Source organism: Gilliamella sp. wkB18, assembly GCF_001690875.1.
GTDB classification, from domain to species: domain Bacteria; phylum Pseudomonadota; class Gammaproteobacteria; order Enterobacterales; family Orbaceae; genus Gilliamella; species Gilliamella apicola_A.
In genome coordinates this window covers 1-55185 of record NZ_LZHM01000079.1, presented here as the reverse complement: position 1 = coordinate 55185, position 55185 = coordinate 1, and the positions used below count along the sequence as shown (strand labels likewise).

Below are 55185 nucleotides of genomic sequence, written 5' to 3'. Positions count from 1 at the left end.
ATGTACGTTGGTGAATTTTTATTGTGGTTTGGTAGCGCCATAAAAGCCGAAACCCGCAAAAAATTAAAAATGGGCTATACCAGTGGCGATATGACGCTAAAAGAAGTCCAAAAAAACTACACTCAAGAATCCGTCAGTAATAACCCCAGACCAATAGGACCTTACTACGCCTATAACGATCGCTATTTAGAGATCCGTGGCGGCATGTTTGAAAATTTTCGGGGGATTTTGACTTGGATTAGTTTACTTATTTTTTTGATTCCTTGTTTTAGTGGATACTTGGGATTAAACACTCTACTGAAATTATATAATCACGAACGTGATAATATAATTTCAGGTATATTTTCAATTACATTTCACTCAATTATAGTTATTTTATTAACCTATTTATGTATCCGCTATTTCCGCTATATTTATCGCTTTGAACTATTTACCATCCGCCATATTCGGGTACGGTTTAATCGAATTACAAAGCAAGTATATATTCAACGCCCTAAATATTGCGGTGGCACGGTGGTATTTAAGTGGGAACATATTATGCCCGCCAACTTTGGCGAGACTGGCTCAGACATGGGGGGCACTAATATGGTCAATCTAATAACCTTTCATCCTTATAAAACCGGCTTTCCGGTTGCTCAATCCGTCGGCATTGGCAAAAATACTTATCATGCCCAAGACTATAAAGACGAATGGGAATTTATTCGCCGGTATATGGAGCACGGCCCCGAAAACTTGCCAAAACCACGCCTAAGCACCCATTTACCCATGCCTTTTCATGGCTTTGAGGGGCATATAAAGCCCATGATTCATGCAGCTAAAAATGCCCCAACGGCATGGGTGTATTTACTGCTTATTCCTGTATTTTTAATTTTATTACCGTTTTACACTATCGGCTACTTTATTTCGGAATGCCTGTGTTGGCAACAGCGATGGCCAAAAGTTATACGCCAAGCAGGTCAAATGGGCAAACCCACCCCAAAAGAAACCACTTTAGCGGACTACCCCCCTAAAGTACAACAAGCCCTATTAGATAGCCGTTTGCAATGGAGCGTGCGTGACGAAAAAACAGGAAAGTTAGTTGATTATGGAAATTCATAAAAATTAAATGTGGTTTTAACATTCGGTATTTTAATAGTATGTTTTATTCTGGCACAGTTATGGGCGGTATCTTAATTAAGTGCCATACAAAGCGCTGACAACGAAAGAAGCTAGCCTTTCAAACACGAACAATGCCTAAAAACAGAACAAAAGCGGAAGAGTCTGTCACCACTCCGCCACTTTGTTTCTGGCACCTGCGTAGGGATTGTAAAAAGGGGTCATCAATACCCTTTGCTCAAACGTTACCACAAAATTAATTGTATTTCGCAAAAGATAAAAATATCCCAAATCCTAACTGCACTGAAAAATTTAAAGCTTGCTGCATCAAATCGTTGCTATTTTAAAATGACTCTAACTAATGCTGTTTAGAGTTTATCTGTATATATACAATACGCTTAATTATTAAAGTGACGATTAATTCAAAATCCAATATTCTGCCGTTTACCACAGCAGAATATATGTAGGGTTATTTTTTAACAAAATTATCAATTAATAAATTAACAACGTCCCCCATTTTGCCTGTTAATGAAGCTTTAACACTATAAAGTGCCATGCCCATAACTTGTGATCTTTGAATTTCAGGTGGCATAACAAGTTCATTAGCACTGGTTTTTACATCCAATAATGCAGGACCAGGGTGAGCTAGAAATGATTGCATAGCAGCTTCAAGCAAGTCTGAATCATCAACACTAATTGCAAATAAGCCCATCGATTCTGCTACTTTAGCAAAGTTAGGATTTTGTAAATGAGTATAATGATCTACAATCCCTTCGACTTTTTGTTCTAATTCAACAAAATTAAGTGAACCATTATTTAGCACAATGATTTTTATTGGTAATTTTTCTTGAATTGTGGTTAATAAATCCCCTAACAACATGCTAATACCACCATCACCTGATAAAGTAATCACTTGTCGTTCAGGAAAAGCCTTTTGTACGCCTAAGGCCTGTGGCATCGCATTTGCCATGGTTCCGTGTTTTAAACTAATGACTGTTCGCCTTTTTCCGTTGGTTTTGAAATGGCGACAAGCCCAAACCATAGCAGATCCGACATCGGCACAAAGGACTGCATCATTCGTTGCGTATTTATCTACAAGTTCAGTTAAATATTGGGGATGAATAGTAGACTTTGAAGGCATCGCTTTTCTATTCAATTTATTCATGGCATTGTCATATAATGACAGGCATGTTTCTAAAAATTTTGTATCATTTTTTTCCTTAATTAATGGAAATAATGCAGCTAAAGTCGACTTGCTACTACCGACAACACCAATATTAACTGGATGGCGTCGTCCAAGGTGCGTTGCGTCAATATCAATTTGGATAATTGTAGCGTTATTGGGATAAAATTGTGACCATGCAAAATCGACACCTAACATTAAAAGTACATCACACTTTTTTATCGCCATATTGCCAGATTCTACGCCAAATATCCCTGTCATACCGACATTATAAGGGTTGTCATATTCCACAAAATCTTTCCCACGAGAGGTATGCACAATAGGCGATTTTAATTTTTCGGCAAGCGCTATAAGTTCATTATGGGCATCATGCACGCCTTGTCCGGCAAAAATAGCTATTTTTGTGTTTTTATTTAAGATATCGGCAATTTCCATTAACTCTTGATCTGATGGACGTATAATTGGTTTAGGATGATAAATTCTATAACCGCTGTTATCCTCAACCTTTTCTAAACTAATATTATAAGGAATCACTAACACCGCTACACCACGTTGATTAATCGCTGCTTGAATTGCGGCAGTGGTAATTTGCCTTGCCTGAGTTGGGTCATTAATTTGGCGGCAAAATACCGAACAATTTTTATAGATCGATTCAAAATCCACTTCTTGTGGAAAATCTGTCCCTTGTTGCGAGGTCACAAGTTGGCTTGCTAACAAAATAACCGGAGATTTATTACGCTGTGCTTCATAGATACCATTAATAAAATGTAAACTACCTGGTCCGCAAGAACCAGCACATGCCGTTATTTGATTAGTCAAATACGCCTCTGCTCCTGCTGCAAAAGCCCCGACTTCTTCATGACGAACATGAATCCATTGAATATCACTTTTTTTAATTGCTGAAGTAATATGATTTAATGTATCGCCGACTATACCATAACAATGTTTAACACCTGCTTCAGTCAAAACATCAACTATAATTTGTGCAACAGATTTTTTTGATAACATATTGCCTCCTGACTATAATTAATTTATCGAATATTTATATTGGTTAAATTACACTTAACTTTTAATAAAGCGAATAGATTATAAAAAAACAGCAGGAAATGTTAAAAATATAAGTATAGTAAGGGTTTTCCCAAAATAAACTTTTATGAAGACTATTCCCTATTCTAATAAACCAAGCTATTATGAACAAAATCCAAACAATCTCATAGAGCTGCTTTTGTGAAAAATTTGTCATATTGGCATGATTTATTGATATCAATGACTGCACTTTTACCCAATTATTTTATTGAATATTATCGCTTAATTACTGTTTGCTTATTGTTATTAATAGCCATTTTTATGTTTTCATTCAGTAAATTAAGAATGGATATTATTTCATTACTTACAATTACTGTTATCATCATAACTGGCGTGTTAACACCTGCCGAAGCATTATCAGGATTTAGCGATCCTAATATCATTTTAATTGCTTTGTTATTTGTTATTGGTGAAAGCCTAGTTAGAACGGGCGTTTCATATAAAATGAGTGAATATATATTAAAAGTAGCCGGCAAAAATGATATTCGAATTGTTATTTGTATTATGTTAGGCGTTGCTTTGCTTGGATCAATAATGAGTTCGACTGGCGTTGTTGCAATTTTTATTCCTGTCGCTATTAGTATTTCTAATCATACCGGTATTCATGTAAAAAAATTAATGATGCCACTTTGTATCGCTGCATTAATCAGCGGTATGATGACTTTAGTTGCCACTGCACCAAATCTAGTTGTTAATAGTGAACTTAGTCGTGCGAATTTAACAGAATTTGGGTTTTTCTCTATTACACCAATTGGCTTAGGTGTTTTAGTTGTAGGCGTTTTTTATTGTATATTTACACGTAATTGGCTGCTTACTGCAGATCAAGTTATGCCAACAAATACCCAACCACAAAGACGAAAAATCACCGATTTAATTCGAGATTATAAATTAATTGGTCGTGCACATCGAGCACAAATATTAGCTGGTTCACCTTTTGTAGGACGTACAATCGATAGTTTGCATTTACGCAGTGAACATGGTGTAAATGTAATAGGTATTGAACGTTGGCGTAAATTCCATAAGGTTTTGATACCAGTTAATGGTTCAACTGAATTTCGTGAGAATGATATTTTATTATTAGATATGTCACATTCGGAAGCTGATTACCGTACTTTTTTAACCATCAATAACCTAGAGCCCAAAATACTGCGTGGTGAGTATTTTTCAGAACAAGTAAAACAAGTCGGCATGGCCGAAGTCGCCCTACTACCCGAATCAACACTCTGCGGCAAAACACTCAACGAAATTGATTTTAGAGGAAAGTATTTCTTAACTGTCATTGGAATATGGCGTAATCATGCGCCTGTTGAGACAAGTAACTTATTCCAAGAGCGTTTAGAAATGAGCGATACTTTATTAGTGTGTGGTGATTGGGGATCAATTCAAAAATTACAAACTCGTACCAGTGATTTTGTGGTATTGGACTATCCTTCGGATATCGACGATGTTGCACCCGCAAGTGCACAAGCGCCTGCAGCGTTAATTAATCTGGCTATTATGATTATTTTAATGGTAACAGGTATTGTACCGAATGTGGTTGCAGCACTAATCGCCTGTTTATTAATGGGGGCAACGCGCTGTATTGATATGACTAATGCTTATAAGTCAATACATTGGCCTACTTTAATTTTAATTATTGGTATGATGCCATTTGCGGTGGCATTAAATAAAACAGGGGGAATCTCATTAATATCTGCTTGGTTAGAGATCCATTTACATTCCTTTGGACCTTATATGGTGCTGACATTTATTTTTTTATTATGTTCAACTGTTGGGTTATTTATTTCAAATACAGCAACCGCAATTTTAATTGCTCCAATCGCTATTGATTTAGCTGTAAAATTTGGCTATTCACCGTATCCTTTTGCCATGACAGTAGCTATTGCTACGTCCGCCTCATTTATTACACCTGTATCATCACCAATAAAAACCATGGTGGTTGCACCTGGTGGTTATAGTTTTAGTGACTTTGTAAAAGTTGGTGTGCCATTAACATTTTTAGTAATGGCTGTAGACATTGCTTTAGTACCAATATTTTTTCCATTTTAAGGTGTATTAAGGCAAAGGTTTATTTTATTGTTAATAATAAAACGTGTTAATAAGATAATTACATTTATAAAATCAGTCTATTAATCAATAATAATAGATAGCAAAATTTATACTTGCTAAAAATTGAAAAGATTAATTATCAGTGAATTTATACAAACAATTACGGCACTTATTGTTACTAAGCCGTGTTAATCAGCTTAGTAACATTTGTGAGTTTAATAGCTTAAATTTTGTGCCGAAGAGTAATTCGACAAATCGAATCTGGTAAGATCAGCGATAATACATTCATCAGCAATGATAGTATGATAATACAAAGATAACCTATTTTGAGCAGTAATTAATTTTGCATCCATTACCAATACGGTATGAAATTGCAGCAACAAATCCCCTAAGTCTGCAAAGAATGTATGATTAAAGGTAATTTGCGTTTTTAATTTCTCTATTTTCAGTTCAATATTTTATAGAGGCACTGATAACAAACTATAATGCTTACGATTTAAAGATTCCTAATAGAATTTTAGTTATAATAACCATGATTCTTTTGATTATGGATAAAATTTTATGCCACATCTGACTAAACCATTAAAGGTTATCTTTGCAGGAACACCTGATTTTGCAGCTACCCATTTAAAAGCATTGATAAATTCACACCACAATGTAATTGCTGTTTTTACTCAGCCCGATCGCCCTGCAGGTCGCGGTAATAAATTAACCGCAAGTCCCGTTAAGCAATTAGCTATTGAAAATAATCTGCCGATTTATCAACCGACAACACTTAGATCCGAAGAAATTCAAAGAACCATCGATAAACTTAATGCTGATATTATGATTGTTGTTGCTTATGGGCTTATTTTGCCTCAAGCTCTGCTTGATATGCCAAAACTAGGGTGTTTAAATGTGCATGGTTCATTACTACCTCGTTGGCGTGGTGCAGCACCAATTCAACGTGCTTGCTGGGCTGGGGATCAAGAAACAGGAATTACTATTATGCAAATGGATGCAGGGCTTGATACGGGCGATATGCTATATAAACTTGCTTGCCCAATTGAACCAAATGATACAAGCGCTTCATTGTATGACAAATTAGCAAAATTAGGATCACAAGGCTTACTCAATACATTAACGTTAATCAGTGAAGGAAAAATTCAACCAGAAAAGCAAGATGAAGCAAAAGCCACCTATGCTCAAAAGCTCTCTAAGCAAGAAGCCAAACTTGATTGGAATTTACCTGCCGAGCAACTTGAACGTTGTGTTCGTGCTTTTAATCCATGGCCAGTAAGTTATTTTGAAGTTAATAACGAATCAAAAAAAGTATGGCAAGCCGAAGTGGTAAAAATAGCACACAATAAACCAGCTGGTACTATTTTACAAGCCGATAAAAATGGGATTTGCATAGCAACAAGTAAAGATGCATTAAATATGACAAAACTCCAACCTGCAGGCAAAAAACCAATGTTACCCCAAGATTTATTAAACTCTCGCCAATCTTGGTTTAATATTGGCGAAAAACTTTAGCGCATATTAGACAATAAAGCCTAAATATTACAGGATATTTATTCTTGTAATACTATGGCTTTTTTGCCAATAATGTGGCAAATCTTAATTTAATTCGATTACCATTTATATCTGTTTTATGTAATTCACCGATATCTTCATTGTATTTTATGATTTCCCAATCTTGATAGTAGCTATGGAGTTCATTTTCTTTAAACGTAAATGGAAATCCAACAGAACATGGGTAGTCTTTCGTAGACATGGCACTTACAATCAGATTATAACCACCCGATTTGGTGATTGTCTGCATATTATTAAGCACAGCAGGAACTTTTTCAGGCTGTAAGAACATCATCACTACCGTTGAAATAATAAGGTCATATGAACCTTGCCAATTAGCTTGGTTGATGTCGTAAACTGTAGCTTTAATATGTTCTAGCTTTTCTTCATTAATCACTTGTTGTAAGTTTTTAATGCTCGGTTCAGATTTATCTACTGCATCCACATCAAATCCTAATAGCTGCAAATAAAGTGAATTACGCCCTGAACCACAGCCGAAATCTAAAACCTTACCAGCAGGAATTATTCTGGCTGTAGCTAGTACATCAGAATGAGTTTTAGTCATTTGGTATTTTTTATGGGTATAGTCTTCTGCCAAACAATAAAATGACAGTTGGCATTGTAAATCATCCGATACTTTATCAATAAAATGCCATTGCTGAGGTGGAATAAATGGTGGCTGGTGGACAACATCATAATGATGTTGAGACTTTAATTCTCCTTGATTTGTTAGTATTTTAAAATCCATACTCCCTTTTATGATCTGAAGCTTTGCCCATGTACCAGCTTGAGTATTATGTTTTTCGCGAAACGATTGAGGTAATGATTTGGTATCCCAAATAGGTAATGTTTTATAACAAATTAAGTTTTTCAATTTATTATCACTATTTTAGTAAACTAATAGTTGACTATTATAGTCAATTATTGATGATATAAACAATATATTATTGATAAGACTAATACAAAACCAAGAAAAATAAATTTATAGTGGCGAAGTTGACCTTATCAACATATAATCATCGTCATCCTAAACTATATAGTAAAATAATAGAGGAAAAATTTATGGGATTTTTAACAGGTAAACGCATACTCGTTACCGGTGTTGCAAGTAACCGTTCTATTGCTTACGGTATTGCACAAGCAATGCATCGTGAAGGTGCTGAATTAGCCTTCACTTACCAAAATGATAAATTAAAAGCACGCGTTGAAGAATTTGCTGCTGATTTTGGTTCTAAAATCATTCTACCTTGTGATGTCGCACATGATGAAAGCATAACTAACTTATTTACTGAGCTAGCAAATACATGGGATAAATTCGATGGCTTTGTCCACGCTATTGCCTTTGCCCCTGGTGATCAATTAGATGGCGATTATGTTAATGCTGTTACACGTGAAGGGTTCGCTATTGCTCATGATATCAGCTCTTATAGTTTTGTTGCTATGGCTAAAGCTTGTCGTTCAATGTTAAATCCGAATTCAGCATTAGTTACCCTATCTTACCTTGGTGCTGAACGTGCAATTCCTAATTATAATGTTATGGGGCTTGCTAAAGCATCTTTAGAAGCTAATGTTCGCTATATGGCAAATGCAATGGGACCAGAAGGTATTCGTGTTAATGCGATTTCTGCAGGTCCAATTCGTACACTTGCAGCATCTGGTATTAAAGATTTTAAAAAGATGCTATCTCACTGTGAATCAGTAACCCCAATCCGTCGTACGGTAACAATAGAAGATGTGGGGAATTCAGCAGCATTCTTATGTTCAAACCTTTCGTCTGGTATTACTGGAGAAGTGATTCATGTCGATGGTGGATTTAGCATTGCTGCAATGAATGAGTTAGAACTTAAATAAGATTGATTTTTAACACTAAAAAAGGGCATCAACGATTATCTTGATGCCTTTTTTAATGGTAGTTAATAACAAATTATTATTTTATTGCGTTATGTTATTCTTTTATTAGTTTTGAACAAAATAGAAAATTTAGAATACATAACTTCTTTTTTCCGCTAAAATCTAAAGTAATTTGCTCAATACAAGTCTGTTGGAGAAAAAATGAAAATAGCAAAAAATAAAGTAGTCAGTTTGGCATACCAAGTGCGCACTAAAGATGGTGTGTTAGTTGATGAAGCTACAGCTACTGCACCACTTGAGTATTTGCAAGGTGCGGGTAACTTATTACAAGATCTAGAAAATGCTTTGGAAGGGCATCAAGTTGGTGATAAATTTGACGTTGAACTAATTAATGCTTACGGAGATTTTAATGATGCTCTTGTACAAAATGTTCCTCGTGATGTGTTTGTAGGCGTTGATCAACTCGAAGTGGGAATGCGTTTTTTTGCCGATACCGATCAGGGCTCTTTACCAGTTGAGATCACGGCTATTGATGGCGATACTATCACCATTGATGGTAATCATATGCTAGCAGGGCAAGATCTAAAATTTAATATTGAAGTATTAGCGATTCGTGAAGCAACAGAAGAAGAAATCGCACACGGTCATATTCATGGTGCTCATGGACACGATCATGGTGGTTGCGGTTGTGGTGGTCATGATCATGAACAAGATGATGAAAATCATGGTTGTTGTGGCGGTGGTCATGGCGGATGTGGCTGTCACTAGTTTTATCGCAAATTGATATTTTAAAGCGCTTTATAGCGCTTTTTCTTTTTTTGCAAAATTGTGAAAAAAGGTTTATTTTTTTGTGAAATTGCTCGGAATATTTCCTTTTTTGGGGTTATTGAATCAATCATTCAGTCATAATTTACTTTTAATCACTAAATAAAAGTACAATGTCCTTAGAATATCCTCAATTAATGCCTCGTGAAAAACTATTAAAATTTGGTGTTGAAGCATTAAGTGATGCTGAACTATTGGCGCTATTTTTACGAACAGGTACCCGTAATTTGCCTGTTTTAGCGTTGTCACAAAGTTTATTAAATGATTTTGGTTCCTTGTATAATTTAATTAATGCAAGTCACCAAGATTTTTGCCAAAAAAATGGCTTAGGTACCGCTAAGTATACGCAATTAAAAGCAGTTGTTGAACTTTCATCGCGTTATTTAAAGGTGAAAATGGCGCACGAAAATTTACTTTCTTCACCATCAGTAACTCATCACTATTTAGCTAGTCGTTTAGCCAATAAAGATCGTGAAATTTTTATGGTGATTTTTTTAGATAATCAACATCATGTTATTTCATCTGAAGAGATGTTTGTTGGTACCTATAATTGTGTAGAAGTCCACCCTCGTGAAATTGTCAGACGAGCACTACAACATAATGCAGCTGCATTAATCTTAGCGCATAATCACCCTTCAGGCATGGCAGAACCGAGTCAAGCAGATCGTCATCTTACTCAAAAAATAGAAGAGGTTTGCAGATTAGTTGATATTCGAGTTATAGACCATATTGTTATCGGCAAAGGCGAATATGTCTCTTTTGCTGAGCGCAGATGGATTTAATCGCTATTTTTACTTACAATAGAGAACATTGCTAATCAATACAATATCTAAACGTGAATATCTTATGAAAAAACAAATTGAACTATTAGAAACTAAAATCGCTTTCCAGGAAATTACCATTGATGAGCTTAATCAAATGGTTACAAACTTACAAGCCGATATAAGCAAATTAAAAGAGCAGTTAATATTATTATCACAAAAACTTCAAGCTTCTCAATCTACTAATATTGCTAACTTATCAGAAGAAACTCCTCCACCTCACTATTGATCACTCTTTTTAGATAAATAATTTGTAATATGCGATATAAGCTTATATAGCCATAACTAAATATTGCAATTAAAAAAGAGCGTTAAATTTTTATATTTAAACTTTGTTCTTATTAATGTTTATACAAAACAAGAAAAACATCGATATTAAGCTCATATAAAAAATTATATGTGAAATTATAGATAAACTCATTACTATTTACAGCTACAGCATTATTAAAGGTGTAGCCATAAATAGTCGAGCTATTTTATAAAAGTAGTTAATATATAAGAAATATAGAAAATAAAGATATGATAAATCTTAGAGTAATTAAAAACTAAATAACAGAATATTATTTCAATAAAAAACCGGCATATAGCCGGGTTTTTTATACAATGATTTAATTATCTTATTCAGCTGCTGCTTCTGCTTCTGCTGCAGGGCGATCAACTAATTCAATATAAGCCATTGGAGCATTATCTCCATTACGGAATCCACATTTTAAGATACGTACATATCCACCTGGGCGGGTAGCAAAACGTGGACCTAATTCTGAAAATAATTTTTTCACTGTATCTTTATCACGGATACGAGCAAAAGCCAGACGGCGATTAGCTACGCTATCGCTTTTGGCTAGCGTAATTAACGGTTCAACAACACGACGCAACTCTTTTGCTTTTGGCAATGTAGTTTTGATGATTTCATGTTCAACAAGTGAACTAGTCATGTTACGAAACATTGCTTGACGATGGCTGCTATTTCGGTTCAGTTGACGACCACTTTTACGATGGCGCATAACTTTATCCTTCTTATATAAATTTTATTTTAGTCTTCAACAATACTTGCTGGTGGCCAATTCTCAAGACGCATGCCTAAGGATAAACCACGAGATGCGAGTACATCCTTAATTTCAGTAAGTGATTTCTTACCAAGATTAGGGGTTTTAAGTAGCTCAACTTCAGTACGTTGTACTAAATCACCAATATAATGAACTGCTTCTGCTTTTAAGCAATTAGCAGACCGAACAGTTAATTCTAAATCATCCACTGGACGTAGAAGAATAGGATCAAATTCCGGTTTATCTTCTTTCACTTCTGGTTGACGTACATCGCGTAAATCAACGAAAGCTTCAAGTTGTTCAGCCAAAATAGTTGATGCACGACGGATAGATTCTTCAGGATCGATAGTACCATTTGTTTCCATATCGATGACGAGTTTATCTAAATCAGTTCGTTGTTCCACACGAGCAGCATCAACAGAATAAGCGATACGCTCTATAGGACTATAACAAGCATCAACCAATAAACGACCGATTGGTCGCTCTTCATCTTCTGACTTAACGCGAGCAGAAGCAGGGACATAACCACGTCCTCGTTGTACACGAATACGCATACTAATTGAAGCATTGGCATCGGTAAGATGACAAATCACTAAATCAGGGTTGGCAATTTCAACATCGCCATCATGAGTGATATCAGATGCAGTAACAGCACCAATACCTGATTTATTTAAAGTCAGCATAACATCATCTTTAGTATGCACACGCACTGCTAACTTTTTTAAATTAAGCAGAATATCAAGTACATCTTCTTGGACGCCTTCTTTAGTACTATACTCATGCAGAACACCGTCAATTTCAACTTCGGTTACTGCATATCCCGGCATAGATGATAATAAAATGCGGCGTAGTGCATTACCTAAAGTATGACCAAAACCTCGCTCAAGTGGCTCTAAAGTCACTTTAGCATGAGTCCGGCTGTATTGAACAACATCAACTAGGTGAGGTTTTAAAAACTCTGTTACAGAACCCTGCATTATGTCCTCTCTTAAGTGCTAAACTTTACTTAGAGTAAAGTTCGACGATCAAATGTTCGTTGATGTCAGCAGATAAATCTGAGCGTTCTGGTAGACGTTTAAATACGCCTTCCATTTTGCCAGCATCAACTTCTAACCAAGTTGGTTTTTCACGTTGTTCAGCTAGCTCTAAAGCAGCTTTAATACGTGCTTGTTTTTTTGATTTTTCGCGAACACTAATCACATCTTCTGGTGAAACCTGATAAGATGCAATATTTACAACGCGACCATTAACAAGAACAGCTTTATGACTAACTAATTGACGAGCTTCAGCACGAGTTGCACCGAATCCCATACGATAAACAACGTTATCTAAGCGGCGTTCTAAAAGACCAAGTAGGTTTTCACCTGTATTGCCTTTAATGCGCGCAGCATTTTTATAGTAATTACGGAATTGACGTTCTAAAATTCCATAAATACGTCTAACTTTCTGTTTCTCACGTAACTGAACACCATAATCTGATAAACGCGGTTTACGCGCACCATGTTGCCCAGGAGCTTGTTCTAACTTACATTTACTGTCAATCGCTCGAACGCCAGATTTAAGAAACAAATCTGTACCTTCACGACGACTTAATTTGAGCTTTGGTCCCAAATATCTTGCCATTTTATTTCTCCAATAATCCTAAACATTCAGCGTTTAATAAAAATTAAACACGACGTTTTTTTGGTGGACGACAACCGTTATGAGGAATCGGAGTAACATCAGTAATGTTAGTGATGCGATAACCCGCAGCATTTAATGCACGAATTGTTGACTCACGACCAGGACCAGGTCCTTTTACCATAACTTCCAGATTCTTAATTCCGTAATCTTTTACAGCTTCAGCACAACGTTCTGCTGCAACCTGAGCAGCAAAAGGAGTCGACTTACGAGAGCCACGGAAACCAGAACCACCAGCGGTTGCCCAACCCAACGCATTACCTTGTCGATCGGTAATAGTTACGATTGTATTGTTAAATGATGCATGAATATGAGCTACACCATCAGAAACTTGCTTTTTTACACGTTTACGTGTACGAACAGGTGTCTTTGCCATTTATTTATCACCTCAATTATTTCTTGATTGGCTTACGCGGTCCCTTACGGGTACGAGCGTTAGTCTTAGTGCGTTGACCACGGACAGGAAGTCCACGACGATGACGCATGCCACGATAACAACCAAGGTCTAATAAACGCTTGATACTCATAGTTACTTCACGACGTAAATCACCTTCAACAGTAAATTTAGCGACTTGTTCGCGTAACTTTTCAATCTGATCTTCAGATAGTTCTCTGATCTTAACATTCTCAGGAATACCAGCTTCAGCGCAAATTGTCTTAGCACGGGTATTTCCGATACCATAAATTGCTTGTAAAGCAATTACAGCATGTTGCTGATCAGGAATGTTAATGCCTGCTATACGGGCCACTATGCACTCCTTTTTTTGTTAATGTTAGCAAACTCACCATACTGAAAAGCCCGTTTTCAGGATACTCAAATAGTGAGTTTACAAATAAATTAGGCTGGCTATTCTAGCCAGCTTTACTATACTTTGGCAAGTAAAATATACAAAATTTCAACTTTACAGTTAAATAATTAACCTTGACGTTGTTTGTGTTTACCTTCAACGCAAATAACTCGAACAATACCATTGCGTTTAATGATTTTACAATTTCTGCATAATTTCTTGACTGAAGCACGAACTTTCATTTTTTTCTCCGTAACTTCGGGCTAACTTATCGGCCATAGCCTTTAAGATTCGCTTTCTTTAACACTGACTCATAACGATTTGGCATCATTAAAGTCTGTACTTGTGCCATAAAATCCATGATTACAACAACAACAATTAATAAAGAAGTTCCACCGAATTGAACAGGAACTTTCATTGCACTTGTCATAAACATTGGGACCAAACATACAAAAGTAATGTAAATAGCGCCAATTAGCGTTAAACGTGTCATTACTTTGTCAATATACTTAGATGTTTGTTCACCTGGACGGATACCTGGAATAAATGCACCAGATTTTTTTAATTGTTCAGCTGTTTCTCTTGGGTTGAAAACCAACGCTGTATAAAAGAAACAAAAAAAGATAATCGCTGCCGCAAAAAAGATTATATATAACGGTTGTTCATGTGAGAAATATTGTCCAATAAGCACAATAATATATCTCCATCCTTCCCCATCTCCTTGAAACCAAGAAGCCATCATAGATGGTAACATAACAATTGTTGAGGCAAATATTGCAGGAATAACCCCTGCCATATTAATCTTTAATGGTAAGTGTGACGATTGTGCCGCATAGATACGACGGCCTTGTTGGCGTTGTGCGTAGTTAACAACTATTCGTCGCTGACCGCGTTCAACAAATACAACAAAATAAGTCACACCAATCACTAATGCTGCAACAACTAACAATAAAATCGGATGTAAATTTCCAGAACGAGCTTGTTCAATTGTTTCATATATTGCATGAGGAAGACCAGCCACAATACCAGCAAAGATAATGATTGAAATTCCATTACCTACGCCTCGCTCTGTAATCTGCTCGCCGAGCCACATAAGAAACATAGTGCCAGTAATTAAACTAACCGATGCAATAAAATAGAAAGAAAATCCAGGATTAATCACCACATGACCATAGCCAGGAATGTTTGGTAAACCAGTTGCAATACCAATCGACTGCACAATCGCTAAAGCTAATGTACCATAGCGTGTATATTGACTAATTTTCTTACGCCCTGATTCACCTTCTTTCTTCAATTCTGCTAACTTAGGACTAATTGCCGTTAATAACTGTACAATAATTGATGCAGAAATATAAGGCATTATACCTAATGCAAAAATTGAAGCACGGCTTAAAGCACCACCAGAGAACATATTGAACATACCCACAATACCATTTGATGATGCTTGTGTTAGTAAATCCGATAACGCTTTAGTATCAATACCAGGAACCGGGATGTAAGAACCTAAACGAAAAACAATTAGCGCCAATAGCACAAACATTAATCGTTTTTGCAACTCCCCACTACCACCACGTGTACTTTGAAAATCTAATCCTGGTTGCTTTGCCATTTTTCTACTTATTCCTCAATTTTTCCGCCAGCAGCTTCAATTGCAGCTTTTGCACCTTTAGTTACTCGAATACCACGAACTGTTACTGGTTTTGTTACTTCGCCAGATAACATAATCTTCGCATATTCAATTTGTGAATTAATCACATTAGCAACTTTCAAGCTATTCAGGTCAACAATTTCACCTTCGACTTTCATTAAATCAGAAAGACGAACTTGTGCCGTAACTTGTGCCTTACGTGAGGTAAAACCAAATTTAGGTAAACGACGATATAAAGGCATTTGACCACCTTCAAAGCCGCGACGCACGCCACCACCTGAACGAGATTTTTGACCTTTAATACCACGAGTACCAGTTTTACCTAAACCAGAACCGATTCCTCGGCCTAAACGTTTAGATGCATGCTTTGAACCTTCAGCAGGAGATAAAGTATTTAAACGCATTACTATTACTCCTCCACTTTAACCATGTAATAAACTTGGTTCACCATACCTCGAATTGCAGGAGTATCCTCACGTTCAACAGTATGACCAATACGGCGCAATCCTAAACCAACTAACGTTGCTTTATGCTTCGGTAGACGACCAATAGAACTACGCGTTTGTGTAATTTTAATTGTTTTTGCCATGGCTAATTACCCCAAAATTTCTTCGACGGTTTTACCACGCTTAGCAGCAACCATTTCTGGTGATTTCATATTTTCTAAGCCATCAATCGTTGCACGAACCACATTAATTGGGTTAGTAGAACCATATGCTTTAGCTAGAACGTTACGAACTCCAGCAACTTCTAAAACGGCACGCATTGCACCACCGGCAATAATACCAGTACCTTCTGATGCTGGTTGCATATAAACACGAGAACCTGTATGAGCACCTTTAACTGGATGCTGTAAAGTATCATTGTTTAAAGCAACATTAATCATATTACGACGTGCTTTTTCCATTGCTTTTTGGATTGCTGCTGGCACTTCACGTGCCTTACCATATCCAAAACCTACGCGGCCATTACCGTCACCAACAACTGTTAGTGCAGAAAAACTAAAAATACGACCACCTTTTACGGTTTTAGAAACTCGGTTAACTGCGATTAGTTTTTCCTGCAGTTCACCAGCTTGTTTTTCGATGTTTGACATCTTTAACTCCTACCTTAGAACTGTAGGCCAGCTTCGCGAGCAGCATCTGCTAGCGCCTGAACTCGACCATGATATTGGAAACCTGAACGATCAAAAGAAACTTCTTTTATATCCTTCGCTAATGCACGCTCTGCAATTACTTTACCAACTGCTGCTGCTGCATCTTTGTTTCCGGTGTATTTTAAACTTTCTCTGATAGCTTTTTCTAAAGTAGAAGCAGCTGCCAGTACTTCTGATCCGTTTGGTGCGATAATCTGCGCATAAATATGACGCGGAGTGCGATGAACCACCAAGCGAGTTGCAAGTAGTTCATGCATCTTGCGACGCGCTTTAGTTGCACGACGGATACGAGCTGATTTCTTATCCATAGTGTTACCTTACTTTTTCTTAGCTTCTTTAGTACGCACAACTTCATCTGCGTAACGAACACCTTTACCTTTATAAGGCTCAGGACGACGATAAGCACGGATATCTGCTGCAACTTGTCCAATTAACTGTTTATCAGCACTTTTCAGAACGATCTCAGTTTGAGAAGGACATTCAGCGGTTACACCTGCAGGTAGCTGATGCTCAATTGGATGAGAATATCCAAGAGATAAACCAATTTCACTACCTTTAACTTGTGCACGATAACCGACACCAACTAGCTGAAGTTTTTTAGTAAAACCTTCAGTAACACCAATAACCATTGCATTAATTAACGCCCGAGCGGTACCTGCTTGAGCCCAAGCATTAGCAAAACCATCTCGAGGGGCAAATTTAATTTGTCCTTCTTCTTGATTAATAACAACAGCATTATTTATTGTACGAGTTAACTCGCCATTTTTACCTTTAATCGTAATTACCTGACCATTGAGTTTTACCTCTACGCCAGCAGGAATAACGACAGGTGCTTTTGCAACACGAGACATTTTTTTCTCCCTTACGCTACGTAGCAGATAATTTCACCACCAAGACCTGCTTGGCGTGCTGCTCGATCAGTCATAACACCTTTAGAAGTAGAAACAACTGCGATACCTAGTCCAGCCATAACTTTTGGCAATTCATCTTTACGCTTATAAATACGTAAACCTGGACGACTAACACGTTTAATGCTCTCTACAACAGCTTTACCTTGGAAATACTTAAGTGTAATTTCCAGTTCCGGCTTAGTGTCACCAACAATTTTATAGTCCCCGATGTAACCTTCTTCTTTTAGCACATTGGCAATTGCCACTTTTAGCTTAGAGGAAGGCATGGTGACTGCAACTTTATTCGCAGCTTGACCGTTACGAATACGGGTCAACATATCTGCTATAGGATCTTGCATGCTCATCTATAACACTCCCCTGATTACCAACTTGCCTTTTTAAGACCAGGAATCTCACCACGCATGGCTGACTCACGAACCTTAATACGGCTTAAACCAAACTTACGAAGGACGCCATGAGGACGACCTGTTTGACGACAACGACGACGTTGACGTGATGGACTAGAATCACGAGGAAGCGTTTGCAATTTAAGCACTGCATTCCAACGATCTTCATCTGATGCATTAAGATCAGAGATAATCGCTTTTAATTCTTGACGCTTTGCAAAATATTTTTCTGCTAGCTTAACGCGTTTCTTATCGCGTTCAATCATTGATTGTTTAGCCATTATACCCTACCTTACTTACGAAATGGGAAGTTAAAGGCAGATAATAAAGCTCGGCCTTCTTCATTTGATTGTGCACTTGTTGTGATAGTAATATCTAAACCACGAACACGATCAACTTTATCATAATCGATTTCAGGGAAAACGATTTGCTCACGAACACCCATGCTATAATTACCACGACCATCAAAAGATTTTGCGCTTAGACCACGAAAATCTCGGGTGCGAGGAAGGGCAATATAAACTAGACGTTCAAAAAACTCCCACATACGTTCGCCACGTAAAGTGACTTTACAACCAATAGGATACCCTTGACGGATTTTAAAACCAGCAACTGATTTGCGTGCTTTAGTGACTAGTGGTTTTTGACCACTGATTGCAGCTAAATCTGCAACAGCATTATCTAATAATTTCTTATCAGTAATTGCTTCACCCACACCCATATTCAAGGTGATCTTTTCGATCCGAGGGACTTGCATGACAGATTTGTAGCCAAACTGTTCTTGCAGCTTATTTACTACCTGTGTTTTGTAGTAATCATGCAGTTTCGCCATCGTACACTCCAAATTACTTAATTGATTAACTTATTAGTAGACTTATAAAAACGGACTTTTTTACCGTCTTCAAAACGAAAGCCTACACGATCTGCTTTGTCTGTTTCAGGATTATAAATTGCCACATTAGAAACATTAATTGCTGCCTCTTTCTCAACAATTCCACCTTCTTGATTCAGTGCCGGTACAGGTTTTTGGTGTTTTTTCACCAAGTTAATACCCTCAACAATCACTTTACCAGTAGACAAAACGCTTTTCACTTTACCGCGCTTACCTTTATCTTTACCAGTTAACACGATAACTTCATCATCTCGACGGATTTTCGCTGCCATTTCCCGCTCCTTAAAGTACTTCTGGTGCTAATGAAATGATCTTCATAAACTTCTCTGAACGAAGTTCACGAGTGACCGGTCCAAAAATACGCGTACCAATCGGTTGCTCACTGTTATTATTTAAAATAACACAAGCATTACGATCGAAACGAATGACAGAACCATCAGGGCGACGAACACCTTTTCTAGTTCGCACGACAACAGCTTTAAGAACATCACCTTTTTTAACTTTACCACGTGGAATTGCTTCTTTAATGGTAACTTTGATGATATCACCTACCGCTGCATAACGACGGTGCGATCCACCGAGAACCTTGATACACATTACGCTACGTGCGCCAGAATTATCAGCAACATCGAGCCTAGTCTGTTCTTGGATCATTTTAATGCTCCGTTTAAATAAATTATTGTCTAATCTACCTTCATCCACCTCAACAACCATGGATAAGAATAGACAACCAAAAAACCACATATATGTGAGGGCACATAGTATAACACCACTCAAATAAAATGGATAGCATAAAATAAACGGCTACGATTAGCCGCTTATTATATTATGTTCGGTTTTTAATCAAATAGATTAAATCACCGCTTTTTCTACGATTCGAACAAGAGTCCAAGATTTCGTTTTTGATAACGGACGACACTCTTTAATTTCTACAGTATCCCCAATACCACACTCGTTGTTTTCATCATGTACATGCAATTTAGTCGTACGTTTTATGAACTTACCATATAACGGATGCTTCACTTTACGTTCAATAGCCACAGTAATGGATTTATCCATTTTGTCGCTAATAACACGACCTTGCTGAGTACGAATTTTTACTTCAGTAGTCATATTACGCACCCGCCTTCTCAGTTATTAATGTCTTAACACGTGCAACATTACGACGCACTTGCTTTAACATATGAGTCTGTGTCAACTGACCTCCAGCTAATTGCATACGTAAGTTAAATTGCTCACGTAATAAATTAAGAAGTTCAGTATTTAACTCTTCAACGCTTTTTTCGCGTAGCTCTTTTGCTTTCATTTACATCACCGTCTTAATTACAAAGGTGGTTTTAATTGGCAGTTTTGCAGCTGCCAACGCAAATGCTTCACGAGCAACTTCTTCCGGTACTCCGTCCATCTCATAAAGGACTTTACCTGGTTGAATCTGAGCAACCCAGTATTCAACGTTACCCTTACCTTTACCCATACGCACTTCAAGTGGCTTTTCAGTAATTGGCTTATCAGGGAAAACTCGAATCCAGATTTTACCTTGACGCTTAACTGCACGAGTCATTGCACGACGTGCTGCTTCGATCTGGCGCGCAGTCAAACGACCACGACCCACAGCCTTAAGACCGAATGTACCGAAACTAACGTCAGTACTCACAGCAAGACCACGATTGCGGCCCTTGTGCACTTTACGGAATTTTGTACGCTTTGGTTGTAACATCAGCGACGCTCCTTATTGTTTTCGGCCTTTGCGCTGCTTTTTCGGTTGAGCAGCAGGTTGTTTTTCTGCTTGTTCAACGGCAGCCATACCACCAAGGATCTCACCTTTGAAGATCCACACTTTAACACCAATAATACCATAGGTAGTTAATGCTTCAGATAAACCATAGTCAATATCAGCTCGTAATGTATGTAAAGGTACTCGACCTTCACGATACCATTCGCTACGAGCAATTTCAGCGCCGCCTAAACGACCACTTACTTCAACTTTGATACCTTTAGCACCTGCTTTCATTGCATTTTGAACCGCTCGTTTCATAGCACGACGGAACATAACACGGCGTTCAAGCTGAGAAGTGATGCTATCTGCAACTAATTTAGCATCTAGTTCAGGTTTACGAACTTCAGCAATATTAATTTGCACTGCAACATCACGTTTTTCTCTTTTGTCTTTGTATTTATTGACAATAGAAGCTACGGCATTACGTAATTTTTCAACGTCCTCACCTTTTTTACCAATCACAATACCCGGACGAGCAGTATGAATAGTAATGCGAACGTTAGTTTCTGCTGAACGATCGATCACAATTTTAGAAATTGATGCTTGAGCTAATTCTTTATTCAAGAACTCACGCACCCTAAAATCACTTTCTAAATTATCAGCGAATGTCTTTGTACCCGAATACCATGTAGATGTCCAAGGCTTAACAATGCCTAGTCGGATACCATTTGGATTTACTTTTTGACCCATTGCTATTCTCCAGCCTAGCGATCTGAGACGATCACGGTAATGTGACTCGTACGCTTCAAAATGCGATCTGCACGACCTTTCGCACGAGGCATAATGCGCTTCATGGTTGGGCCTTCGTCTACGAAAATTTTCGCAACTTTTAGATCATCAATATCAGCACCATCGTTATGCTCTGCATTAGCAATAGCAGACTCTAATACTTTTTTAACAAGTACAGCCGCTTTTTTATTGGTGTATGTTAAAATATCAAGTGCCTGAGACACATTTTTACCGCGAACTAGATCTGCAACTAAGCGAACTTTTTGTGCAGAAGAACGAGCGTGGCGGTACTTTGCAATTGTTTCCATCTCTTTCTCCTACTTATTTCTTCTTAGCTTTCTTATCCGCCGCGTGGCCGCGATAAGTACGAGTCGGCGCGAATTCACCCAATTTATGCCCAACCATTTCATCGGAAACATAAACTGGAACGTGCTGACGACCATTATGGACAGCGATGGTCAAGCCGATCATATTAGGAAAGATCGTTGAACGACGGGACCAAGTACGAATTGGTTTCTTGTCCCCGCTTTCCACCGCTTTCTCTACCTTCTTCAGCAAGTGTAGGTCAATAAAAGGACCCTTCTTGAGAGAACGTGGCATAGCTAATCCTCTATATTAATTATTTCTTATTGCGACGGCGAACAATATACTTATCAGTACGTTTGTTGCTACGCGTTTTCAATCCTTTGGCTTTTTGACCCCATGGAGACACAGGATGTTTACCAAAGTTACGACCTTCACCACCACCATGTGGATGGTCTACCGGGTTCATTGCTGTTCCACGAACAGTAGGACGAACACCACGCCAACGCGTCGCACCCGCTTTACCTAATACGCGAAGCATATGCTCTGAATTACCTACTTCACCGATAGTAGCACGGCAATCAGATAATACTTTACGCATTTCACCTGAACGCAAACGTAATGTTACATAAGCACCATCACGTGCAACGATTTGAACATAACTACCAGCAGAGCGAGCAAGTTGTCCGCCTTTACCTGGTTTCATTTCAATATTATGTACGGTAGAACCGACTGGAATATTGCGCATTGGTAAACAGTTACCTGTTTTAATTGATGCATCAACACCAGATTGGATCTGATCACCTGCTTTTAAGCCTTTAGGCGCTAAAATATAACGACGCTCACCGTCTTTATATAAAATTAATGCAATATTTGCACTACGGTTTGGATCATATTCCAAACGCTCAACAACCGCTGGAATACCATCTTTATTTCGCTTAAAGTCAACAATACGGTAATGCTGTTTATGACCACCGCCGATATGACGAGTAGTGATTCGACCATTATTATTGCGACCACCAGTTTTGCTTTTTGAATCAAGCAATGGTGCATAAGGTTTACCTTTATGCAACTCTGGGTTAACCACCTTAACAACGTGGCGACGACCCGGAGATGTAGGTTTACATTTAACAACTGCCATTGTTCTTACTCCTCCGAATTACTCAGCGACGCCAGTAAGGTCTAAATTTTGACCTTCTGCTAAAGTTACGTAAGCTTTTTTCCAGTCGCTACGGCGACCGATTTGTTGACCACGACGCTTAACTTTGCCTTTAACAACAAGTGTATTAACGTCATCTACTTTAACTTCAAATAGTTGTTCAACTGCGGCTTTAATCTCTCTCTTAGTAGCATCTTTAGCAACTTTTAATACTAATGTATTTGTTTTTTCCATTGAAATGGATGCTTTTTCAGAAACATGTGGTGCTCGCAGGACTTTAAGCAGACGCTCTTCACGAATCATGCTAACATCTCCTCTACTTGTTTAACGGCATCAACAGTGATAACTACTTTGTCAAATGCAATCAAACTAACTGGATCAATACCTGCCACATCACGCACATCAACTTTATATAAGTTACGTGCTGCTAAGAAAAGATTTTCATCAACTTCAGATGTGATGATAAGAACATCATTAAGATTCATATCATTTAATTTCTGAATTAATAATTTAGTCTTAGGTGCTTCAACAGTAAATGTTTCAACTACAATTAAACGTTCTTGACGCACTAATTCAGAGAAAATACTCTTTAATGCACCACGATACATTTTACGGTTAACTTTTTGGCTATGATCTTGTGGTTTTGCTGCAAATGTTACACCACCACTACGCCAGATTGGGCTCTTAATAGAACCTGAACGAGCACGACCGGTACCTTTTTGACGCCATGGTTTTTTACCTGAACCAGCGATTTCTGCACGAGTTTTTTGTGCGCGAGAACCCTGACGAGCAGCAGATGCATAAGCAACAACTACTTGATGAACTAACGCTTCATTAAACTCACGTCCGAAGGTAGTTTCGGAAACAGAAAGCGCTTTCGCGTCTTTTACTACTAATTCCATCTCTATCTCCTCGACGTTAAGCCTTGATTGCCGGTTTAACAATTACGTCACTATTGATTGCACCTGGTACTGCACCTTTAATTAATAAAAGGTTACGTTCTGCATCAACACGTACAATATCTAAGTTTTGAACAGTTACACGTTCATTACCTAGGTGACCTGCCATTTTACGACCTTTGAACACTTTACCTGGGGTTTGGTTTTGACCGATAGAACCATGACCACGATGTGCCAAAGAGTTACCATGTGTTGCATCTTGAGTGCGGAAATTCCAGCGCTTAGTAACGCCAGCAAAACCTTTACCTTTAGATGTCCCAGTAACATCAACTTTTTTAACGTCAGTGAAAATATCAACGTTAATACTTTGACCTACATTAAATTCGCCTTGTTCAAAACGAAATTCCCATAGACCACGACCAGCTTCAACGCCAGCCTTAGCGAAATGACCTGCTTCAGGTTTATTTACTCGACTTGCTTTTTTGCTACCAGTGGTAACCTGAATAGCTTGATAACCATCATTTTCAAGTGTTTTAACTTGAGTAACGCGGTTACTTTGAACTTCAACTACGGTGACAGGAATAGAAACACCTTCTTCAGTGAAGATTCGTGTCATTCCTACTTTACGACCGATTAAACCAATCATTGTTTCGACCTCTCAATCATACAGCCTAGGATTAACCTAAACTGATCTGCACATCAACACCGGCAGCAAGATCTAGGCGCATTAAAGCATCAACTGTTTTTTCAGTTGGCTCAACAATATCAACTAGACGTTTATGAGTGCGAATTTCATATTGATCGCGCGCATCTTTATTCACGTGCGGAGAAATCAATACAGTAAAACGCTCTTTGCGTGTCGGTAATGGAATAGGACCACGAACCTGCGCACCTGTGCGCTTCGCAGTTTCTACAATTTCAGCAGTTGATTGATCAATCAAACGATGATCAAACGCTTTTAACCGGATACGGATTCTTTGGTTCGACATGAGACCAGAGCTCCACTATTTAAAAGTTATAACAAAAGACTACTCCTCTTACCCTGTTTCGATTGACAGGAGAGTGTAATCCGTTCTTTTCGTAACTCCCATATCGGAAGTATTGTTGATATAATTCAATAATTTTACATATTAATTATACCGTTGTATGCATTTACCACTGATAAGTCAGTAAGTAAAGTGCTAATAATTATACGTAAATAAACAACTAATGCAAGGAATAATTATTAATAAATGACTTGTTTAATAAATAATAAAATTTTTATCGCACACTTTTTTGATTAGATTTGACGCTATTAAATAGCGTCTTATTTGTTAATAAAATAATAATGAGGTAGTAAGTCACTACAAAGTGACTTACTAATGATCTTCTTTGGCATGGTTAAGAGTATATCTTGGAATCTCAACCTCTAAATCTTCGTTTGTAACACGCGCTTGGCAGCTTAGGCGGCTATGAGGTTCAACACCCCAAGCTTTATCTAGCATGTCATCTTCTTGCTCATCACTTTCGCCTAGAGAATCAAATCCTTTGCGAACAATACAGTGGCATGTAGAACAAGCACATGACATTTCGCAAGCATGCTCAATTTCAATATCATTGCGCAATGCTACTTCTAAAATAGATTCACCTTCTTCGGCTTCAACAGTTTTGCCTTCAGGACAAAGATCAGCATTAGGTAAAAATGTAATTTTTGGCATAATAATCTCGTTAGTTAAATATCATCGACGCTATGACCAGTTAAAGCATGACGAATTGACCTATCCATTCGCTTAGCTGCAAAATTTTGTGTTACTTTATCAACAATTTTAATTTGTTTCTCAATTGCATAACTGTCATTTGACTCACTTACAGCTTGTAATTGATGCTTAGCAACTAAAATATGGTTTAATTCACTTTCATTTAATAAGTCAGCATCTTTATCTAAGGCACTTTGTAAGCTTTCAAGCACTCTAGCAGCCTCAACTTTTTGTTCGGCAAGCATTCGAATCTGTTTATCTTGCTCTGCGTAACTGATTGAATCTTGAATCATATTGGCAATTTCATTATCAGTTAGTCCATATGAAGGTTTTACTTCAATAGCAGCTTCAATACCCGTTGATTTTTCCATTGCTGTTACGCTTAATAAACCATCAGCATCAACTTGGAAAGTCACCTTAATGTGTGCGCCACCAGCTGGCATCGGTGGAATACCTTGCAGAGTAAAACGAGCCAAAGATCGACAATCAGCAACACTTTCACGTTCTCCTTGTAAAACATGAACCATCATCGCAGTTTGGCCATCTTTAAAAGTGGTAAACTCTTGAGCTCTTGCACACGGAATTGTACTATTACGTGGAATAATTTTTTCGACCAATTCACCCATGATCTCAATGCCTAACGACAATGGGATAACATCAAGCAATAACATATCAGAATCGGGTTTATTGCCAACCAAAATATCGGCCTGAATAGCTGCACCGATAGCAACTACTTTATCAGGATCGATAGATATTAAGGGATTAGTTTTAAAATAATGCCCTACTAATTCTCGCACTAATGGCACACGAGTAGATCCACCAACCATAACAATTTCAACTACTTCATCCACATTAACTTCGGCATCTTTTAACGCACGGCGACAAACAGCCAAAGTACGTTTAACCAATGGTTCAATTAATTGTTGAAATTGCTGGCGAGTAATAGTCAAGGATTGATTATGAAGAGAAAATACAGCCGAGTCTTGTTCACTTAGTAAAATCTTTATTTTAGTAGCTTGGTTGCTGATTTTTTGATTAATATAAGGGTCTATATTATTAGTTAATCCTAATTTCTCTTTTATATAGTCAGCAAGTAACCGATCAAAATCATCACCGCCAAGAGCTGAATCACCACCTGTTGCTAGAACTTCAAAAACACCTTTATTTAATCGTAAAATAGAAATATCAAAAGTACCACCACCTAAATCATAAACAGCAATTATACCTTCCTTTCCTGAATCTAAGCCGTACGCAATTGCAGCTGCTGTAGGTTCATTAAGTAGGCGCAATACATGCAAACCGGCTAATTTTGCCGCATCTTTTGTTGCTTGCCGTTGTGCCTCATCAAAATAAGCCGGCACAGTAATAACCGTGCCATCAATTTCACCTTGCAAGCTCTCTTTTGCTCGCTCAGTTAACGCTATCAAAATTTCTGATGAAACTTGTATTGGATTTACTTGCTCATTAGGCAAATTTAATAAAGGAACCCCATTTTCAGTTTGTGAAAAAGTATATGGAAATTGTGATGAATCTATATCAGATAAACTTCGCCCCATTAATCGCTTAATAGAGCTAACTGTATTTTGCGGATCATTCACAGCATTTTCTTTGGCATTTGTCCCAATCGTGATAACAGAGTTATCATCATGATCGACGCCATAATGCACAACGGATGGCAATAGCGGATTACCTTCTAGATCAGGCAATACCTCTGCTTGTCCGCTTCGTACTGTTGCTACTAATGAGTTAGTTGTACCAAGATCAATTCCCACAGCAAGGCGGCGCTGATGTGGTAGTGGAGTTTGTCCTGGTTCGCTGATCTGTAATAATACCATTTAATCTATCTCTATCGATACGTTACTTATCTTAAATTATAAATCAAATTGCTTTTCTTGTAACTTTTCGATTTGTTCAATCAATCTGGCAAAATAGCGAATTTTATAGATCTGATTAAGTGCTTTTGACCACTCTTGATTAGCAATAAATTGTAATAATTCGTTATAGACTATCTTTTGACGAGCAACAATGTCCGCATAAAAATCATCTAATAATTCAAAATTATCTTTACTTTCGATATCATCAAGTCTTTCACGTAAAACAAATTGCTCCATTAAAAAATCAGTATCATGAATAATACTTTGTTCAGTTGCTACATCAAAACCTTGTAGAGATAAAAAATACTCAGCGGCTTTAATAGGATTTTTTAACGTATGATAACCATCATTAATGATTGCTGACTTTTGAACAATTGCCACTTTATCAATATCATTTACAACAGCAAAGTTATCTGGGTGATATTGCTTTTGCAATTGCTGATAATGAGTTGTTAGCTGAGTAACATCAACCGGCAATTGAACTGGCAAACTAAATAGCTCGAAGTAATTAACCATAATTATTGTGTCCAATTACACATTAAAGCTTTCGCCACAACCACATTCGTTCTTCGTATTAGGATTATTAAACTTGAAACCTTCATTTAATCCTTCTTTAACAAAATCAAGTTCAGTACCATCAATATAAACTAAACTTTTTTTATCCACGATAACTTTGACATGTTTATCTTCAAAAACACTATCATCATCATTAATCACATCGGCAAACTCTAAAACGTAAGCCATGCCAGAGCAACCCGATGTTTTAACACCTAATCGTAACCCAATGCCCTTTCCACGATTAGCCAAAAAAGCTTGAACACGATCAGCTGCGCTATTAGTCAATGTGATTGCCATTAACGTTGTCCTTTTTTGGTTTTATAATCATCAATAGCAGCTTTAATTGCATCTTCCGCTAGAATTGAGCAGTGAATTTTAACCGGAGGTAAAGCAAGTTCTTTAGCAATATCCGTATTTTTAATAGCTTTTGCTTCGTCTAATGATTTACCTTTTATCCATTCTGTAACCAAAGAACTCGATGCAATCGCACTACCACAACCATAAGTTTTAAACTTAGCATCTTCAATAATACCGTTATCATTCACTTTGATTTGTAGACGCATCACATCACCACACGCTGGTGCACCAACCATACCACTACCAACATTAGGATCATTTTGATCAAACGAACCAACATTACGTGGGTTTTCATAATGATCAACGACTTTTTCACTATATGCCATAATTTACTCCCAATTTTAATGTGCTGACCATTTAATCTTTGTTAAATCAACGCCATCTTTAAACATTTCCCAGAGCGGCGATAAATCTCTTAATTTTCCGATAGATTGTTTAATTAATTTAATAACATAATCAATCTCTTCTTCCGTTGTGAAACGACCAAGAGAAAAACGAATTGAACTATGAGCAAGCTCATCATTAAGCCCTAATGCTCGTAATACATAAGACGGCTCTAAGCTAGCAGATGTGCATGCAGAACCAGATGAAACAGCTAAATCTTTTAAAGCCATCATCAACGATTCACCTTCAATGTAAGCAAAACTCACATTCAGGATATTTGGCACACTGTGCTCCAAAGAACCATTTAAATAAACCTCTTCAATGTCTTTTAAGCCATTCCATAAACGATTCTTTAAGGCTAATAAACGAGGCATTTCAGTTGCCATCTCTTGTTTAGCTATATGATATGCTTCCCCCATACCCACAATTTGATGCACAGGTAAAGTACCAGAGCGCATACCTCGTTCATGACCACCACCATGCATTTGCGCTTCAATACGTACACGTGGTTTACGTCTTACATAAAGTCCGCCAATACCTTTTGGCCCATAAATCTTATGGCCTGAAAATGACATTAAATCAACTTGTAAATTAGCTACATCAATTGGTAATTTACCAACAGACTGAGTTGCATCAACATGAAAAACAATGCCTCTTTCACGGCACATCTCACCAATTTTTTCGATGTCTTGTATTACACCCGTTTCATTATTGACATGCATAATTGATACAACTGTTGTATCACTACGCATAGCCGTTGCAAGTTTATCAAGATCAAGAATCCCATCGGATTCTGGCGTTAAATAAGTCACTTCATAACCTTCTCGCTCAAGTTGGCGACAAGTATCAAGCACGGCCTTGTGCTCCGTTTTACAAGTAATAATATGCTTACCTTTGGCTTGATTAAAATGAGCAGCACCTTTGATTGCTAAATTATCTGCTTCAGTTGCCCCTGAAGTAAAAACAATTTCGCGTGAATCAGCACCAATAAGATCGGCAATTTGATTACGGGCAATATCAACAGCTTCTTCAGCTTGCCAGCCAAATTTATGGGAACGAGATGCTGGATTACCGAATATACCGTCTGGCGTTAAATACTGCATCATTTTTTCAGCAACTCTAGGATCTACAGGCGTTGTTGCTGCATAATCCATATAAATAGGTAGTTTCATTAATTACTCCCAATGAAAAATTCTGTATTCTATTTTATTAATTAATTTGAACGTGTTGTATATTACTTTGTCGGTTAGCTACTTCTTTCACTTCTTCATTATTGACTAACTCGCTTAACGTAATACTTGTTAAAAAATCTTCAATTCGTTCACTTAAATCATTCCAAAGTGTGTGTGTTAGGCATCTAACACCACCTTGACATCCGTCTTTGCCATGGCATTTTGTCGCATGCACTGTTTCATCAACAGCTTTAACAATTGCACTAATTGCAATTTGATCCATACTACGACTAAGTATATAACCACCACCTGGACCTCTAACACTCTGCACCAAACCATTTTTACGTAAACGAGCGAACAGTTGTTCAAGGTAAGAAAGCGATATTTCTTGACGTTCTGAAATATCAGCAAGTGATACAGGACCTGAATCAGAATGCAACGCAACATCCAGCATTGCAGTTACCGCATATCGCCCTTTTGATGTCAACTTCATTAATTATTCCCCTCAACATGATAAAGTACATTTTATATAACCTTTTAATTTAGTCAAGTATTTAGTTGAGTATTTTAGTAGGAATTAAATAACCAGTTTTTCATCAATATCGACGGATTATACAATAATATGCTAATCTATAAGTCATTTTGACGTGGGAGTTAAAAGAATGAAAATGGTATTACGTTATTTTTTTATAGTGGGACTAATTCTTTCTAAGAATGCTATTGCAAGCAATTCTCAACAAGATTTAAGAGCAAACTATCAAAAATGGCTTAATTCTTATCAATCATTAAGCCTCGGTGAACAAAAAACATTACTTAATTCGTTAAAGGATTACCCACTTTATCCCTATGCAGCTACTCAGTTTTATAAAAAAAATATCACAACTGTCTCGACGGATATGGTAAATGACTTTGTCAATCAATACAATGATTTTCCTTTAACTGCTGTATTAATTCAGTCTTACTTAGCAGAATTAACTAATCGTCAAGATTGGAATGCAATTGTTTCTTTTACCAAAGATACTTCAATTGCATCCAATTGCCGCTATCAATATGCTTTATTACAACAAGGTAATAATAATGAATCTGTGTTAAATAATATTGAATCAATATGGTTAACAGGAAGAGAGCTCCCTGCAACATGTGATCCTTTACTTGATGCATGGGCAAAAGCAGGAAAACGAACAGCTAACTCTATACTTTTACGTATTGAATTAGCTATTGAATCTAATAACCTTAAATTAGCACGTTATCTAACAAATTTACTGGATGAAGATTATAAAACTATAAAAAGCAATTTACTTGGCTTATTTGATAATCCTCGAAAATTACAAGATTTCGCTAAAAACATTAAAGCAAGTACTTTTACTAAAAAAGTAGTATTAGCTTTTTTTCCTCGTTTAGTAAGAATCGATACGAATTTTGCTGAAAAATTATTACCTCAATTAGTGAAACAACAAAAATTAAATAAAGCTGAACACATTCAATTACAAAAAAGTTTAGCTAACAGTTACTTTAATGATTCGGCAACAGATAAACAAATAAAATGGCGTGATAATTATATTGCTAAATATCATGACACAGCATTAGTTGAAAAACGCATTCGCCTTGCTATTGATGCCAATGACTATACTGGCATTGCCTATTGGTTAACACAATTAAAACCCGAAGATCAATTAAAAGAAGATTGGCAATATTGGCAAGCTAGAGTTTTGTTAAAGAATAATAAGAAAAATGAAGCAAACGCAGTTCTAAAAAAATTATCAGCCAATCGTGGGTTTTATGGCATGGTCAGTGCTCAAATGCTTAATCAACCTTATATTCTTAATAATGAATCAAAAACGCTTACACAATCAGAAATTTCAACATTAAAAAATAAGTATGATAATCAAACAATTATAAAAAGAATCAGTGAGTTACGCTACTGGAAAATGTTATCTGAATCAAGTCGTGAATGGCAATACTTCTTGAACAACAAAGTAAATAATGATGAATATCTTCCTTTAGCTCAATATGCCTATATAAGAGGTTGGGGAGATCTCAGCATTCAGGCAACCATATTAGGTAAGCTTTGGAATAACTGGTCAGAGCGTTTACCACTTATGTATAAAGATATATATAATGAAGCATTAAAAAATAAAAGCATTACGCTTTCTTATGCTTTAGCAATATCTCGCCAAGAAAGCGCTCTTGATACGACTATCCAATCTTCTGCTGGGGCAAGTGGTTTAATGCAATTAATGCCTGCTACAGCAAAAGAAACTGCCAAAAAAGTTAGTACTATCGCTTATTACTCATCCAATCAATTATTTGAACCGGCTACAAACATTCAATTAGGAACATATTATCTCAATAATGTTTATGAACAAAATGATAATAATCGTATATTAGCATCAGCTGCTTATAATGCTGGACCAAGTCGAGTCAAACGTTGGCTCAAAAATAGTAATGGAAAACTTGATGCTGTTGCCTTTATAGACAGTATTCCATTTACTGAAACAAGGAACTATGTCAAAAATGTATTAGTTTACGATTATATTTATAAAATCATTTTAGACCAACCAAAAAGCAATATTCTTACAATAAACGAAATTAACAGACAATATTAATGGTGATCATAATGAAAACTAATGAATGGGAACAAACAGTTAAAATATTACACCAAGCGTTTAACGATGGGTATTCTCTTGATATATTGAAATTATTAATGACAGCCGATGAACGCGATGCATTATTTACGCGAGTTAAAATTATCCATTTATTACTGGATGGTTCTATCAATCAAAGACAACTAAAAGATGAATTAGGAATCGGTATTGCTACTGTCACACGCGGCTCAAATAGTTTAAAAGAAGTAACACCTGAATTTAAAGCATGGTTAGAAAAAACATTATTAAATTAGCTATCAGCTTATTAAACAATATTTATCCACGACATTATTTATAAATAAAAAAGATTAGGTTTTACTACGGATGATTACCTTAGAATAACTTCATTTTCTGTTGCAATAGGCACACAATAATCACATTCAATACATTGGATATCTTTTGCAGATTCAACCGTATTTCTATCACGATTATGATGAATTTCGATTAAACAACCAGAACGTAAATATACTTTTAAAGCTGGCATAGCAGCTAAATGAACTTGTGAAACAAAGTCTTCAAAATTATCCGGTGTACCAATATATTTAAAACAAAGATACAAACCACCTTCGCTAACAACTTGTTCAATATATTCTAGGTGATTATTTTGTTCTAACGCAATAGTATAAAGCTGTTCTTGTTCATTAGCATTATCTTTACTTTTTAAAATTCGATTAAAAGCATAAATTTTATCAGGTAAAAGCTCATTTTTATGAGTATAACGAGAAAAATAGTTTTGAAAGAATTGAACCCTTAATTTATGTTTTTCATCTAATAATTTACTTAAATTACAGTTATTTTTATAGGAAATACCCCAAAAGGTTTGTTTTGGCATATTAACGAATGTAGGTTCTGGTAATGTAAGCTTATTTTTATTTAATTCAATTGCGGGAGTTAAACCTGTAGGATCCCAAAATTCAGCGCGTCTGTAACTAGCAGGCGTTTGATTAAACTGTTTTTTAAAAGATCGCGTAAACGTCTGCTGTGAATCAAAACGATATTGCATAGCAATATCTAGAATCGGTTTGCTTGTCATTCTTAAAGAGAGCGCAGCATAAGTTAGGCGTCGATGACGAATATAAGTACCAAGCACTTGACCAGTTACCTGCTTAAACATGCGCTGCAAATGCCATTTTGAATAACCTGACTTTTGTGCAACATGATCAATAGATAATGGTTGCTCCAGATTTTTTTCAATCCAAACGATAAGATCTGAAATGATGCTAACTTGATTCATAAAACCCCATCATAAAATGAACTGGCGAATGTCATGCGATTATGACTTAATCCTAGCAATAAGCAAGGCTTAAATAAAATTTATTTAATCATTCTTAACAAAAAGAATGCGTTCCAGCTTGGTGTTCTGTAATATCTTTTACCCCTGCAAGTTCAGGAAATGCGGCTAATAGCTGTTTTTCAATTCCTTCTTTCAAGGTGTAATCAACCATTGAACAACCATTACACCCGCCACCAAATTGCAAAACAACATAATTATCCTCGGTTAATTCAATCAAACTAACATATCCACCATGACTAGCTAACTGAGGGTTAACTTGAGCTTGAATAGCATAGTTAACTCGTTCAATTAACGGCGCATCATCAGCTACCTTTTTCATTTTAGAATTGGGGGCTTTTAATGTTAGTTGAGAACCTAATTCATCCGTCACATAATCAATCACTGTTTCTTCTAAAAATGGTGCACTAATTTCATCAATATATACTGAAAAACCTTCAAATTTTTCTTCTATGTCATTGTCCTCTATAGTATCAATTGGACAATAAGAAACGCCACACTCAGCACTTGGCGTGCCGGGGTTAATAACAAACACACGAATTTGTGTTCCATCTGATTGATTAACAAGTAACTTTCTAAAATGCTGTTGAGCTGACTCAGAAATAGTAATAATAGACATAATCCCTCACTTTAAGACAATTAAATATTTGAAAATCCAAATTGATCTAATAAATAGTTGACTAACTCTCTTGGTTATTATAGGGCTTGTTTGATATTTTACAATAGCGTACGGCATAAGCACATCACTTGAATATTAGATGCACCACAAATTTTTAATTGCTGGCAAATTGCATTAATCGTATTACCTGTTGTAACAATATCATCAATTAGCATGACTGATTTATGTGCAATGTTTTGTCGACAGGTAAAAAGTGTTTCGACATTCTGCATTCGTTCTTTAAGAGATAAATTCTTTTGATCGGGCGTATATTGTTTACGATGTAATAAATAAGGGTAAAAATCCCGATTTAACCATTTAGCAATTGGCTTTGCTAATAATTCAGCCTGGTTATAACCTCGAGACCAATAGCGAATATGATGTAAAGGAACACAAGTTATCAAGTCAGGCTTTTCAAGCCCCATCATTTGCCGTTTTTGATACCATGCTAAAATCATCAATCTGGCTAACGCCAAGGTTAATTCAATTTTATTATAAAACTTTACATGATGTATTAACTTTTTCAATGGATTAACGTATTCAGTGACAGCAATAAGCTCATCCCAATAAGGTTTTCGATCTCGACACCGATAACAAATTTTTGTGGTTAATGAATGAGGCAAACCACATTGATAGCAAACCCGATTAAATTTAGGTAAGTTTTTAACACATTGACTACAGATGCCATGATGAGACAAAAACAAAGGCATATTACACAAAATACAACGCATACAATTCACAACCAATAAATACAATAAGATATTTCAGAATCGAAACAAACTAATTTTTCTATCTGTTTATAAATTTTCTAATAAGCAGGCTTGTTTAAAATATATTTATTAACCTATTGATTACAAAAAAATAAATAACATCTCGATCCATCACACAAAATTCGCGCTTATTTTGCATAAATGTTATTTAAAATAATCAAATATCCGGTATAATCAGCCAACCAATTGGATAAAGGATTTAATATATGGAAAAAATCAAAACATTATTTATTGCTCTGTGTTTTTCTCTACTCTCTTCACTCGCTTTAGCCGACACCAAAGTGCTACTACAAACTAGCATGGGAGATATCGAAATTGAGTTAGATAGTAAACATGCTCCTATTAGCACACAAAACTTCCTTAATTATGTTAATAGCGGGTTCTATGAAAATTTAACTTTTCACCGTGTGATTCCTGGCTTTATGATTCAAGGTGGAGGTGCTGACGATCATCTAAAATTCAAAAATAATAATGCACCAATTAAAAATGAAGCAGATAATGGCTTAAAAAATGTTCGTGGTACAATTGCAATGGCTAGAACCAATGTTATTGATAGTGCAACTAGCCAATTTTACATTAACGTCGTTGATAATAATTTTCTTAACCATAATCCTCCAAAAGACTATGGCTACGCAGTATTTGGTAAAGTTATAAAAGGAATGGATGTTGTTGATAAGATCGTAAATGTCCCAACAAAACGCATTGGACCACATCAAAATGTACCTATTGAGCCAATTTATATCAAAAAAGCACTTGTGATGACAGAATAAGTCACCATTTTTTAATTCATATTTTTATTTATTAAAAGAACTGTCTTAATAAAGAAAGACAGTTCAACTTGAATCTATTTATTTATCTAAGTTTATAATTATCACAGGCGTCTTCTAAACCGAGTGTACAAGCTTGTTTAAAATACTTTCTGGCCAACACTTTATTTTTTTCTACGCCTTGGGCATTATAATATATTGCGCCTAAATTATTTAATGCTTGTGCATTATTTTGAGCAGCAGCTTTCTTATACCAAGATATAGCCATTTCTTTATTTTTCTCGACACCATCACCTTCATCATACATAAGCGCTAAATTATATTGTGCTTCCGATAACCCTTGTTCTGCAGCTTTAGTATACCAATATACGGCTTTCTCATTATCTTCATCAATGCCTTCACCTTCATCATACATAAGCGCTAAATTATATTGTGCTCCTGCTAACCCTTGTTCTGCAGCTTTAGTGTACCAATATACGGCTTTCTCATTATCTTCATCAATGCCTTCACCTTCATCATACATAAGCGCTAAATTATATTGTGCCTCATCTAATCCTTGCTCTGCTGATTTAGTGTACCAATATAGAGCTTGCCCAAGATCTTTTTTGGTACCTCTAGCTTCATCATAAGCAACCGCCAAATTAAATTGAGCTTTCATATCACCTTGTTCAGCTTCCACTTTACAGGCAGAAAAAGCTTTGTCATAATTTTCTTGCTTCCAAAAGGTTTCACACTCACTGGCATAAGCCACAGTTGAAAACAATGCAGTTAACAAAATAAATAATATTTTTTTCATAACTTCCCTTATATTTCTAAATTAATAGGTGGTAAATAATAAACAATAACACTTTAAGTATACAAAAAACTTAAAAATTATTCAAAAAAATTATTAAAATGACTTTTATTAATTAATATTTCAACTTTTCAGTTTAGCTGGATATGGAAAAAATAAAACTCCCAAAATAAGTTGATAGTTTATAAATTTCATCTTATAAAACAACCTAAAATTGGGATTAATAATACTCGTTAAAATAATGCATTTATTTTAATATATTTAATAAATTTGCAATTGTCCTCACCCCAATGCCTGTTGCCCCTGTTGCCCACAAGGCAGTAGCACTTTTACGGAATGTTGCTGAACAATCAATATGTAGCCAATTTTGTTGATAATTTTTAATAAAATATGATAAGAAAGCTGCAGCGGTACTTGCCCCTGCGGTATTAGGTAATCCTGAATTTGCCATATCAGCAAATGAAGATGGGAATTGCGAACGATGAAACTCAGCTAAAGGCAAGCGCCAAAATGCTTCATGTTCAATATTGCTACTAGCTAACAATTGGTTAGCAAAGTTATCATCAAACGAAAGCAATGACTGATAATCATTCCCTACTGCAATTTTAGCGGCTCCAGTCAGTGTTGCGCAATCAATAATATAATGAGGCTTGTCATTATCGGCACAAATTAAACCATCAGCTAAGACTAGGCGACCTTCTGCATCCGTGTTATCAACCTCGACCGTTTTGCCATTACGATAACGAATAATATCGCCTAATTTGAACGCATTGCCACTGACTAAATTATCCGCACAACATAAATAAAGTTTGATACGTTGATTTAAACCACGAGCAATGGCTAATGCTAATGCACTAGTTGCTAGCGCAGCGCCTCCCATATCTGAGCGCATTGATTCCATAAAGTTACTTGGTTTTAAGCTATATCCTCCTGAATCAAAGGTAATACCTTTACCAACTAGGCAGGCTATAATCGGCGATTCAGGATTTTGGGTTGGATTATAATCAAGTTCAAGTAAAGCCGCTGGTCTATCTGACCCTTTACCAACCGTATAAATCCCCATATAGCCATGTTCTTTTAACGCTTCACCCGAAGTGATTTTATAAGTCACATCAGCAGAAAATGAGCCAATTAACTTAGCACTTTGAGTAGCCAATTCAACTGGACTTAATGTTTCGGCTTGTTGATTGACAATATCACGACACCAATCGATAATTGCCAAACGGTGTTTCAATTCTTGTTTATCTTTGTTATTGAGTTTTGCCCACATAACTTTGTTACTGTTTTTGGCATTACGGTAACCTAGCCAAAAATGCCAACATTCTTCTAAACTCCAACCTTCGCCTTTTAATTTAACAGATTTAATGCCTAAGTTATCTAACTTACGCCCTGCTTGTTGAATTGCACTTAAACGGTTTTTTGATTTATAGTGAACCGTTATAGTATCATCCGAAAAGCTCAGTAGCGCATCTACCCCCCAGTATTTTGGAGCAGGATTATCAGAAAGTAAAATAGATAACGTTGACATAGTAATAACCTTAATTATTGATAAAACAAAAACAATGACTTAATTCTAATCAGAAACATGTTAATATAGCAAGCAAAGTTAATAATAAATAAGGGTAAATAATGGCATCGATTGTACCAATAAAAAATGGTGTTAATTTTCGTGACTTGGGTGGAATAAAAACAATGGATGGACGCCAAATACGATCGGGTTTATTGTACCGCTCAGGTGAATTTTCGCGCATTACAGAAAGCGAACAAGTATTTTTATCTAATGAACTAAAAATACACTATATTTTAGATTACCGAGATCAAGATGAAATAGCCCGTTTTCCCGATAATTTATGGCACAATGCCAACTATATTAATGTTCCTGCCAATCCATTAAATGATAAAGTAACCGCCAGTTTAACCACAGAATTAGAAATGCATCCTTTTGTACTTAAGGAACAGTCGCCATATGATTTCATGATTAAACTTTATCAATTATTACCTTTTAATAATGCAGCTTACCAACACTTGGTTTCAATACTATTAAACTCAAAAGGACAACCACTAGTGCAACATTGTGCAGTTGGTAAGGATAGAACAGGTATTGGTGTGGCACTTGTGTTATTTGCCTTAGGTGTTAGTGAAGAAAAGGTTATGCAGGATTATTTACTCACTGAACAGGTATTACACAACTTTCGTGAAAAAATACTAAATCAGTATAAAAGCAAGTTAACACCTGAAGACTTTGAAAAGCAAAAAATAATTTTTGCAGCTAAAAAAGAATATTTAACCGCTGCCATTACCGCAATCAAACAACGTTATAACACCATAGATAATTGGCTAGCAAAAGAGTATCAATTAGATAATAACAATAGAAAAACCCTACAAGATATTTATTTAATTTAAATCAAGAAGGTAAATAACTTAGGTTTATTTTAAGATGGTTTTTCAAAAAAATGAATGAAAAGTGAAATAATAAAAGTAGCAATGTGAGGTAAGTTAGATGTTAACAAAAGAAATGGTCAAAAAACTCAATGACCAATTAAATTTAGAATTCTATTCTTCAAATCTTTATCTACAAATGAGCGCATGGTGCGATGATCAAAATTTTCCCTCTTTTGGTAAATTTCTAAGAGATCACGCTGGCGAAGAACGTCAACATATGGAACGACTATTTAATTATGTTTTAGATTGTGGAGCATTAGCGCTGATCGGCAAAATTGATGCACCAGAATCAAAATTTAAATCATTATTAGAAGTTTTCCAAGTTGCTTATAAGCATGAGCTAAAAATTACTAAAGAAATTAATGGGTTGGTTGATTATGCTTTAACACAAAAAGATTTTTCGACGTTTAACTTTTTGCAATGGTATGTATCAGAACAACATGAAGAAGAAAAACTCTTCAAAAGTATTGTCGATAAACTAGAATTAGTTGGCGAAAATAAACGCGATCTATTCTTTATGGACAAAGACTTCAATAAAACGTTAAGCGAGTCAGGCTTACTTAGTACAAGCAAATAATCAACAAATTGTATCTATGTGCCACATTAATGGTGTGGCAATGTTCTATTCTTTAATATTGCAACCTCAATTGTGTAACCGGCACATTACAATTAACCGCAAGGTGGATATCATCAATTTGTTGATATTGAAAATAAAAATGGTTAGCAAAAGGCGCACTGATCATACCGTTATCTAAATCGACATTAACCGACTTAATTTGCCAAACACCTTTAGCATATAGCTTTAATGCAGATTCCTTCAATGTCCAAAGCTGCCAAAAAGCCTTTAGAGAATCACCTTGTTTAATCATCCATTGATACTCAGAATCCGCAAAAAAGTGTTTAGCAACATTTAGATAATTTCTACGTGGACGAGCCACTTCGATATCTACCCCCACCTTGCCTGCTAACGAGATCGCCACAGCTACATGATCTTGGCTATGACTGATATTAAAATCGGGCAAAGAATATTCGAAAAAACAGGGGCGACTATTATCGCCAATTATTATTTTAGGTAATATTTCAATATTACAATACTGTTTTAACAAACTAGCAAGAATTGAACGGCAAACTAAAAATTGTTTACGACGTGACTCATTTAATTGTTTGGCATCCTCAAGAAGTTGTTTTGGCAGCAGTGAATAATTCACTGTTGCAGTATTTAAATTGGCTATTTGCACTATCAGCATTATGGGTTAATCATTATGAATAAAAATTATTTTTTACTATTTTAACAGCATGCTATGCTAACTGTTATTAAAATTTATAAAGTCGCAAAAGGAATCATCATGTCATTATTAACAAAGTTGGTTAATGCAGGGCGTAAAAAGCGTTATACACAAGGCGCCGTCAATTCAGTGATTCAACGAGCCTCATCGCTAGTTTTTGATCATGTTGCGGCAAAAAAAGAAGCCACTGAAAACCGAACTAATGGTTCGCTCTTTTATGGGCGGCGTGGTACGCTAACTCACTTTGCGTTACAAGATGCTATGATCGAAATTGAAGGTGGTGCTGGTTGCTATCTTTACCCTTGTGGTGCAGCAGCCATAGCTAACGCTATTTTAGCATTTGTTAAAGCAGGCGATCATATTTTAGTGTCTGAAGCAGCATACGAACCAACCCAAGAATTTTGTCGGCATATTTTAAACGATTTGGGGATCAAAACTAACTACTTTTCACCATTAATTGGTCAATATATTACTAAGCAGATTAAACCCAACACCAAAGTTGTTTTTTTAGAATCACCAAGCTCAATTACTATGGAAGTGCATGATGTCCCTTCTATTGTTAAAGCCATTCGCAGTGTCAACCCTGAAATTATTATTATGATGGATAATACCTGGAGCGCTGGTGTGTTATTTAAAGCTTTAGATCATGGTATTGATATTTCAATCCAATCTGGCACAAAATATTTAGTAGGGCATTCCGATGCGATGTTAGGTACTGCTGTTGCCAATGAACGTTGTTGGGACACCCTGCGTGAGCGTTCTTATTTAATGGGACAAATGTGTGACGCAGATACTGCCTATATGGCTGCTCGTGGTTTACGTACATTAGCAGTAAGGCTAAAACAACACCACAAAAGTGGCATAAAAATTGCTAAATGGTTAGCTAATCATCCTAAAGTTGCTACTGTTAATCATCCTGCATTAACAAGTTGTAAGGGTCATGAATTTTTTCAACGCGACTTTACCGGTGCTAGTGGTCTATTTTCGTTTGTACTGAAAGATCGCCTAACTGATGTCCAATTATCAGATCTGCTGGATAATTTGACTCACTTTTCAATGGCTTATTCATGGGGAGGATTTGAGTCACTAATTTTGGCAAATCAGCCTGAAGAATTAATCAAAATTAGACCCATATCAGGAGTAAATTTTCAAGGAACATTAATTCGATTACATATTGGACTTGAAGATCCTAATGATTTAATTGCAGATTTATCTGCTGGATTAGATCGTATTAATTTACATAAAAATAAAACTAACGCCCTGCAATCATTAGTATAGGCAGATAGAAATGAATAATTATCACCAATTAGCAATTGATAAAACGATCAAAAAGGCAATTTTACACAGTGTAAAAAGCCGCCGTATTTTACTGGTTGCTTATAGTGGCGGTGTAGATTCATCGGTATTATTACATGCACTAGTCAAAATCAAACAACAGCAATTACCTGATTTACAACTTCGCGCTATTTATATTCATCACGGCTTAAGCAAAAATGCGGATTATTGGGGCACTCATTGCCAACAACAATGTCAAACATGGCAAGTACCATTAATAATTGAAAAGGTAAAGATCAATCGCCAAGCGGGCAATATTGAAGAGCAAGCTAGAAACGCTCGTTATCATGCTATTTATTGTCACTTAAAAGAGAATGAATTCTTATGTACAGCACAACATTTAAATGATCAGTGTGAAACATTTTTTTTAGCTCTAAAACGTGGCAGTGGTCCAACAGGATTAGCTGCCATGCCCCAAGAAAACGGACAACATCTTCGCCCATTATTAACTATTTCACGTACACAAATTGAAGAATATGCCCAATATCATCAGCTAACTTGGATAGAAGATGAAAGTAACCAAGATGATCACTATGACCGTAATTTTTTACGCTTACATATATTACCTACACTAAATACACGTTGGCCACACTTTTCGCAAATGGTGGCACGTAGTGCTGAATTATGCCAGCAACAAGAAGCACTACTTAACGAACTGCTTTTAGCTGATTTTAAACAAATCACTACAGAGCAAGGGCTGCTATGTCTAACACCATTATTTGACTATTCAGAATATAAACGTAACGCCATTTTACGCATGTGGTTTCGCTCTCAACAAATCAGCATGCCAAGCCAACAGCAACTAGCTTTAATTTGGCAAACTGTTGCTTTAGCTAAAGAAGATGCTAACCCCCAATTTATATTACATAACCAACAAATTCGTCGTTATCAAAATCAGCTTTATCTATTACCACTATATCAAAATATTGAACAGCAAGTTCTAAATTGGGACTTGACCTTACCATTAGACCTACCTGATAAAGTCGGACAATTACAGGTGAATAATCAAACGAATTTATCCTGCCGCTCACCACAAGCAGACGAAAAAGTCACCGTACGATTCCATGCTCAAGGGAAATTGCAAATTGTGAATAGACAAGGCTCAAGAGCAATAAAAAAACTCTGGCAAGAATATAATATTCCACCTTGGATGCGAACACGTATTCCTTTGATTTATTATAATGAACAACTTATCTGTGCTGTAGGCATTTTTGTTACTAAACAAGGGCTAGGTTCACAAATCGGTTTTAAACTAACCACCTAACGTTAAACCAAAATAAATAAGGAGGCAAATTCTCCTCCTTAATTAAAATTTTTCAATTATTATAATTTATGATCTAACCTTCCAACGTTTAAGTAAAAGTGCATTGGTTACAACGCTAACACTACTTAACGCCATAGCGGCACCAGCTATCATTGGATTTAAAAATCCCAATGCTGCTAGCGGAATACCGATTAAATTATAGAAAAATGCCCAAAATAGATTTTGTTTAATTTTATTATAGGTTCGGCGCGAAATATCAATCGCATCAGCAATCAAAAACAGATTACCACGCATTAGAGTAATACTTGCTGCATGCATAGCCACATCAGTACCTGTGCCCATAGCAATACCAACATCGGCAGCCGCCAAGGCTGGAGCATCATTAATACCATCTCCTACCATTGCGACTGTCTTATTGCCCGTTATATCTTCACTTTGTTGTAGCTGATAAATATAGTTTGCTTTATCTTGTGGTAATACTTCAGCAATAACCTTATCTAAGCTTAACTGCTGACCAACATAATTAGCTGCTTTCTGATTATCCCCTGTTAACATAACGGTTTTTACATTTAACTGATGCAATGCTTGAATAGCTTTTTTGGCTTCCTCTTTTATTACATCGGCAAAACCTAAGAGTGCTAATATCACTACATTACCTTCTGATTGCTGTTTCGCTAAAAATGAAATGGTATAACCTTTACTCGATAACTGATTAATTTTATCGTCCATGCCAACAAAATAAGCATTTAGTGATTTCATCCAACGCAAACTACCTAAATAATATTCGGTATTATCAACGGTTGCCATAACCCCTGAACCAGCTACCGAAGTAATATTTTGAGCATAACGATACTCTTTAGCTTTATTTAAAACAGCTTTAGCAAGTGGATGCTCACTACCTGATTGTAATGATGCAGCGAGCGATAAAATTTGATCGGGCGTCTCGCTACCCATAACATCCATTTCCACTAATTCAGGTTTACCAATGGTTAATGTGCCTGTTTTATCAAATGCAACCATATTAATATTATGCAGTGTTTCTAATGCCTCGGCGTCTTTAATTAAAATGCCATGACGAGCAGCCACTCCTGTACCAACCATAATTGCTGTTGGTGTTGCCAAGCCTAATGCACAAGGGCAAGCAATCACTAACACAGCCACCGCATGAAGTAATGCTTGTTGCCAATCATGCGATATCACCCCCCAAGCCAATAACGTAACAAGTGCAATCAATAAAATCACTGGCACAAAAATAGCGCTGATGCGATCAACAACTCGTTGGATTGGTGCTTTCTTAGCCTGAGCAGATTCAACCATTTCAATAATTTTGGATAAAGTAGAATCCGCTTGAATCGCTGTGGTTTTAACGATAAGTAACCCTTCGCCATTAATCGTACCGCCAGTAACAACATCATTAACGGTTTTACTTACCGGAAAACTCTCACCTGTTAGCATTGATTCATCACTACTAGATTCACCTTCAATCACAACGCCATCAACGGGAATGCGCTCTCCAGGCTTAATAATAACAATATCATCCACTTTAACTTGGTTAATAGGTAAACTTACTTCTTGATTATCACGCCTTACTAAAGCAACATCAGGACGTAGCGCAGACAGAGATTCAATGGCTTGTGTGGTTTGATGTTTAGCTCTTGATTCTAACCACTTACCAAGCAAAATTAAGGTAATAATAATAACTGATGATTCAAAATAAAGATGCTCATCATTGCCCATTATAAATTGATAAACCGATAACCCATATGCCGCACTAGTACCAATGGCCACTAATAAATCCATATTGCCTGACAACGCTTTAACCGCATTAAAACCGCTTCGATAAAATTTAGCACCCAGTCCAAATTGCACAATAGAGGCAATAACCAATTGTAACCAAGCTGGCATCATCAAATGAAACCCAAAAAGTTCTAATAACATAGGTAACACAAAAGGAATGGCTAAAATAACAGAAATCACAATCGGCCAAATAGGTGCTTGTTTTTTAACTTTCTTTGTACCTGATTGTTGATCTGAAATTTTAATAGCACGATAGCCTGCTTTATCAACCGCAGACATCAATGCTTCAAGTTTAACATGGGGATCTGCATTAATAGTTGCTTTCTCAGTTGCCAGATTAACACTGATATCAATCACACCATCAACTTTTTTAATCGCTTTTTCTACACGACTAACACAAGAGGCACAACTCATTCCTTCAATATTAAGATCATATTGTATTGTCTTCATAAAATGCAGCCTTAATTTTTATACCATTATTGATTAGTATATACTCAAAATTAATAACAATGCAGAAAAATACTAGACAGATCGCAAGAGTTTAACTTGCGATCAAAATAAGGGGAAATAAAAAAATAAAATTAGTTACGTAATTTTTCGGGCCACTCATTTTGAGTAGAAACTAATAAATCCTTAACAATTCTAGGATTACCCGCAACAATATTACCCGAAACCATATAATTATTGCCACCTGCAAAATCGGTAATAACGCCACCTGCCTCACGCAAAATCAACTCACCGCCAGCAATATCCCATGGTTTTAAGCCAATTTCAAAAAAGCCATCTAAACGACCTGCAGCAACATAGGCAAGATCTAAAGCGGCAGAACCAGTACGACGAAAATCGCCACATCTAACAAATAATTTTTGTAATACGCCAAAATAACTATCGCTATATTGTTTAGCTTTAAACGGAAAAGCCATTGCCAGCACGCTACCATCTAAATCTTTCGCATTACTCACTCGAATACGATAACCATTAAGTTGAGCGCCTTTACCACGAGCAGCCGTAAACAGCTCATTACTCATTGGATTATAAACAACAGCAATTTCGGTCTTACCTTTAACACGAGCTGCGATAGACACTGCAAAATGAGGGATATTTTTAATAAAATTGGTCGTACCATCAATTGGGTCAATTATCCACTGAGTATCGGCATCATTACCTTTAGCTAAGCCGCTTTCTTCGGCAATGATAGTATGGTCAGGATAAGCTTTTTTAATTGTTTCAATAATCAAAGCTTCAGCCGCACGATCGGTATTAGTGGCAAAATCATTAGCGCCTTTGGTTTCGATTTCGATTGAACTAGGGTTTTCATAAGCCTTGATGGCTACATTACCTGCTTTACGAGCAGCACGAATAGCAATATTAAGCATCGGATGCATAATTTTCTTCCAATTGATGATGTTAAAGAACGAAGTAGGCTAGTATGGCACTTGTCATACTAAAAGACGTTACTAGTATAAAACTTTTGTCTTATCTTTACTAGCTTATGTTGGCATTGATAGGTAAAAAACATAACGTTTAAAGATTTTTATTATTTTATTGAAAAGATAAAAATTAGAACAACCAAAATAACTAGCTTAATTTTTTCTATTGCTCATTATTTTTATATAGAAAAACATAGAGGTACATCACCTAAATCACAAAGTGTAAATTGCAACCTTGTTTTGTTTATTTTTTATAAAATAAATGTAGACAATCGCTCCAGTTATACATTAATATAGTAATCGTAAATTTTATGTAAGCGTTATTATAATTTGTTATGAAGCTGTTATCGAAGATTAAATTACAACTATCTATACTTCTAATTTTGTCCCCTGCGTTTTTGTTTGCTGCATTACCGCCAGCACCACAAACTTTAAATGACCAGCAACTTATTCGCCAGCAAGAACGAGAAAAAGCCTTGCAAGAAACATTAACGCCAGAATCGCCTAATATCCGCTTATTATCCCCAACAACTAGTGTAAATGAGCTTAACTTTCCGACTGAAGATTTATGCTTCAATATTAACCATGTTGAATTGATTGATCGCGATAAATTACCTTGGTACATTCCTTTAAATAAATTAGCCCAACAAGCCGAACAACACTGTCTAGGTGCACAAGGGATTAACCTCTTAATGAGTGCCATACAAGATCGGTTAATTAGTTATGGCTATATTACCACTCGATTAGTGGTACCCGAACAAGATATAACAAGTGGTAATCTAAAACTTTTACTCGTCGAAGGTAAAATTAGACATATTTATTATGATAATAAGAGCGATAAATACGCCCAACTATTTACCGCTATTCCTGCTCACGAAGGTCATACTCTAAATTTACGCGATATAGAACAAGGGCTTGAAAATTTACAGCGCTTACCTACTGTTAATGCTCAAATGCAACTTATTCCCGGCGATAGACCTGGTGAAAGCGATATTGTGATAAATCGTGAACAATCAAAAATGTGGCGATTAGGACTATCGCTTGATGATTCAGGCACCAAAACGACAGGAAGAGATCAAGGTGGAGTCACCTTATATTTAGATAATTTACTTTCGTTAAGTGATTCTTTTTATTTATCAGGTGGTCACGATTTAAATGGCAAATCAAAGTATGGTTCACGCAACTATTTAATATCCTATTCAATACCTTTTGGTTATTGGCTATTAAATACTTCAATATCCGGCAACAAATATCATCAAAATGTCGCAGGACAAGAAGTCGATTACAAATACAGCGGTCGAAGCCGAAACGTAAACATACAGTTAAGTCGAGTTATTCACCGTAACGAATCACAAAAAACAACCTTAAGTTATGGTATTACACTGCGACAATCACATAACTATATTGATGACACTGAAATTGAAATTCAACGCCGAAAAACCACCTATTGGCATATAGGTCTACAACATCGACACTATATTGACGATATTACATTAGATGCAGGTTTCACCTTCCAAAAAGGGGTGCGTTGGTTCAATGCAGAAAAAGCCCCAGAGGAATATGATACTGAAGATTACGCTACAGCCCTAGCTGAGATACTGCAATTTAACTTTTCATCCAACATTCCTTTTAGACTGGCGGAACAACAGTTTTATTACCGTTTGGATTATCAAGGACAGTACACACGAAAAGGGCATCTAACCTCGCCGGATCAGTTTTCTATTGGTGGGCGTTGGAGCGTGCGTGGCTTTGACGGAGAATTAACTTTAAAAGCAGACCGAGGTTGGTATGTTCGTAATGAACTTAGCTGGCTGGCTCCTTATAACCATGAAGTCTATTTAGGCATTGACACAGGTGGCGTTTCAGGAAAAGCTAGTGAATACTTACTTGGTCGGCATCTAACCGGTAGCGTAATAGGTCTACGTGGTAGTAATTATGGTATGTACTACGATCTATTTGCAGGCACTCCAATTCGAAAACCCAAAGGGTTTAAAACTAATCCATTAGCATTAGGCTTTTCACTAAACTGGAATTTTTAATCCTTCCTTTTCACAACATTTATTTAAATAAATATTCAGGTAGTAAAGAAAAGAAAGCCGTTAAATAAGGAATATATAACTATGAACAAAAACTTATATCGTGTTATTTTTAATAAGAAACGTGGCATGCAAATGGTGGTTGCTGACATTGCAAAAACACCAACCGGCAATGAAAAAACGACATCGACCGGTCAACATCCACATCAAACAGTTTTTGCTCAGCTAAAACCTGTTGCCTTTTTAATGTCTATCTCATTAAGCTTTGTCAGCATTAGCTTGCCGGCTTATGGCAGCTATATTATTGCCGATCCACAAGCAAATAAAAAGCAACAAGCACAAGTTACCGCAACGGCTAATGGTGTAACCCAAATCAATATACAAACGCCAAATAGCAAGGGAATATCACATAATAAATACATCCAATTTGATGTTTCACAGCGTGGCGTAATCTTAAATAACAGCAGAAAAATCAATCAAACACAGCTAGCCGGATACGTGCAAGGTAACGAATTTTTAAAAACCTCTGGGCCTGCTAGAATCATTTTAAATGAAGTTAACTCACGCAACCCAAGTCAATTAAATGGCGTGATTGAAGTTGCGGGACAAAAGGCACAAGTGGTGATAGCTAATCCATCTGGCATCACCTGTAATGGCTGTGGTTTTATCAATGCCAGTCGCAGTACGCTAACGACAGGAAAACCGATAATTGAAAATAATGATTTAACGGGGTATCAAGTAGAGCAAGGCCATATTGCAGTAACAGGAAAAGGGCTAGACAGTTCAAGACAAAGTTATACGGATTTAATAGCTCATTCGGTATCAATAAACTCAGCAGTATGGGCAAATGATTTAAATGTGATAGCAGGACGAAACAAAGTAAGCCTTGACACACAAACGGTAACTGCATTGGCGGAAAATGGTAACGCAAAACCCGAAGTAGCCTTGGATGTTTCGGCGCTTGGTGGTATGTATGCAGGTAAAATCCGGCTGGTTGGGACAGAAAAAGGAGTTGGAGTGCATAATGCTGGGGCGCTAAGGGCAAGCATAGGCAACCTTATTATCAGTGCTGATGGCAAAATCAAAAATACAGGGGCATTACAAGCTAAAGGTGATATCAACTTAAGTAGCCAACACACCATCAGTAACAACAAGCACATTTACAGCCAACAAAATATTCAATTAAACGCCCAAAAATCGATTACTAATGAGGGCTCATTAATTGCTCAAAATAATGTCGAGCTTAAGGCCTCAACAATAAATAGCAATAAAAGCAGTACGGTTGCTGCGGGCGTTGACGAACAAGGACTGTTAACTAAACAAGGTAATATTGCCGCCACGGCCAAGAATATTTTATTAACGGGCAAAAATTTAGCAGGTCAACATATTATCGTAAATGCGCAACAAAATGTTGACCTTGCAAGCAGCCAAAATAGTGCTAAATCTATGACGGTGACAGCTGAAAATATCAACCTCAATGCAGCCAAAATTAATAGCAAAGAAAGTATCAATTTAAATGCTAATAATCTGATTGATAGTCATTATTTACAAGCTAAAACCAATGCAACATACTCTGCTAAGGCAAACATAATAGATAACCACCAAGCGATTATACTGGCTGATGAAAATATCGTATTTAACGCTAATAAAATAAATAACGCACAAACAAAACTTAATGCAGGCAATGCAATTAATTTTAATGCTAATCAATCAATCGACAACAATAATGCCATCTTACTAGCCAAAGGGACCATTAATCTTCAGGGGGCAGATATAAAGAATAATGAATCATCACTAATAAGTAATGATCATTTGCAAATAAAGGCCAATACATTAGAAAACAGAAAATCAACCCTGCAATCAAAAAAATATTTAACTATTGATAGTCATCTTTTTGATAATCAACAAGCTGAGTTATTAACAGAAGATACGTTGACCATCCACGCTAATCAAATGAATAACCAAAAAGCGGCGTTAAGCGCAAAAGGTGATATTAATATTAACAGTGAGCTAGTTGATAATCATTCGTCGACATTTCTTTCTGAAAAAACAATTAATATCAAAGTTAAAAAACTCCTTAACCAATATGCAAAATTTACCGCACTGCATAATATCGCTATTAATGGGCAACAGGTTAATAACCAATCTGCAGAATTAAAGTCTAATGGGTATTTGTTAATTAATTCAGCCGAACAAAACAATCAATCCGCACAATTATTAACTAATTCTGGCTTAACACTGCAAGGTAAAAATATAAATAATAATAATGCCGAGCTCAGCGCTAGCGATCGCATAGCGATAACAGCTGAGCAACTATGGGTTAATGAGGGCGTATTAGTTAGCAATAATGATATCCATATTACAAGTTCGCATATTGATGCGCAAAAATCAAAAATTAAAGCAAAAGGGAATATAAAACTTAACGCATCAGATTATATTGATGCCACGAATGGCTTAATGGTGAGTGAAAAACAGACAACCATTGAAGCAAACACAGTTAAATTAAATGAAGCAACCTTAAGTGCAAAAGATGACATCGCCGTTACAGCAACTTCACAATTAGAGAATAACAACGCAAAATGGATTAGTGAAGGCAATATTAGTGCTAATGCACAAACGATTAATAATCAAAATTCATCAATATCCAGTTACAAAAATATTTATTTTAAAGCGCCTCATTTAAATAACCATAGCAGCAAATTGCTCAGTTACGGAACTATTGAATTAGCGTCAAACAAGGTCAATAACCAAAACACCCAAATCAATGCACAAGCAGACATTCATATTCAGGCTGACGATATTGATAACCAAAATGCACAAATCATTAGCCAGCGTTTGATAAATATTGAAGGTAAAAACATTGATAACCGTCATTTAGCCATACAATCGGGTAAGGCGCTATCTATAATAGCGACCAATAAATTGGACAATGCGGATGCAACTCTCATTTCCGGTGATAAACTGAAGCTTGAGTCACAGTTAGTTAATAATCAACGTTCGAAAATCAAGTCTGGTCATGACCTGACTATGCAAGGTAAAACCATTGATAACCAACATAGCACCATAATTGCGACAGGCGATGTTGCATTTAATGCGGATGAGCAATTAGATAATCAAAACGCTGATATTCGAACGCAAAATAAAATCACTATGGCTGCCAAGCAAATTAATAATCAAAATAACTTATTGGTAGCAGGTAACGAAGTCACCCTTAATGCTGATGAACTTAATAGCCAGTCATCCAAATTAAAAGCTGAGGATAATATTCGCATAAAAGCCAAAAAGCTTAATAGCGCATCGGTCAAATGGGTTAGTCAAAATGCCATTATTATTGATAGTGATGACATTGATAATCATTCATCTGTATTCAAAGCCGATAATGGTATTACCGTCAAAGCCGATAATTTAAATAATAATGAAGCAACCTTGATATCGGGCGGTCAATTATCACTAACAACTAAAAAATTAGCTAACCAATCTGCTTATTTTAATGCAGAAAAAGGCATTGATATTCAAAGTACTGTATTTGATAATCAATCAGCGACATTAATTACTAATGATTCGATACGCATTGAAGCCAATAAAACGAACAATCAAAATAGCACATTATCCGCTAAGCAAAATATCACTGCCAATAGCGATGAAATAAATAATCAAAACGCTTTATGGCTAGCTGATAAACACATTACGATCCACGCCAACAACCTTGATAACAACAATACCGCCTTACAAGCCAAACAAGGCATACAAATGGATATTAAGGTTAATTTAGCCAACCAACATGCAACGATTATCTCAGGGCAAGATGGTCTCATCATTCATGCCGATTCTTTAAATAATGAAGACGCCGAATTAAGCAGTAAGGGCTTATTGGCAATCACAGCCAATGATGTGAATAATCACCAAGCACAATTGGTCGCAGAAAGCGACCTAACAATCCAAGCAAATCATATCAATAATCAGTCTGCTGATATTCAAGCTAAAGGTAATGTTACCTTAGATGGGCAAATCATTGATAACCGACAAGCCAAATTATTAAGCACAGGCGATATTCGATTACATGCAAAAAATCATTTAACCAATAATCATGCCAAGCTCATAGCGATGCAACAAATTCAATTGCAGTCCAATGGCGCTATTGATAATCAACACTCAACAACAACGGCCAATAATGGCATTTTAATTGAAGCCGATTCGATTAATAATAGCCAGTCCAAACTTGAAACAGCAAATTTATTAAAGATTATTGCAAACACCATTACTAATCAGAAAGCTAAATTTAATGCAGGAAAAATTGAGCTAAAAACACAATCACTTGAAAACCAACAAGCCGATATCATTGCCAAAACGTTATTGCAGATTCAAGCCGATAAAATAGCCAACAGTCAAGCCCGTTTACTAGCCAATGATATTGCCATTAACGCCAACCAACTTAGTGGCGATGGAGAACTGCTTGCTGAAAACAATATTGAGCTTAATTTAACGCATGGGTTTGATAACAAAAACAGCTTGCTAGCCAATAAAGATATTTTCATCAACGCAAGTCACATTACCAATGACGGCAAAATCTCATCAGGTCAAGCCATTACCCTTAAGAGTGATAAAATTAAAAACACAGAAAAGGGCATTATCGAATCCGAAGAAATCAACACCAATAGTCGTTTATTGGAAAATAAAGGGCTTATTGATGGCGGTGAGGTCAATTTGAACGCTTGGCAGCGTTTTGACAATCTAAATGGTGCCCGTTTATACGGGGATTGGATTTCTATCAAAGCTTATGAAGTGAACAACTTTACCCCTTCGTTAAAAAGCCCCATTGCACCAACCATTGCGGCAAGAGAAGGACTTTTATTAAATGTCAACACGTTAAATAACACCAATCACGCTCTGATACTCAGCTTAGGGGATATGTACATTGAGGGGCAAACATTAAACAACCACTCAGCACGGATTGAAGCGGCTGACGATATGGTCTTAAAAGTTAACCGCATTAACAACATTAATGACCATATTGAAACCGAAGAGGTCTTAGTCGGTAGTCAACATATTGTTGAATATTCCCCACTCGGTGATGCAAGGCGATATAAACCCGATGAAGTCAGCATTCGTACTAGCCCTAAAAAACGGCACAACTACCCTGTTTTGCATTCAAATAATGGTGCTTTTGATTCCACTCATAAGTATTACGAATATGATTACACAAGAAATATTTATGAAACTAAAATCAAAAGTACCGCGCCTGCAGAAATCATCTCTGGTAAAGATTTACGTATACAATCTGACCATTTAGAGAATGATAATAGCAAAATTGTTGCCGGTAATGCCCTAGACATTATGACCGGCACACTCAATAATCACTCATTAAAAGGTCAGCGCACCGTTTCCGATACTGGTAATGCAATTTATCATTACCGAAAAAAAGAGACAAAAAAAGGGAAAGCCGTATATAAAAAAAGAGCAAAATGGAGCGACTATAAAAACCAATTCATCACCACTATCGATCTTGAGCATGCCAAAATAGAGTCCCATACCAATGTAGATAAAACGCAAGTTAATTTACAGCAGCGAACAGAGGAAAAAGTTAACGTAGGTCACATTGTTAATCCGATTGTTACCGAGGTTAAAACAGAAAAACACCTCGACAATTCACTTGAAGATATCATCAACGATGGTAAAGAAAAAGGCAATATCAATATTTCAACCGAACACCCATTGGATGATTTGCCGATCACAAACCCTATCATTCAATCCGATAACGTTGAAAAACCAAACACATCAATTATTGACACCAATCAAAAAGTGACCAGCAAAGATAGTCAGCATTATGCTGATTCAATCACCTTTGTTGAGCCTAATTTGACCTTACCCAAAAATAGCTTATCAATCATTAACAAAGATCCACAAAGTCATTATTTAGTCGAGACCGACAGCCGTTTTACCAATCGCAGAAAATGGTTAAGTTCTGATTACATGCTCAACCGCTTGCGGGTTGATCCAAATAACATCCAAAAACGGTTAGGTGATGGTTATTATGAGCAACAGCTTATCCGAGAGCAAATAACTGCCTTAACGGGTCATCGTTATATTGGCGATTACACCAGTGACTTGGAGCAATATAAAGCACTGATGAATGCAGGAGTCGAATTTGCTAAGCAGTACGGATTATCGATAGGTACCTCGCTATCTGCGGAACAAATGAAAGCCTTAACCAGTGATATTGTTTGGCTGGAAAGTAAAACGGTCATGGTTGATGGACAACCGGTATCGGTATTGGTACCACAAGTTTACCTTGTTAACCGCCCGCAATTAACAACGGACGGGGCATTATTATCGGGTAAAAGTGTCACAGTAATAGCAAAAGATGACATTGAATCCTCGGGGGCGATATTAGGTAAAAAACGGGTAGCGCTATTAGGGGATAATGTCAATAACCAAGGTCTGATTGATGCGGGCGCCATCATTATTCAAGCGAAAGATAGCATCAACAGCAGCGGCAGATTAAATGCGGATAAATTGGCATATTTACAAGCCAATAACGACATCAACTTAAATAGCACCACCTCAACCACCGAAACGCATTACGGTGCGAGCAAAAGTAAAAACACCGTGATTGACCAAATTTCAACTATCAACGTCAATGATGGTGATATTTCCTTAAAAGCAGGACATGACATCAACTTAGGCGCGGCCTTATTGGTCAATGGCGGTGAAGACGGCGTCACTAACGTGATTGCGGGGAACGATATCAATTT

At 36.5% G+C, this 55185-nt stretch carries 61 protein-coding genes; 16 read left to right on the top strand and 45 right to left on the bottom strand.

Annotated features, from left to right (window positions below):
- Positions 1–1098: DUF6708 domain-containing protein (locus tag A9G48_RS11665; protein ID WP_065576075.1), on the top strand; the 1098-nt coding region annotated here is incomplete at its 5' end.
- A 466-nt stretch (positions 1099–1564) separates the two neighbouring features.
- Here A9G48_RS11665 and A9G48_RS08675 read toward each other — a convergent pair.
- Positions 1565–3286, bottom strand: coding sequence for a thiamine pyrophosphate-dependent enzyme (locus tag A9G48_RS08675; RefSeq protein WP_034948057.1), 1722 nt, complete (start codon positions 3284–3286; stop codon positions 1565–1567).
- Between the two features lie 258 nt (positions 3287–3544).
- Between A9G48_RS08675 and A9G48_RS08670 the strand changes: the two genes are divergently transcribed.
- Both A9G48_RS08670 and fmt read left to right on the top strand, forming a co-directional pair.
- On the top strand, positions 3545–5413 hold the full coding sequence (locus A9G48_RS08670) for an SLC13 family permease (RefSeq protein WP_051825440.1): 1869 nt from the start codon (positions 3545–3547) through the stop codon (positions 5411–5413).
- A 570-nt stretch (positions 5414–5983) separates the two neighbouring features.
- Positions 5984–6928, top strand: coding sequence for a methionyl-tRNA formyltransferase (gene fmt, locus A9G48_RS08665; RefSeq protein WP_065576076.1), 945 nt, complete (start codon positions 5984–5986; stop codon positions 6926–6928).
- Between the two features lie 52 nt (positions 6929–6980).
- On the opposite strand, the gene tehB is transcribed toward fmt, so the two are convergent.
- Positions 6981–7841: an SAM-dependent methyltransferase TehB gene (tehB, locus tag A9G48_RS08660; RefSeq protein WP_034948054.1), complete on the bottom strand. Its 861-nt coding sequence runs from the start codon at positions 7839–7841 to the stop codon at positions 6981–6983.
- A gap of 188 nt (positions 7842–8029) precedes the next feature.
- Between tehB and fabI the strand changes: the two genes are divergently transcribed.
- The 4 genes from fabI (at position 8030) to A9G48_RS08640 (ending at position 10693) form a co-directional block, all read left to right on the top strand.
- The gene (fabI, locus tag A9G48_RS08655; RefSeq protein WP_034948051.1) at positions 8030–8818 is read left to right on the top strand and encodes an enoyl-ACP reductase FabI; all 789 of its coding nucleotides are present in this window, start codon (positions 8030–8032) and stop codon (positions 8816–8818) included.
- 201 nt (positions 8819–9019) lie between these two features.
- Positions 9020–9586, top strand: coding sequence for a peptidylprolyl isomerase (gene slyD / locus A9G48_RS08650; protein ID WP_034948048.1), 567 nt, complete (start codon positions 9020–9022; stop codon positions 9584–9586).
- A gap of 170 nt (positions 9587–9756) precedes the next feature.
- Complete coding sequence (gene radC, locus A9G48_RS08645) at positions 9757–10425, top strand: RadC family protein (protein WP_034948045.1); 669 nt, start codon at positions 9757–9759, stop codon at positions 10423–10425.
- A 64-nt stretch (positions 10426–10489) separates the two neighbouring features.
- A complete protein-coding gene (locus A9G48_RS08640; RefSeq protein ID WP_034948042.1) occupies positions 10490–10693 on the top strand; it encodes a SlyX family protein in 204 nt (67 codons plus the stop codon).
- 388 nt (positions 10694–11081) lie between these two features.
- Here A9G48_RS08640 and rplQ read toward each other — a convergent pair whose 3' ends face one another.
- The 35 genes from rplQ to iscR form a co-directional block, all read right to left on the bottom strand.
- Positions 11082–11468, bottom strand: coding sequence for a 50S ribosomal protein L17 (rplQ, locus tag A9G48_RS08635; protein WP_034948039.1), 387 nt, complete (start codon positions 11466–11468; stop codon positions 11082–11084).
- 29 nt (positions 11469–11497) lie between these two features.
- Positions 11498–12487, bottom strand: coding sequence for a DNA-directed RNA polymerase subunit alpha (locus A9G48_RS08630; RefSeq protein WP_034948034.1), 990 nt, complete (start codon positions 12485–12487; stop codon positions 11498–11500).
- A gap of 25 nt (positions 12488–12512) precedes the next feature.
- Positions 12513–13133, bottom strand: a complete 621-nt coding sequence (gene rpsD, locus A9G48_RS08625) for a 30S ribosomal protein S4 (protein WP_034948031.1) — start codon at positions 13131–13133, stop codon at positions 12513–12515.
- A 43-nt stretch (positions 13134–13176) separates the two neighbouring features.
- The gene (gene rpsK / locus A9G48_RS08620) at positions 13177–13566 is read right to left on the bottom strand and encodes a 30S ribosomal protein S11 (RefSeq protein WP_034948028.1); all 390 of its coding nucleotides are present in this window, start codon (positions 13564–13566) and stop codon (positions 13177–13179) included.
- A 16-nt stretch (positions 13567–13582) separates the two neighbouring features.
- The gene (rpsM, locus tag A9G48_RS08615; protein WP_034948025.1) at positions 13583–13939 is read right to left on the bottom strand and encodes a 30S ribosomal protein S13; all 357 of its coding nucleotides are present in this window, start codon (positions 13937–13939) and stop codon (positions 13583–13585) included.
- A gap of 167 nt (positions 13940–14106) precedes the next feature.
- The gene (gene rpmJ, locus A9G48_RS08610) at positions 14107–14220 is read right to left on the bottom strand and encodes a 50S ribosomal protein L36 (protein ID WP_025314403.1); all 114 of its coding nucleotides are present in this window, start codon (positions 14218–14220) and stop codon (positions 14107–14109) included.
- 26 nt (positions 14221–14246) lie between these two features.
- Entirely contained in the window at positions 14247–15587 is a 1341-nt protein-coding gene (gene secY / locus A9G48_RS08605) for a preprotein translocase subunit SecY (RefSeq protein WP_034948022.1), read from the bottom strand.
- Positions 15588–15595: 8 nt separating this feature from the next.
- A complete protein-coding gene (gene rplO, locus A9G48_RS08600; RefSeq protein WP_034948019.1) occupies positions 15596–16030 on the bottom strand; it encodes a 50S ribosomal protein L15 in 435 nt (144 codons plus the stop codon).
- A 5-nt stretch (positions 16031–16035) separates the two neighbouring features.
- A complete protein-coding gene (gene rpmD, locus A9G48_RS08595; protein WP_025314400.1) occupies positions 16036–16215 on the bottom strand; it encodes a 50S ribosomal protein L30 in 180 nt (59 codons plus the stop codon).
- Between the two features lie 6 nt (positions 16216–16221).
- Entirely contained in the window at positions 16222–16722 is a 501-nt protein-coding gene (gene rpsE, locus A9G48_RS08590; RefSeq protein WP_025314399.1) for a 30S ribosomal protein S5, read from the bottom strand.
- 14 nt (positions 16723–16736) lie between these two features.
- Positions 16737–17090 (bottom strand): 50S ribosomal protein L18, encoded by a 354-nt coding sequence (gene rplR, locus A9G48_RS08585; RefSeq protein ID WP_034948016.1) that lies wholly within the window; start codon positions 17088–17090, stop codon positions 16737–16739.
- A 9-nt stretch (positions 17091–17099) separates the two neighbouring features.
- A complete protein-coding gene (gene rplF, locus A9G48_RS08580) occupies positions 17100–17633 on the bottom strand; it encodes a 50S ribosomal protein L6 (protein WP_034948013.1) in 534 nt (177 codons plus the stop codon).
- Positions 17634–17644: 11 nt separating this feature from the next.
- Entirely contained in the window at positions 17645–18037 is a 393-nt protein-coding gene (rpsH, locus tag A9G48_RS08575; RefSeq protein WP_034948010.1) for a 30S ribosomal protein S8, read from the bottom strand.
- Positions 18038–18054: 17 nt separating this feature from the next.
- Positions 18055–18360, bottom strand: a complete 306-nt coding sequence (gene rpsN / locus A9G48_RS08570; protein ID WP_025314395.1) for a 30S ribosomal protein S14 — start codon at positions 18358–18360, stop codon at positions 18055–18057.
- An 11-nt stretch (positions 18361–18371) separates the two neighbouring features.
- A complete protein-coding gene (gene rplE, locus A9G48_RS08565; protein WP_034948006.1) occupies positions 18372–18911 on the bottom strand; it encodes a 50S ribosomal protein L5 in 540 nt (179 codons plus the stop codon).
- Between the two features lie 17 nt (positions 18912–18928).
- On the bottom strand, positions 18929–19243 hold the full coding sequence (gene rplX, locus A9G48_RS08560) for a 50S ribosomal protein L24 (RefSeq protein WP_034948003.1): 315 nt from the start codon (positions 19241–19243) through the stop codon (positions 18929–18931).
- Between the two features lie 10 nt (positions 19244–19253).
- Positions 19254–19625, bottom strand: a complete 372-nt coding sequence (gene rplN / locus A9G48_RS08555) for a 50S ribosomal protein L14 (protein WP_025314392.1) — start codon at positions 19623–19625, stop codon at positions 19254–19256.
- Positions 19626–19823: 198 nt separating this feature from the next.
- Positions 19824–20084 (bottom strand): 30S ribosomal protein S17, encoded by a 261-nt coding sequence (rpsQ, locus tag A9G48_RS08550; RefSeq protein ID WP_034911151.1) that lies wholly within the window; start codon positions 20082–20084, stop codon positions 19824–19826.
- A 1-nt stretch (position 20085) separates the two neighbouring features.
- On the bottom strand, positions 20086–20277 hold the full coding sequence (gene rpmC, locus A9G48_RS08545) for a 50S ribosomal protein L29 (RefSeq protein ID WP_034948000.1): 192 nt from the start codon (positions 20275–20277) through the stop codon (positions 20086–20088).
- Positions 20278–20688 carry a 50S ribosomal protein L16 gene (gene rplP / locus A9G48_RS08540; RefSeq protein ID WP_025314389.1) on the bottom strand — a complete coding sequence of 137 codons (411 nt, stop codon included), beginning with the start codon at positions 20686–20688 and terminating at the stop codon, positions 20278–20280.
- A gap of 12 nt (positions 20689–20700) precedes the next feature.
- Positions 20701–21438, bottom strand: coding sequence for a 30S ribosomal protein S3 (gene rpsC, locus A9G48_RS08535; protein ID WP_025314388.1), 738 nt, complete (start codon positions 21436–21438; stop codon positions 20701–20703).
- Positions 21439–21452: 14 nt separating this feature from the next.
- Positions 21453–21785, bottom strand: coding sequence for a 50S ribosomal protein L22 (gene rplV, locus A9G48_RS08530; RefSeq protein ID WP_034947997.1), 333 nt, complete (start codon positions 21783–21785; stop codon positions 21453–21455).
- A gap of 13 nt (positions 21786–21798) precedes the next feature.
- Positions 21799–22077 carry a 30S ribosomal protein S19 gene (gene rpsS, locus A9G48_RS08525; protein ID WP_024496505.1) on the bottom strand — a complete coding sequence of 93 codons (279 nt, stop codon included), beginning with the start codon at positions 22075–22077 and terminating at the stop codon, positions 21799–21801.
- 19 nt (positions 22078–22096) lie between these two features.
- Entirely contained in the window at positions 22097–22921 is an 825-nt protein-coding gene (rplB, locus tag A9G48_RS08520; protein WP_034947994.1) for a 50S ribosomal protein L2, read from the bottom strand.
- 18 nt (positions 22922–22939) lie between these two features.
- Positions 22940–23242, bottom strand: coding sequence for a 50S ribosomal protein L23 (gene rplW, locus A9G48_RS08515; protein WP_034947991.1), 303 nt, complete (start codon positions 23240–23242; stop codon positions 22940–22942).
- The gene (gene rplD / locus A9G48_RS08510) at positions 23239–23841 is read right to left on the bottom strand and encodes a 50S ribosomal protein L4 (RefSeq protein ID WP_034947988.1); all 603 of its coding nucleotides are present in this window, start codon (positions 23839–23841) and stop codon (positions 23239–23241) included. Before rplD ends, rplW begins: the two co-directional genes overlap by 4 nt.
- Before the next feature lie 16 nt (positions 23842–23857).
- Positions 23858–24484: a 50S ribosomal protein L3 gene (gene rplC, locus A9G48_RS08505; protein WP_034947986.1), complete on the bottom strand. Its 627-nt coding sequence runs from the start codon at positions 24482–24484 to the stop codon at positions 23858–23860.
- Positions 24485–24515: 31 nt separating this feature from the next.
- The gene (rpsJ, locus tag A9G48_RS08500; protein WP_006120582.1) at positions 24516–24827 is read right to left on the bottom strand and encodes a 30S ribosomal protein S10; all 312 of its coding nucleotides are present in this window, start codon (positions 24825–24827) and stop codon (positions 24516–24518) included.
- A 369-nt stretch (positions 24828–25196) separates the two neighbouring features.
- Complete coding sequence (gene fdx / locus A9G48_RS08495; RefSeq protein ID WP_034947983.1) at positions 25197–25535, bottom strand: ISC system 2Fe-2S type ferredoxin; 339 nt, start codon at positions 25533–25535, stop codon at positions 25197–25199.
- A 14-nt stretch (positions 25536–25549) separates the two neighbouring features.
- Positions 25550–27409: a Fe-S protein assembly chaperone HscA gene (gene hscA / locus A9G48_RS08490; RefSeq protein WP_034947980.1), complete on the bottom strand. Its 1860-nt coding sequence runs from the start codon at positions 27407–27409 to the stop codon at positions 25550–25552.
- Positions 27410–27445: 36 nt separating this feature from the next.
- Positions 27446–27964 (bottom strand): Fe-S protein assembly co-chaperone HscB, encoded by a 519-nt coding sequence (gene hscB, locus A9G48_RS08485; RefSeq protein WP_065576074.1) that lies wholly within the window; start codon positions 27962–27964, stop codon positions 27446–27448.
- Between the two features lie 15 nt (positions 27965–27979).
- Complete coding sequence (gene iscA / locus A9G48_RS08480) at positions 27980–28303, bottom strand: iron-sulfur cluster assembly protein IscA (RefSeq protein ID WP_034947975.1); 324 nt, start codon at positions 28301–28303, stop codon at positions 27980–27982.
- Positions 28303–28689, bottom strand: coding sequence for a Fe-S cluster assembly scaffold IscU (gene iscU, locus A9G48_RS08475; protein ID WP_034947973.1), 387 nt, complete (start codon positions 28687–28689; stop codon positions 28303–28305). The genes iscA and iscU overlap by 1 nt, the downstream gene beginning before the upstream one ends.
- A gap of 15 nt (positions 28690–28704) precedes the next feature.
- A complete protein-coding gene (locus tag A9G48_RS08470; protein ID WP_034947971.1) occupies positions 28705–29919 on the bottom strand; it encodes an IscS subfamily cysteine desulfurase in 1215 nt (404 codons plus the stop codon).
- A gap of 37 nt (positions 29920–29956) precedes the next feature.
- A complete protein-coding gene (iscR, locus tag A9G48_RS08465; protein WP_034947969.1) occupies positions 29957–30412 on the bottom strand; it encodes a Fe-S cluster assembly transcriptional regulator IscR in 456 nt (151 codons plus the stop codon).
- Between the two features lie 169 nt (positions 30413–30581).
- On the opposite strand from iscR, the gene sltY reads away from it, so the two are divergent.
- Entirely contained in the window at positions 30582–32525 is a 1944-nt protein-coding gene (gene sltY / locus A9G48_RS08460; RefSeq protein ID WP_065576073.1) for a murein transglycosylase, read from the top strand.
- An 11-nt stretch (positions 32526–32536) separates the two neighbouring features.
- Positions 32537–32818: a trp operon repressor gene (gene trpR / locus A9G48_RS08455; RefSeq protein WP_218055685.1), complete on the top strand. Its 282-nt coding sequence runs from the start codon at positions 32537–32539 to the stop codon at positions 32816–32818.
- A 74-nt stretch (positions 32819–32892) separates the two neighbouring features.
- Here trpR and robA read toward each other — a convergent pair whose 3' ends face one another.
- The 3 genes from robA to A9G48_RS08440 form a co-directional block, all read right to left on the bottom strand.
- A complete protein-coding gene (gene robA, locus A9G48_RS08450) occupies positions 32893–33798 on the bottom strand; it encodes an MDR efflux pump AcrAB transcriptional activator RobA (RefSeq protein ID WP_034947961.1) in 906 nt (301 codons plus the stop codon).
- Positions 33799–33892: 94 nt separating this feature from the next.
- Entirely contained in the window at positions 33893–34474 is a 582-nt protein-coding gene (gene nfuA / locus A9G48_RS08445) for a Fe-S biogenesis protein NfuA (RefSeq protein ID WP_141670623.1), read from the bottom strand.
- Between the two features lie 98 nt (positions 34475–34572).
- The gene (locus A9G48_RS08440; protein WP_034947958.1) at positions 34573–35244 is read right to left on the bottom strand and encodes a phosphoribosyltransferase family protein; all 672 of its coding nucleotides are present in this window, start codon (positions 35242–35244) and stop codon (positions 34573–34575) included.
- Between the two features lie 245 nt (positions 35245–35489).
- Here A9G48_RS08440 and A9G48_RS08435 point away from each other — a divergent pair, with 245 nt between their 5' ends.
- On the top strand, positions 35490–36053 hold the full coding sequence (locus A9G48_RS08435; RefSeq protein WP_034947955.1) for a peptidylprolyl isomerase: 564 nt from the start codon (positions 35490–35492) through the stop codon (positions 36051–36053).
- A gap of 82 nt (positions 36054–36135) precedes the next feature.
- Here the strand turns inward: A9G48_RS08435 and A9G48_RS08430 are convergent, their stop codons facing one another.
- Positions 36136–36846 carry a tetratricopeptide repeat protein gene (locus A9G48_RS08430; protein WP_051825434.1) on the bottom strand — a complete coding sequence of 237 codons (711 nt, stop codon included), beginning with the start codon at positions 36844–36846 and terminating at the stop codon, positions 36136–36138.
- Positions 36847–37090: 244 nt separating this feature from the next.
- Positions 37091–38377, bottom strand: coding sequence for an aminopeptidase PepB (gene pepB / locus A9G48_RS08425; RefSeq protein ID WP_065576072.1), 1287 nt, complete (start codon positions 38375–38377; stop codon positions 37091–37093).
- Positions 38378–38472: 95 nt separating this feature from the next.
- On the opposite strand from pepB, the gene A9G48_RS08420 reads away from it, so the two are divergent.
- Together A9G48_RS08420 and ftnA are read left to right on the top strand one after the other, a co-directional pair.
- A complete protein-coding gene (locus A9G48_RS08420; RefSeq protein WP_034947950.1) occupies positions 38473–39246 on the top strand; it encodes a tyrosine-protein phosphatase in 774 nt (257 codons plus the stop codon).
- Positions 39247–39343: 97 nt separating this feature from the next.
- Positions 39344–39862 carry a non-heme ferritin gene (ftnA, locus tag A9G48_RS08415; RefSeq protein ID WP_034947947.1) on the top strand — a complete coding sequence of 173 codons (519 nt, stop codon included), beginning with the start codon at positions 39344–39346 and terminating at the stop codon, positions 39860–39862.
- 52 nt (positions 39863–39914) lie between these two features.
- On the opposite strand, the gene A9G48_RS08410 is transcribed toward ftnA, so the two are convergent.
- The gene (locus A9G48_RS08410; RefSeq protein WP_034947922.1) at positions 39915–40532 is read right to left on the bottom strand and encodes a 4'-phosphopantetheinyl transferase family protein; all 618 of its coding nucleotides are present in this window, start codon (positions 40530–40532) and stop codon (positions 39915–39917) included.
- A gap of 99 nt (positions 40533–40631) precedes the next feature.
- Between A9G48_RS08410 and metC the strand changes: the two genes are divergently transcribed.
- Positions 40632–41849, top strand: coding sequence for a cystathionine beta-lyase (metC, locus tag A9G48_RS08405; protein WP_051825432.1), 1218 nt, complete (start codon positions 40632–40634; stop codon positions 41847–41849).
- 10 nt (positions 41850–41859) lie between these two features.
- Complete coding sequence (gene tilS / locus A9G48_RS08400) at positions 41860–43170, top strand: tRNA lysidine(34) synthetase TilS (protein WP_065576071.1); 1311 nt, start codon at positions 41860–41862, stop codon at positions 43168–43170.
- 66 nt (positions 43171–43236) lie between these two features.
- Here the strand turns inward: tilS and A9G48_RS08395 are convergent, their stop codons facing one another.
- Both A9G48_RS08395 and suhB read right to left on the bottom strand, forming a co-directional pair.
- Positions 43237–45417: a heavy metal translocating P-type ATPase gene (locus A9G48_RS08395; protein WP_065576070.1), complete on the bottom strand. Its 2181-nt coding sequence runs from the start codon at positions 45415–45417 to the stop codon at positions 43237–43239.
- Between the two features lie 131 nt (positions 45418–45548).
- Entirely contained in the window at positions 45549–46352 is an 804-nt protein-coding gene (suhB, locus tag A9G48_RS08390; protein WP_065576069.1) for an inositol-1-monophosphatase, read from the bottom strand.
- Positions 46353–46732: 380 nt separating this feature from the next.
- Here suhB and A9G48_RS08385 point away from each other — a divergent pair, with 380 nt between their 5' ends.
- Positions 46733–48436: a ShlB/FhaC/HecB family hemolysin secretion/activation protein gene (locus tag A9G48_RS08385; protein WP_034947913.1), complete on the top strand. Its 1704-nt coding sequence runs from the start codon at positions 46733–46735 to the stop codon at positions 48434–48436.
- Positions 48437–48517: 81 nt separating this feature from the next.
- Positions 48518–55185, top strand: a 6668-nt coding sequence (locus tag A9G48_RS08380) for a two-partner secretion domain-containing protein (RefSeq protein ID WP_141672989.1), incomplete at its 3' end; no start/stop codon positions are given.

What these genes read in the sequence shown, in the direction of transcription:
- rplP (WP_025314389.1), bottom strand. Translation starts at nt 20,688, where the DNA reads ATGTTACAACCAAAGCGTACAAAATTCCGTAAAGTGCACAAGGGCCGC.
- iscR (WP_034947969.1), bottom strand. Translation starts at nt 30,412, where the DNA reads ATGAAGTTGACATCAAAAGGGCGATATGCGGTAACTGCAATGCTGGAT.
- rpmJ (WP_025314403.1), bottom strand. Translation starts at nt 14,220, where the DNA reads ATGAAAGTTCGTGCTTCAGTCAAGAAATTATGCAGAAATTGTAAAATC.
- suhB (WP_065576069.1), bottom strand. Translation starts at nt 46,352, where the DNA reads ATGCATCCGATGCTTAATATTGCTATTCGTGCTGCTCGTAAAGCAGGT.
- radC (WP_034948045.1), top strand. Translation starts at nt 9,757, where the DNA reads ATGTCCTTAGAATATCCTCAATTAATGCCTCGTGAAAAACTATTAAAA.
- fdx (WP_034947983.1), bottom strand. Translation starts at nt 25,535, where the DNA reads ATGCCAAAAATTACATTTTTACCTAATGCTGATCTTTGTCCTGAAGGC.
- rplV (WP_034947997.1), bottom strand. Translation starts at nt 21,785, where the DNA reads ATGGAAACAATTGCAAAGTACCGCCACGCTCGTTCTTCTGCACAAAAA.
- ftnA (WP_034947947.1), top strand. Translation starts at nt 39,344, where the DNA reads ATGTTAACAAAAGAAATGGTCAAAAAACTCAATGACCAATTAAATTTA.
- rplN (WP_025314392.1), bottom strand. Translation starts at nt 19,625, where the DNA reads ATGATCCAAGAACAGACTAGGCTCGATGTTGCTGATAATTCTGGCGCA.
- rplE (WP_034948006.1), bottom strand. Translation starts at nt 18,911, where the DNA reads ATGGCGAAACTGCATGATTACTACAAAACACAGGTAGTAAATAAGCTG.
- rplO (WP_034948019.1), bottom strand. Translation starts at nt 16,030, where the DNA reads ATGCGTTTAAATACTTTATCTCCTGCTGAAGGTTCAAAGCATGCATCT.
- A9G48_RS08385 (WP_034947913.1), top strand. Translation starts at nt 46,733, where the DNA reads ATGAAGCTGTTATCGAAGATTAAATTACAACTATCTATACTTCTAATT.
- rpsH (WP_034948010.1), bottom strand. Translation starts at nt 18,037, where the DNA reads ATGAGCATGCAAGATCCTATAGCAGATATGTTGACCCGTATTCGTAAC.
- rplD (WP_034947988.1), bottom strand. Translation starts at nt 23,841, where the DNA reads ATGGAATTAGTAGTAAAAGACGCGAAAGCGCTTTCTGTTTCCGAAACT.
- A9G48_RS08410 (WP_034947922.1), bottom strand. Translation starts at nt 40,532, where the DNA reads ATGCTGATAGTGCAAATAGCCAATTTAAATACTGCAACAGTGAATTAT.
- rpmD (WP_025314400.1), bottom strand. Translation starts at nt 16,215, where the DNA reads ATGGCAAAAACAATTAAAATTACACAAACGCGTAGTTCTATTGGTCGT.
- rpsC (WP_025314388.1), bottom strand. Translation starts at nt 21,438, where the DNA reads ATGGGTCAAAAAGTAAATCCAAATGGTATCCGACTAGGCATTGTTAAG.
- rplR (WP_034948016.1), bottom strand. Translation starts at nt 17,090, where the DNA reads ATGGATAAGAAATCAGCTCGTATCCGTCGTGCAACTAAAGCGCGTCGC.
- secY (WP_034948022.1), bottom strand. Translation starts at nt 15,587, where the DNA reads ATGGCAAAGCAACCAGGATTAGATTTTCAAAGTACACGTGGTGGTAGT.
- sltY (WP_065576073.1), top strand. Translation starts at nt 30,582, where the DNA reads ATGAAAATGGTATTACGTTATTTTTTTATAGTGGGACTAATTCTTTCT.
- A9G48_RS08395 (WP_065576070.1), bottom strand. Translation starts at nt 45,417, where the DNA reads ATGAAGACAATACAATATGATCTTAATATTGAAGGAATGAGTTGTGCC.
- robA (WP_034947961.1), bottom strand. Translation starts at nt 33,798, where the DNA reads ATGAATCAAGTTAGCATCATTTCAGATCTTATCGTTTGGATTGAAAAA.
- iscA (WP_034947975.1), bottom strand. Translation starts at nt 28,303, where the DNA reads ATGGCAATCACATTGACTAATAGCGCAGCTGATCGTGTTCAAGCTTTT.
- rpsE (WP_025314399.1), bottom strand. Translation starts at nt 16,722, where the DNA reads ATGTCAAACATCGAAAAACAAGCTGGTGAACTGCAGGAAAAACTAATC.
- A9G48_RS08435 (WP_034947955.1), top strand. Translation starts at nt 35,490, where the DNA reads ATGGAAAAAATCAAAACATTATTTATTGCTCTGTGTTTTTCTCTACTC.
- rplF (WP_034948013.1), bottom strand. Translation starts at nt 17,633, where the DNA reads ATGTCTCGTGTTGCAAAAGCACCTGTCGTTATTCCTGCTGGCGTAGAG.
- A9G48_RS08440 (WP_034947958.1), bottom strand. Translation starts at nt 35,244, where the DNA reads ATGCGTTGTATTTTGTGTAATATGCCTTTGTTTTTGTCTCATCATGGC.
- rplQ (WP_034948039.1), bottom strand. Translation starts at nt 11,468, where the DNA reads ATGCGCCATCGTAAAAGTGGTCGTCAACTGAACCGAAATAGCAGCCAT.
- nfuA (WP_141670623.1), bottom strand. Translation starts at nt 34,474, where the DNA reads ATGTCTATTATTACTATTTCTGAGTCAGCTCAACAGCATTTTAGAAAG.
- rpsK (WP_034948028.1), bottom strand. Translation starts at nt 13,566, where the DNA reads ATGGCAAAGACACCTGTTCGTACACGTAAACGTGTAAAAAAGCAAGTT.
- A9G48_RS08640 (WP_034948042.1), top strand. Translation starts at nt 10,490, where the DNA reads ATGAAAAAACAAATTGAACTATTAGAAACTAAAATCGCTTTCCAGGAA.
- rpsS (WP_024496505.1), bottom strand. Translation starts at nt 22,077, where the DNA reads ATGCCACGTTCTCTCAAGAAGGGTCCTTTTATTGACCTACACTTGCTG.
- iscU (WP_034947973.1), bottom strand. Translation starts at nt 28,689, where the DNA reads ATGGCATATAGTGAAAAAGTCGTTGATCATTATGAAAACCCACGTAAT.
- tilS (WP_065576071.1), top strand. Translation starts at nt 41,860, where the DNA reads ATGAATAATTATCACCAATTAGCAATTGATAAAACGATCAAAAAGGCA.
- rplC (WP_034947986.1), bottom strand. Translation starts at nt 24,484, where the DNA reads ATGATTGGTTTAATCGGTCGTAAAGTAGGAATGACACGAATCTTCACT.
- hscA (WP_034947980.1), bottom strand. Translation starts at nt 27,409, where the DNA reads ATGGTATTATTACAGATCAGCGAACCAGGACAAACTCCACTACCACAT.
- A9G48_RS08420 (WP_034947950.1), top strand. Translation starts at nt 38,473, where the DNA reads ATGGCATCGATTGTACCAATAAAAAATGGTGTTAATTTTCGTGACTTG.
- rplW (WP_034947991.1), bottom strand. Translation starts at nt 23,242, where the DNA reads ATGATTCGTGAAGAGCGTCTGCTTAAAGTCCTGCGAGCACCACATGTT.
- rpmC (WP_034948000.1), bottom strand. Translation starts at nt 20,277, where the DNA reads ATGAAAGCAAAAGAGCTACGCGAAAAAAGCGTTGAAGAGTTAAATACT.
- A9G48_RS08670 (WP_051825440.1), top strand. Translation starts at nt 3,545, where the DNA reads ATGACTGCACTTTTACCCAATTATTTTATTGAATATTATCGCTTAATT.
- rplB (WP_034947994.1), bottom strand. Translation starts at nt 22,921, where the DNA reads ATGGCAGTTGTTAAATGTAAACCTACATCTCCGGGTCGTCGCCACGTT.
- rplX (WP_034948003.1), bottom strand. Translation starts at nt 19,243, where the DNA reads ATGGCAGCGAAAATCCGTCGAGATGATGAAGTTATCGTGTTAACTGGT.
- A9G48_RS08470 (WP_034947971.1), bottom strand. Translation starts at nt 29,919, where the DNA reads ATGAAACTACCTATTTATATGGATTATGCAGCAACAACGCCTGTAGAT.
- A9G48_RS08630 (WP_034948034.1), bottom strand. Translation starts at nt 12,487, where the DNA reads ATGCAGGGTTCTGTAACAGAGTTTTTAAAACCTCACCTAGTTGATGTT.
- trpR (WP_218055685.1), top strand. Translation starts at nt 32,537, where the DNA reads ATGAAAACTAATGAATGGGAACAAACAGTTAAAATATTACACCAAGCG.
- metC (WP_051825432.1), top strand. Translation starts at nt 40,632, where the DNA reads ATGTCATTATTAACAAAGTTGGTTAATGCAGGGCGTAAAAAGCGTTAT.
- rpsN (WP_025314395.1), bottom strand. Translation starts at nt 18,360, where the DNA reads ATGGCTAAACAATCAATGATTGAACGCGATAAGAAACGCGTTAAGCTA.
- rpsJ (WP_006120582.1), bottom strand. Translation starts at nt 24,827, where the DNA reads ATGTCGAACCAAAGAATCCGTATCCGGTTAAAAGCGTTTGATCATCGT.
- rpsD (WP_034948031.1), bottom strand. Translation starts at nt 13,133, where the DNA reads ATGGCAAGATATTTGGGACCAAAGCTCAAATTAAGTCGTCGTGAAGGT.
- rpsQ (WP_034911151.1), bottom strand. Translation starts at nt 20,084, where the DNA reads ATGACTACTGAAGTAAAAATTCGTACTCAGCAAGGTCGTGTTATTAGC.
- hscB (WP_065576074.1), bottom strand. Translation starts at nt 27,964, where the DNA reads ATGGTTAATTACTTCGAGCTATTTAGTTTGCCAGTTCAATTGCCGGTT.
- A9G48_RS08430 (WP_051825434.1), bottom strand. Translation starts at nt 36,846, where the DNA reads ATGAAAAAAATATTATTTATTTTGTTAACTGCATTGTTTTCAACTGTG.
- slyD (WP_034948048.1), top strand. Translation starts at nt 9,020, where the DNA reads ATGAAAATAGCAAAAAATAAAGTAGTCAGTTTGGCATACCAAGTGCGC.
- A9G48_RS08675 (WP_034948057.1), bottom strand. Translation starts at nt 3,286, where the DNA reads ATGTTATCAAAAAAATCTGTTGCACAAATTATAGTTGATGTTTTGACT.
- fabI (WP_034948051.1), top strand. Translation starts at nt 8,030, where the DNA reads ATGGGATTTTTAACAGGTAAACGCATACTCGTTACCGGTGTTGCAAGT.